This window comes from Clostridium sulfidigenes (assembly GCF_052067195.1).
Classification (GTDB): domain Bacteria; phylum Bacillota; class Clostridia; order Clostridiales; family Clostridiaceae; genus Clostridium_J; species Clostridium_J sulfidigenes.
On the sequence record NZ_JBQHQR010000015.1, the window covers coordinates 57,672 to 114,861 of the forward strand.

Below are 57,190 nucleotides of genomic sequence, written 5' to 3' on the forward strand. Positions count from 1 at the left end.
GGAAAATCAGTTGAGGATTAGGGTGATTATTTAGATTAACCCAATAAACTGTTTGGAAGAGTGGAGACCATTTGATGCTTTTGTTAGGCCAATTAGGATAGGTTACACTAAACTAGGCAGAAAAATGCCTGGCGGAGTGAAGATGGAGAAGATTTGTTTATTGATCAAATTATCTTTGCAAGATGCTACGTATAGATTTTATATTAAAAAACAATCGCTATGGAGGAGTTTATATGCTGTGTAATCCAGTAGATTTAGATATTGAAGTAGTTCTAAAACGGATAAAAAATGAAGAATTAATTCTGCAACCGAGTTTTCAAAGAGGCGAAGTTTGGAGTGTTCAAAAAAAGAAAAGGCTAATTGATACAATTTTGAGAGGATGGAAAATACCACCGATTCATGCTATAAGAACAGATGAATATAAAGATGAAGTTCTTGATGGACAACAAAGATTAGTAGCAATCAAGGAGTTTTTAGAAAATAATATATCAATAGATGGGAATATATTACCTTATGATGAAGAAATTAATAAGCTTAATGGCTTTAAATATGAAGAATTACAAGAGAATGTAAAAAGAAGATTTAATCGATATAGTTTAACAATCATTACGCTTATGGATTATAAGCCAGAAGAACCTGCAGAATTGTTTTTTAGACTCAATCAGCCTGCAACATTAACTTCTGCAGAAAGAAGAAATGCATACATCAGTACTCCAAGAAATCAGATAAAAGAATTAGTAGAACGATTTGAAAAAAATAAAGGGATTTCAGAATTAATAGGATTTTCAAATTCAAGATTAGCATACGATGAAATTATTTCTAAATTTTGCTACACACTTGAAATCAATACTTTGAAGAAAAAAATAACATCAGGCGATTTATCAGATAAATACAGAGATGGAAAGCCGTTTGAAGATTTTATTATATCAAGAACAGAAGAAATATTAGATAAATTAGTATACTGTTTGGAAATGGGAAGAGGAAATTTTTCAAACAAGGTTAAGTTAAATAAAGCGACCCTTTTTAGCTGGATGATTTTTATTCATAAAAAATTAGATGAACTATCATTAGAAAAGATAGGAGAATTAATTTTTCAATTTGAAGAATATAGGAATTATATCAAAGGAAGTAATAAATCTTCAAGTCATAGACAATTTGAGTTGTTTACACCTGAATGGTACAATAGATATACTTTTATGGGAAATTTAGCTCTAACATTTAATCAAAGAGCAAGTATGGGAAGTACAGATGCATTATCAATTATTTATAGAGATATCATTCTGAAGCTATTTGAAGCTATTTATTTTGATACAGATAATGAGACTATTTACCTGTTTAAAAAACTCTACAATGAAAATAGTAATGTAGCATATTGCCTTGACGGTATAAATAATGAATTAAAATGGGGGGAATCATTATGATTAGACAAGCTAAAGCCCTCGATTATTGGCGCGGTGTACAGAAAAATCAATCCTATGAATTTAACATTCAAGAGATTGATTTTAAAGGGATTTATGGGCTTGAAAAAGTAAATATTAGAAAAGGAATTTATGCTATTTGTGGTCTCAACGGCGCTGGAAAATCCACTGTAATCTCTTTTATAAAAGACATTATTGGAATAGAGTTAAATGAATTTGATAAGAAAAAAATAGCCAATAATATTGTGGAAAGCAAAGTAGAAAAATTTCCAGACAGATTAGTTGTTAATATTGATGGGAAAAGATTAAAAGATTGCGTTGGTAGAGATAAACTAGGCAATTATATCGACTACAAAGGAGCTGAAAAAGTTTTAGGTTTTTTATCTCAAGATAATATTGAAGAATTTTTAGAGCAATTCGATGAAAATGAATTAGGAAAGGTGCATGTTGATGAGCTCTCATATTTAGTTGGTAAATCATATGAAGAAATTAAAATTACTATAATAGAAGATGATGATATATCAATACCATACTATAAAGTTAAATGTGGTGAGGTAATGTATGATAGTACTGCAATGGGAGTAGGGGAACATTTTTTGTTTTACGTTCACTGGATATTGACAGAAATTGAAAATGCTGATATTGCAATTATTGAAGAGCCAGAAACATTTATTAGCATTCCATCTCAGAAACATTTAATGAATTTTATCGCTAAGAAAGCAGCTGAGGAATCACTGGTGACTATTCTAACAACACATTCACCACATATAATTGAAAATATTTCAACAGAGAATATTTGTATCGTTAGTAAACATAGTTCTAAAACTAGTGTTACGTATCCAAAATCTAGGGATGAAGTCCTGAATAAATTGGGATTGATAGGTAAAAAGAAAGGTATTTTATATTTTGAAGATCAAGTAGCATTGAGTTTTTTTAAGTATTTAACGAGAAAATTTGGAGTGAATCCAGCTGTAAGACAGTTTGACTTAGAAGTTTTGAAAGGAGAAGGGGAGATAAAAAATCGTTTAAAATTTCCTAAAACGAGTAATTTTTCATATAAAATAATTGGAATTTTTGACGGCGATATGAAAATTAAAGAAGATAGTATAAAAAATTGTGTAAATTGGGAATTTGAATTTTTACCTTGTAATATTGGTGTAGAAGAAAAATTTTCGCAAGTATGCAAAAATAAAGTGGGTAACTTGGCAGATTTACTAAGATTAAGCGAAGATGATCTAATTTCTGCTTTTTCGATGGTAGATGGGAAAGAATCCCATGATTGGTTGCTTGATTTGGCAAAAGAGTTGGGATTCGACATAAATGAAATTGTAGCACATCTTTCAGAAATCTGGATAAATAGTGAAGAAGAAAATTATAAAGAATGTGAATTTTTCATCAATAAGTTTGTACATAGATTTTGTATGAACTAATACATTTTTATTTGTTAAGTTTCATGTTAAAAAAAGAATAACCTTTGACTGAAATAAATTTTTAATTCGAATTAATAATAAAAAATTCATCGTAAAGTAATCATGTGTAATGCTATTTGTTTTTATCTTTTAGACTGTTAGAAAAAAATAATTTGATGGAATTATGCAATCAGCTACTTGAAAAATGTGGAGAAAAAAATAAAAGCAACTCTGCAAGCGCTATATATTCTATATGGAATCTTATAACACATCAATATAGGAATATTTCTGATAAATATTATACAAAAATTGATGAAATTAATACAGTATTTATTCATGTTCTTGTGGAAATATGTAACACTTTTAAAAATCAACCTATAAGAGGTGAAACACTATGAGAGGGAAAAGCATAAAGATTTTTTAATGGATGAAGAGCCCAATGGCCGTTGGATTTGTGAGCTTTCTAACTGGACGGGTAAGGCCTATAGAATTCCTCGCACCTATTATAAACTTTGTCTAAATCGTCAAACCACCTGCTATGCGGGTTGAGAACAATTAAGTTATACAAAAAACTCACCTCTCCATTATAACAGAAGTGTTCAAGCCACTATTATAATGAGAGGAAAGGTGAGTTTCATGGATAAAAGTTTAGCACACACAAGATGGATGTGTAAGTATCATATTATATTTACAGCTAAGTTTAGGAGAAAAATAATATATAATAAGTATAAGGAAAGCATACGAGATATATTAAGAGATTTGTGTAAATATAAAGGAGTAGAAATTATAGAAGGTCATTTAATGCCAGGTCATATTCATATGTTAGTTTTGATTCCATCTAAGATAAGTGTATCTAGTTTTATGGGATACTTAAAAGGTAAAAGTGCATTGATGATTTTTGAAAGACATGCAAATTTGAAGTATAAATTTGAGAATAGACACTTTTGGTCTGAAGGATACTATGTTAGTACAGTAGGACTAAATGAAGCAACTATAAGAAAGTATATACAAGAACAAGAAAAACAAGATCAAATGAAAGATAAATTAAGTGTCAAAGAGTTTGAAGACCCTTTTAAGGGTAGCGTGTAATAAGTTTACCAATTAATGGGTAGCAAAAGTAACAAGAGCAAAGTGGTTTTGAACGGAGTGAAAGGCCAGCATTTTAGACGCTGGCTAGAAAAAGAGGCTCTTATAGCCTCAGACCAAGCCACCCGTTTTACGGGTAGTTATGACTTGGATAAGATGTTCTCTTGGTAATAATAACAACTCTTTGGAAGATCTAGTTTTCCCAGCAATAATGGCAGTGAATATTTATTCTTTAGGGCATCAACTATCACTGCCTTCTCCCGATTTTTGAGAGCTGTCTGGTCGATGCCGGGGGCTTTTTTTAATACATTTATTGTTTCTTTCAGAATATCTATTTCAAGTTGCGTATTAAGCATTTGAGCTTTTAATTCTTCAACCTTAGCGTTGGATGCAACTGAACCTTCTTCTAAAGTTTCTGACTGGATACTTTTATCATTCATCAATGCAACCGCATCCTTCTGAAGATACTTTTTTCGCCAAGCATAAATGCTGGATCTTGTATAACCAATATCCTCTGATACTGATTTTATACTTTCTCCCAATTTAAAGCAACGATGTAATGCATCCATTTTTACTTCAACAGGTGAATTTCGTGGATGCGTTTTAGTATTAATGAGCTCAAGTATCTTTCTTTCTTTTTTAGGCTTACCCTCATCATGAATCCACGCATATAAGGCTTTTTTAGTAGGATATCCTAGTGTTTGCACTGTTTTCGTTACAGAGCCACATTGATGATATAGTTTCAATGCTATAGCAATTTTTTCTTGAGAATACATTTTTCTGAAGCTCCTTTCGGAGCCCTAAGGTAGTCCAACTTTATGTCCGCACCCCCTACCTATCCACTGTTCGCGGATCACAATTTAATCTTCTTGCCAACTCGTTCTTATTAACCAAATATCTCTTCTCCATAGTATAATAAAAAACTTTATTTTTAATGTTTTTTCGCATCCTGCACCTTCTCTCTTAGTAAAATCAATTACATTATACGAAAGACATAAAAAAATAGAAATGCATAAAATCCTACATTTTCATGTTGAAATAATTACGCATTTCCATTATATAATTTACAAGGGTGAAGGAAAAATCCCTGTTAATAAAATCGCTGAAACAGCAGAAGAATATAAACCGAGTGAGCGTGTAACCTATAAAATAATAAAGGAATATATTGAAGATAAATATGGCTTTAAGGTACACACCACCTATATCGCAGAAGTGAAAATAGATTTGGGACTACCGATGTATGATGCGCCTAATGCTGTTAAAGAATTGAAACATCTGAAAAAGTGTCCTACTCTTGAAAAGGTTGAAGCTATAAAGGATGCGTTAAAGCATTTTTGTATGAGCTAATTAAATGTACCAATTTCAATTGGTAGTATAGTGGGCTTTTTGATATAAAGTAAAGAGAGACAGAGTTTGGACATAGATATCCATGAACTCTGTCTCTTTTAATTGGACAAATTATGGAAATGCCGTGACGAAAGTTGTATAATAAATAGTAATTATAGCAATAAGGGGAGTTAAAAGGATATGTTTAAAATAAGCAATACAGATAGAAAAAAGATTGAGGCATGTTATAAGGCATTGCAGCATTATTATTTGGAAAATGATAAGAAGGAGCTTGACTTTGGCGACAAGCCATTTACCAACTTATTAGATTTGCTGCACCCAATTATTGTAAAACATCCTTACTACTCGAATGATTTCTTTGTATCTGCAGTTGAATTATATTTGAGAATAAAGGAAACAGTTGAAGATGATTTAGATGATTTGATTTTATACATAGAAAATCATTTCAACATTAATAAAGATGAGCACTTTTTGGTGTTCCCATTACAAGGATCAGGATTAGAAAAAGATGTTTCGTTTTTAAACTTTCATCTGATAACGCAAAAAGATGAAAATGAGATATTACAACAAATATCGGATATAACGCATATTGATTATTATGAAGTGAAAAGCTCTCTCGACCATACTCGCAAAAGTCGGTCAAAAGATTTTCTTGAATCTAGCCTTATGATTATTAAGGTTGAAAATCAAACAGAAAACGTGAGTAGATTTGCATATCAGATGGCTCAATTCTCAGTAGACATATTCAAGCTTCTTCATTCAGCGTTCGGCATGGAATCAAGTATATTTCGTATGGCTAAAGGATGGGAAGAAGAGAATAGCCATGTTGCTATTTTAGCAAAGGACGGTTGGCGTCGTGGACATGGGTTCAGTTGGAATGCACAATTAAAGTGCAAAATAGATATTGATTTCATGGCAGAAGAAAAATATCAAAAGATTTTTTGTTTATTGTTTGATGCGGTAACGAAGAAAGAAACGGATGCTTTGACTGATAAGTTCATTAACGCACTAATTTTATACGGAAAAGCCACTGTACAAAAAAGTAAATATAATGATGTAGATTTGGCATTATTGCTTTATATTACAGCCTTAGAATCTCTGTTGACAGAAGGCTTCAATGAAAAAAGGCTACGCCTTTCCGCAATAGTGCCACGAATGATAGATTTTGAAGGAAGAAGTATATCAGAAGTTTCGGAACCTTTGGAAAAACTCTATTCGTCACGAAATAATTTTTTGCATGCGGGTCAGTCATCATACTTCTCAAGGAGAGACGAAGAGATGGAGTTCTTAGAAAGAGTAACTGCGCTTGTTATATTAAAATGTTTTGAATTAGATAAAACTATTTCTAGCAATAGCGAAAAAAGAACAATAACCTGGTCAAAATATGTTGACAGTATATTTAAAGATTTGATTTTTGGTAAGTTGTCATAATCATGTGATTTATATATTTTTACAAATAAGTGAGCAGTTTGAGTTCCTCAAAAAATGTTTACCATCTAACTGCGGTTAATATTTATACACTGCAAATGCCCATTACATAGATAATGAAAAATTTATCTTATATTTATAATATCTTGTGGGACATGCATTCAAATTGTACTACCGTCGAGACTGTAGTCTAAAGAGATTTAATAGAGAAAATTATTACTTATAGATAGTAGAATGAGTTATTTAGTCTTAAAATTAGGTTATAATAAAAAGATTTAAGAAGGGATTGAAGATATGAGTGAGGAGATATACAAATTTCAAAAATTAACGCCAGTAAGTGCCATATTTATTTATTACATTGCGATATTCATTGCTGGTGTACTGTGTACCTCTATCAGAGTGAACAATAGCACTCCTGAGTTTAGGATAAACTTTAAAAGCATTATTAAGAGTATTTACACACAAGGTAGCTTTCATATTTGTATCCATTGAAAGCCCAAGAACTGCTAAATCATAGCAATCAAAAATTGCAGATACATAGAGTTTACCATCTTTTGCTTTAATTTCTGATATGTCTGTTACAGCCTTTTTAAGAGGCTCAGATGCTTTGAAATCACGCTTAAGAAGGTCATCGGATTTTCTGGCTTCGCGGTCAACTTTGGTTATACCATTAGGCTTACGTTTAGGTTTATGACTAAGACCAATTTCCTCCATAACTCTATAAACAGTACGTTCACTAGGGATATGGACATTTTCAGGATTTTTTAGAAGTAAGGCTTGATGCATACGGATTCTACCATAGGTATCATTGTACTCATCTTCAGTATTGATTTTTATCATTTCTTCAGCAAGAGCCTCATACTTCCAAGGTTTATCCTTATTTGCAAGATAATTATGAAAGCCTTGACGGCTAACTTTAAGCATCCTACAATAAAATGATATTTTACCCTTAATCATGCCGTCATTAGTCTTAATAGCTATAAATCTCATTCGTGAGTTTTTACTGACTTCCGACGGCTGGCGGCGAAAAAAGCGCTTGCTTCCTCTAGAAATTCATTCTCTTCCTTCAAAAGTTTGATTTCCTTACTCTGATCTTTAACTTGCTTTTTCAGAGCCATAAGTTCTTCTGTAAGGGAAAGAGCACTATCAGGAGTGTGTGAACCAGCACCTAAATCAAGTACGCCTTCTTTAGAGGCTTTTACCCATCCGCTTACTGTGCTTGGAGCAATTCCTATTTCTTTTGCAGCTTTATTAATACCAATTTCATTGGCTAACTTAACCGCCTGGACTTTATAATCCTGGTCATAACGTTTTTGTGCCATGATAAGCACCTCCTTATTCTCTTAATTATATTTTGAATTATACGAGAATAAGGTGTCAACTTTATTTATACAACATCATTTTATAACCTGTCACAATTTAATTCAGAATCTTAGAAAAGCGTACCATGAAAATAGGTTAGAGATAAGATTAAAGCATTACAGTAAATATAAAGTATTAATAATTGATGAAATAGGTTATTTGCCAATAGATAAATTAGGAGCAAATCTGTTCTTTCAATTAATAACAAAAAGATATGAACATACTTCAACTATAATAACTACGAATCAACCCTTTAGTAAATGGGGTGAAGTATTTTCTGATGTTGCACTGGCTAACGCCATTCTTGATAGGTTATTTATAAAAATAGTAGGTACATCCTATAGAACAAAAGATATTATTGAACTAATGAAAGATTCCCAACAGTAAAGTACTTTATATTTTTACTACATAGTACTATGAAATATTTATGCATTTTCATGTTGACATTTACAAACGGGCACCATTTTGAGTATTCCCTTAAAAAGGTAAGAGAGAAACTCAAATTGCTTGAAGAGTGTTTTATAGGAAAATCATATAAGTAGTACAAACATATAAAAAGATGATGTAAAATATTCTTACAATTATAAATTAGAAAGAGTGCGTTAAGCGTACTTGGTTAGGGGAATGGGATGACTATTATATTTAAAGAAATACTAGATATTATGAAAGATATACCAGATATTGAACTTAAACAGAAACAACTAGAATGGGAGAATATTTTAGATGAAAAATGTATAGTATTAATGTCTTATTTATGGGCGCTAAAAAAAGGCTCATATGAAGAAGTTCTAATTGAATGTCTTAACAAAGACACAACTAATGTTTTAAGTAGTTTTGTAGATATAAATCGTACTGATAGTCAAATAAGAGCGTTTGCTTACTATTATAGATTTAATTCGCTAATATCAGATTTAGTAATTGAATACGGAGAAGAAAGTAAAGTAATCAATAAATTAGTGTCATATTATATTTTTGATAACAAGATGAAGGAATTAAAATGGTGTGGTACTAGCTACTACTATAATGTTAAGTTAAGAAGTGAGCAAGTAAACTTATTTAGAGCAACATCTAATATTCGAGAGGATAATAAGAAATTTGAAAGGATCAGAAAGTGTATACCACTTAACATACAAACTTTAATGGAAATTTTTGAAGATGTATCCATTTCTCAAGATGAACGAACTAAACTTTTTAAAATTCTAAATAAAGGAATGGTGGCTGAAAGTACATTATTTCACACTATTGTAGCATTAGCGGTTGGACAAGTAAATGGAAGTGGAACAAGTTTACCTTCTTACTCTAAGAGCTTAGGTGTTGCATTGTATAAATATGCGCATGGAAAATGTTCTTTAGTAATGAAAAGAGATGTACATACAAACATAGTTGAGATTGATGGGAAACAATCTACATTTTATGGAATGACCAATATTAAAACAAGAGATCTAAATGGGGTTAACTTTAATATTGATTTTTCAAACGTAAGAGATGAAAATATGATGTATTTAAATAAATGGTTGCTCGATTTATTTGAGGAAGAGAAAAATATTTGTAGCCATGGAACGCCCATATTAGATAGGCATGTAGTAAATACTTTTCCAATTTCTTCAGATGAGATAGTAGAGTTGAGTGAGATAGAATTTATATTCCTATTAAGAGTATATAGGAATATAGTTAATACAAGCGAGCCAGTACTAACTTTAGACCAAATATTTATAAATATTAAGAAAGATATAGTAACACAGATTAGTGGAATGCATAAAGCTATGAAGGAGGCTGAAATGTCTCAAGAAGGGGATAGTACTAAAGAATGGAACGATGCATTAGAAGGTTTAGATAAAGTTTTAGACCAAATAAATCAATTAAGCACAGAAGAAATAAATGATATAAAAAACAAGATGACATTTTTAGATTTAATTAATTGGGAAGAAGAAAAAAATTACTTTGATAAGTTTATGGAGCCTAAAGAAGATGCAAAGTTCTTTTATAAAACTGAGAAAAGAAGCAAGGAACAACTAACCTGGATGATTATTAAATATACATTACTTCGAGTTCAAGAAGATACCCTTAACATAGAAGATGGAGGTGTTAAGTAAAATGAAAGAGAATGAAATGATACCTTTAGAATGTTTAATAAATAACTACTTTAATAAAAGGGAAGTATACATACCTCTCCTTCAGAGAAATTATAAATGGAGTGAAGAGGCAGCAGCAACATTATCACAAGATTTATGGGATGCCTATAACAATGATAAAGATAAAATATATACTATTGGGATGATAACTGTTTATGATGAGGGAATGGATAGTCAAAAAGTACAACTAGTAGATGGTCAACAGAGAATAGTAACATTAACATTATTATTAAAATACTTGGATAATAAAAAACAGTATTTTAAGTTTAAGTTTGAACGAGATGAAGATTTAGAAGAGGATGAGAAAAGAGAGTATTTTATAGAAAATAACTTGAAAAAAGAATGCGACGAGAGGTACTTATACACTGATACTATTAGATTTAAAAAAAACTATAATGCTGTATTACTACCATTAACTACTGTAGATGTAGATAGAATAAATTCTGAAGTTAATAAACATAATTTTACTGCTATAAAAGACCATAAGATAATAGAGTTTATTAAAGCATTTAAATTGGAGAGGTTAGAAGATGAAATTAGGGATATATTAAATAATGTTAAAGAAAGGCAAAAACCTGAACAAATAAATAAAATTTATAAGATGTTATTATTATCAGAAAGAATATATGGTTTTATAGGTATCAGCAAAAATATAGAATACACAAAAATATTTGAGATATTAAATTCAATATCTCATGAAAGTGCCTTTTATAATAAAAATATCCTCCATACCCCTAAAGAGAAAAAAGAAAGAGACATAATCCTAAGGAGATATGTTTATAGAGTGAGAGAACGACTATTAGAAATTAAAAATATCTATGTTGATGCAGATGAGAAAGTTCAAGATTATATTAAGTACATTTTACATAATGTTGAAATACTATTTCATATTACTAGATCGAAGCCAATAGATGAATTTTTAAATATTAATAAAAACAAAACTAGATTTGTTATTTCAGATTTTATCAAAACAAACTTAATTATTGATACTAAAAATAACTTAGAAGAAAGAAATAACATTTTAAACTTATTCAAAGTATTAGCTGCGTATTTATACAAAGTCGAAAATAATAAAATATGGAATCTAATAAGAAAAGGATATTTTTTAGAAGAAGATGAAAATCGTCTTAAAGTATTATTTTGTGATAGATATTATCAAAATAATAAAAAAGGATATATTTATGAATTTGAGTACACTAAATTGCTTAAATATAATTTAGTGTTAGATAGATTATTTTATGATATTCAAGATTTAGGATATTGGAATGCTTATAATAGTTTTAATTGTTTACATCAATTAAAAGGTAAACGTTTTTTTGAAATATTTGGCTTGGGGTATAATAAAGATTCTGTAGACAAAGATTTAGAGGAAACAATATTTGATAGTATTTTGGAAGATAATAATTTCTTAAACCTTAATTATTTTTTAGAATCCCAATTATGTAATGATGAAATAGTAGAAAATAGCTACTCAGATTTACCAAGTGAATTAGAAAAAGGATGGGGACATATTATGAAAGATAATTCAGTAAGAGAGGAATTTGAAGAAATATTCAACGTATATTTGACGAAGAGAAAAAATACTGTGTAGTAAGGGGAATTGATATGCAGAGTGAAAAAGTTAATCTAAGGGACTTTTTAATAGGCAAGAGTAAATTAGGTGAAATTAAGAAAATAATTATTCCAGATGTACAAAGAGATTATGTTATGGGGAGTGGGGGCAAAAAGCTTGAAAGCTTATTTAAAGAAATGAATAAGCATAAGGAAGAATTTTATTTCAGTTGCATCATGGGATATAAAGATAATGAGAATATATTCTATATTTATGATGGGCAGCAAAGATTAGTAACGTTAATATACTTAGTAGCATATCTTTCTAATGCACAAACAGATGATACTTATATAGAGCAAATTAAAAAATTCTCGTTTATAGGGAGAAAAAGTGCCAATGAATATATAGACTCTTTACTTAAAGGAAAAGAAGCTGATATTTGTATAGACGATTATACTACGTTTTCAATTCACAACCTAATCAATTGTTTTAGAGAGCAAAAATATGTAAGTAGCCCAGATGAAGAGAATAATATTGATATTAAATATTTGATGCAAAAGGTTTATTTTGAATTAGTTTCAGTTGAAAAAGTGGGAGATGCTGAACAGTTTTTTATGGATCTAAATGATGGGTTAGACCTAGAAGATTATGAGATATTTAAGGCAGAATTGTATCATAAAGCTAAACAGATTTTAGGTGTAGATTTTAAAGCGTTTGCCCTATCCATGGAAAATAAGTGGTTAAGATTCTTTAGGAATTATCAACCTAAAGATTGTAGTAGTGAGTGGTACGAAGAAGAAATAGAAATACTGTTTATAAAGTTTTGTTTTTATATGATGTGGATTGAACAAGAAGGAGATATTGAAAAATATAATGAGAATAATATTGATTGGATAGAAAAAAAGCATTTATATAGAGTTCAAGAAATTATAAATAATATTATAGACCTTCAAATAAGTGAAGAAACTTGTCAATGTGTCAATTATTCTTTTGATACAATAGGTAGAGAGTATACAAAAGAGATAAATTCTATAGAAGGTGTTTTCTGGAATCTAGAAGATAGCAATTATTCAAGTATGCTTAATCTTTTTTTAAAATCATTTTATACTAATAAAGAGAATGTAAACGGACATAGGGTTAGTATAATAAAAGAAGAGGCAAAGAGGGACGTTATAATATGGTCATATATATCAAATCTAGATAAAGATATTGAAATGCTACTCAGTTATCTGAGAACAATAAAGCTTCTATTGAATAAAAATGTAGTACAAAATACTCAAGCATATTATGACGAAAAGCATAATATGTGGTATGCTGAATATAGTACATATGCTATTCCAACCTATTATTTAAAACTAGAAGATTCATTTGCTACCTCCAATCAAGAGCAAAAAGATTATAATAATTATGTGGAGTCGATAATTATTCTGAATACACAATTTAAAGAATGTATAGAGCTCAGTGAAAGATTACACGTAGGAGATGATAGACTAAATACAATAATTGTAAAACAGAGAAAAAGACTTTTTTCACAGGATTATGAAGAAATAAAGAAACTTGAAAATTTACCATATATTAATGGATTTGTAGATAACCTGCTTGATGAAAATGAAAAACCTATTATTACGGCAGAAGAATTACAAAAAAAGTTAGAAGAAATTGAGCATAGTGGGATACGAAGTATTATGATCAATTTAATTGATCAGTTTTCCTATCTAGACGTAGACAATATAGAAGAAACTATTTTTAAGCATATATCACGCGTAAGTTGGAAATCGTATACTGGAAACGTAAGTAGCTTCGAGAATGTAATATTACCAATACAAACACTTACGGATTTATTTATTGATACAGATTTGGAGAATGTAATACAATTATGGATTAGTAAAAAGATTGTAGATGTAAAGCCTATTAATAATATGCTATTATTTATGAGAGCATATAAGTATATTCCTAGAAAAGGTTGGAGTAATAAAGGTAAGCAGATTGTTTATCCAGACTATTATTATGCTTATGATGATTATGGAAATAGAACAAGAAGACGAGGTTTTTGTTCAAGTAATGGAATGTTCCCTAATATTTCTAGAAACATAAGAGGTTATATACATCATTTAACAGCTCAACCAAACTTATCGAATTGTGATATAGATATTAAGGATAGTATTACGTATCAGTTAACACAAGATTGGTTACAAAAACAATTAGGAAATGAATTATATTATTGCGATCAAAAGTGGGTTTATTATGCCCTCTTAGATGATTATTTAAGGAGTAACCCAACTGAGGAAGAAAACATTAAGAAATTAGCAAAAGACAAAGAGATTACTCTAGTTTGCTATGGGAAGAATTTTTTTATACCAAACTCAGTACTTAAGGAATATACAAAGATGTTATAGAGGTTGATATATTTCCTCAAACAGCTGGATTAAAAAAAATGGATCGATATGTTTCCTTGTACGTAACAAGCCACTGATTAATACTTTGACATCAATCGAAAAACTATTAGCCACGTTGAGAGTGTTGTATTGATAAAAAGAAAAGATAGGTAAAGGGTTAAAAAGCCTTGAAATAAAGGAATTTCCGAGCGTCAGAGTAGAAACTCTGGCTCTCGGATTTTTTATTGGATAAATCAGAACCAAACATATCCACCTTAAAAATTACTTGCATTTGCACAGGCTGAGAGTGAATCAAATAGTGAAGCTATAAAATGGGGATTAAAGCGAGGATTTGAATCTGGGCAATCTAAACTTTATAATAGAAAGTGTTATGGGTATAAACATAATGAAAATGGTGAACTTACAATTGATGAAGTACAAGCAGTGGTTGTTAGAAAAATCTATGATTTATATTTAGAGGGATATAGTGTAGACTTAATAATACGTGATCTAGAGCGTTTAAATATTAAATCTCCTATGGGCACGATAAGTGGTCTAAACAAGCTATTAAAACAATACTAACGAATGAAAAATATATCGGAAATGTAATTTTAGGTAAAACCTATACAGGTACATTTCCTAATAACAAACAGCAAAGAAATTATGGGGATAAAGAAAAATATTTGCTAGAAAATGCTCATGAACCAATAATAGAACATGAAAAATTTGAGAAAGTACAAGAGGAAATAATACATAGAAGTAACGTTGAAATTGTTGATGGTAAAATAAAAAGAAAGAGAACACATTATAGCTCAAAGAAAAGAACATAGAATTATATACAATGGAAAGATAAAAATAATGAAAGGGAGGTCAAACTATGAAAATTGCACTAACTAAAAAGCTAGCTACTGCTATGGATATAAAACCATCAATTATTAAGGAAGAGGTAAACCCATTATTTACTTGGACAGCAAACTGGACTAATGTTTGGGACAATCGTAGAACAGAAGATATGCTTGTTTTAGTAAATAATGCTACTAGGTTTACTGTTGCAGTCTATCAGGTAAAGAAAAAGAATTTAAAAAATATAAGGGAAATTATAAATGATGCAATTTCAAATACACTTCTAGCCATGAATTTTAATGAAGAGGTTGTGGCAGAGTATATGGAAATGTCAGGTGGTATAGAATTTGTTCAGAATAATAGCAGGCAAGCAGCATCCTGGGTAACAAAGGCTGGATTAGAATGCTGTCATTATGTTGGAAATGAATATGATGGGAGTGAAAAAGTTTTAAATGACACCGTAGGTTGTTTTTCAAATAGACTAATAGTAGGTTGTAGAGTGAAAAGTGAAGACAGTTTTTATCCTTATAGATTAATGAGAGATGAACTTAAAAAAATTACTGGAAAAGAGATTTATAAATATAAAGCTTTTGAGTTAGAGATTACACTTGATTTACATATATATAAGGCTATAAGAAAAATAATTGTACCGGCCAATATAAAGTTGGCTAAGTTCCACAAGGTGCTTCAGTCGGTATTTGATTGGAAAGGATATCATTTATATGACTTTACTGCTTTTGATAAGGATACTAATGAACTAACAAAAAGAATAGTACCATTTGAAGATGATTTAGAATACGATAATAATGCTATTTTAATGGGAAATAGTACTCTTAATGAAATATTATCGGAGCAAAATTATATAATTTATACCTATGATATGGGGGATAACTGGGAACATGAAATTAAGCTAATAAAGGTAATAGAAGATTATGATAAAGAGTCACCATACCTCTTAGAGGCAGAGGGACAATCGCCACCAGAAGACGTGGGAGGAGTAACTGGATTTATTGAGTTTAGAAATATTATGATGAATCCAAAATCTCCAGAATATGAGAACATGAAACAGTGGGTAGGGTATTGGAGCATAGAACTAAAGGATTGGCAAAAACGACCTGGTGTTATATGGAGTTAAATATGCTATGACATCAATAGTAAGAATTCAACCCTATTGTAAATAGTAAAGAAATAAACTAAACAAATTATATAAGGATATTGATGAAATGGCTATTTTGCAAGCTTTACGAATGTCCATGCAAGGATTGCCCAAGAGGCATTAACATCTTAGTGAAATCAGGTGAAGAGCAGATTGAATTTAGCGAGAAAACTTAGCATGAAAACGGTAATTTAAATGTAATATATGTTTAAGTTGAGGTTACTTTGTAAAATGGTATAATTTGAATGTCGGATTTATATGGAGGAAAATAAGTGAAAGATTTTATAGATTTCTTAAAGTTGCCACCTAATATACTTGGCGCCTTAACACTAGCAAGTGGAACATTACTGTTACTGCCAGATAGTATTATAAAAAAATTATATATGACGGAGTTTCGTGACAAATATGGTTTCGCAATAGGAATTGTGTTTGTTGTTTCGGCAGCGATACTAATTGTACTTATGATTTCAAAGATATATCATCTATTCCATGACAAGAAAGTTTCTAAAAGAGTAGTAGAGGGCCAAATCAAATATCTGAAAAAGATGAATGAGGAGAAAGTAATGCTTATTAAAGCATTTATACAGGAGCAAACACACACATTAGAAATACCAATGAATAATGGTCTTGTAATAGAACTGCAACATTATCATGTGATTTCACCAGCAGGACAGAGCCATATGGTGGATATGCTTGATCCAAAAATAAAATTCTTTTTGCAGCCGTGGGTTATTGATAGAATAGAAAGTAATGAGGAGTTAAGAAATAAATTTGGAATGTTAATATAATGGACGGTAAAATAACGCAATTCGAAATAAAAATATTAGTATATTTACGATGAAAATCAAAGATTGTTTAGAATCAGAGATACTAAAATTAAGTGATAGACAAACGATTAAAGAAAAAAATTATTATGACTATGTTGAATCTAATATGTAGAATTAGAATAACAGATGTGAACTTAGAATTTTGTATGAAAAGCAAATGAGGAAATGGAGAAATATTCTACTATTGGACATCATAATACCAGGTTGGTGAATCAGTACTACGGAAGTATCCCCAGGGGGCGTAAACAAATTGTTTTTTTAAAAAGGAAAAAGGTAGCTTAGTCATTGTACCTGAGCAAGCATAGGTTGTGAAAACAATATTTAAGATATATTTGGATGGAATAACATTACAACAGATAAAGGAGTATTTGGAAAACAAGAAAATAAAAACAGTTACAGGTAAAGAGGTTTGGGCAACATACGTAATTCAAAAAATGCTTAAAAATGAGAAGTATAAGGGTTGTACTGCATTTAAAAAGAGATCTACTAATGATTTTATATCTGGTAAAAGAAAAGTAAATCATGTAGAGAGAACGAAATACTATGTGGAAGTCACTCATCCTGCTATTTTATCAAAAGATATTTTTGATAGAGTGCAAGAGAAAATGAAACGACGTGAAAGAATTATTCATAATGACGATGGAAGTACAGAATCATCCAAAAATAAATATAACAGTACGTACTTTTTAGGTAATATACTTGTATGTTGAGGTTGTGGGGCATCATATCACAGAAAAACAGAACGTGGTGATGTTTATAATATGTATGTTGTAGTAAAAGGTAGCAATGAATTATGTGTATGGATTTATCTAAGATAGTTATACACTAGGTGGAAGAAGTTTTAATTATTTATTGGTATAGTACTAGTCTGTACTAAACAAGAATATAGTTAAGTCTATGATTTTTGAATTGAGGAGAATAGGAAGGTTATTGATGCGTTATGACTGATAATATAGATAAACTTATAAGTGATGTTGGAATGTTGTATAATAAAGGAATTATTAAAAATAGATTGTCACAAGTGAAAATACATAATTTCAGGAAATTTGCAGAGGATTCGGAATTGAATTTTACTTTTCCGCTTACAGTGATAGTGGGAAAAAACGGCAGTGGTAAAACAACTGTGATGAAAGCCATAAAATTACTTTCTGGAAAACAGATACCACAAAATGAATTTTTTGAAACAGTAATTGATGACGGCGGTTTCTATAATGCAAATATATCATATTTAATGGATGGAGAATTATTGAAATATAAAAGACTGCGACAAAATGAGTGGGGTAAGGAGGGAGAAATTCCTGCTAATCTTAATATTGCTTATATTCAAACGAAAACTATGGTAGGAGCTATAGATAAAAGTTTTTTGTATGATGATATAGGAAAAAGTACCGAGCAGATACAGAAGGTTGAGTATGTAATAAAACAGTCGAAAAAAATAATGCAGAACCCTACAAGCAATAGTAAACGAAAGCAAAGACATTTTTTAAGTATTAGTGCTGTGCAAACTGTAAATTTGATACTACAGGGGAATATTAAATCAATTGAAGTGATTAGGCACAAGTTTTACAGTGGAACATGGGGAACGAGTGTTATTTTTAATGATGGAAAGCAATATTCTGAATACAATGCAGGGAGTGGTGAGTTTGTCATTGCTAGTATGATTGATAGGATAGAGAAAATTCCATCAGAAAGTATTCTTTTGTTGGATGAACCAGAAGTATCCTTGCATCCAGGTGCACAGAAAAGACTAATTTACTATATCTTGGAGTTAATTAAAAAAAAGAAAATCCAAGTTATCGTAACAACTCATTCAACCAGTATAGTAGAAAATTTGCCCAAATCTGCAATTAAGTGTTTCAGAAAAATTGAAAATGACATTATTCTAATAGAAGAACAGGTTTTTTCCCAAAATGCTTTTTTAGAATTAGGCACTGAAATCATTGATAAGAAGCATATTATTGTTGAAGATAATATGGCAAAACGAATAATTGATGGAGTATTAAAAGAAGAGGGTTTGGATGAATTACTGAAGGTCGAATTTTATCCAGGTGGAGCATCAAATATAAAAAAATATACAATTTTAACGTACTCCAAGACAAAAATATATGATCGGTATATTATCTTTGATGGTGATCAGAAACAAGATGAAATACCTGATTTATCAAAAATTCCAGAGGTGGACAAGACTGAAAAATATTTAAAAGATATATTCAAAAAAGCTGTTGGAATCAGCGCGGATAAAATTGATTGGGGAGTCGATGCAAATAAAAAAGCCGGTAGAAGTAATGTAGAGCAAGAAGCGGAATTTCTTATCTTTTACTTAGAATATTTTAGACATTTTGTATCTTTTTTGCCTAAGACTATACCAGAAGATATTGTTTATGATGAAGCAAGATTAAAAGTGCTTTTAGGTGAGGATGGATTTCCTGATGTGAGTATAGAAGGGGATTCAAAGAAGAAGTTAAAAAAAATTTCTGATGTGATGGGACAAGGAATAGAAGAGATAGAGTCCTATTTGGTTTATTGGTTTATAAAACAAAAAAATGCAGATTATATGTATATATTGGATAGACTTAGAAAAATAATTGAAGGATGAGGATGCTGTATGGAGATTATAAAACTTCCATCAGTTGTTGAAAAGGAAAGAAAGCATATGCGTTCAGCTAATTTGAAGAAAAATAAAAATGCCTATAGCAAGTTGAAGAGCATGATGGTTCCTCAAGAACTGAAATTGGCTCAATTTAGAAAATATTATCATTCAGTTCTTTCTACAGCTGAAAAAGAGATTGTTATTAAGATGGGGCTTGATCCATGGTCAGTAGAGGGCATAAAATATGTTGGAGATTGTAAAAGATATAAAACCAAATTGGGAGATCCTATCTTAGATAATATCAAACAAGACAATGTTATAAAATAATCTATAAAAAAGAAGTAAGCTTTACGAATGTCCATGCAAGGGCTCCCCAATAATCCGAGTGAAGCGACGGATGATTGGCAGGCGACTACTGCTGAAGCGGTTGTAGGAATACGTTGCAAGGATTTGATATAATCATTGAATTTACTCACTTTGCAAGCTTTTATAACTTTAACACAAATGGTGATGATTTTAGAAATAAAGAGGTTATTCAGGATGTTAAAGTTAGAGTGGGGATTTGATATGGTGAATGTAGATATGTAATTATAAAAAGTAAGTATGTGATAATAAAACTATGAAGTAGATTGATTTTTAATTATAACTTCATAGTTTTTTTCTTTATAAATATTTTTTATAAATGTATTGGAAAGTCTGTTTCTAAATCATATAAGTATTTTAGCGTAATTAATGTTATATTATGGCTATTAATGTTATAATTATTGTAAATATATTCAATTAGCAATGATTAGATTTTATCAATAAAGAGTGAGTGATGTTTTGACGAATACAGAGAGAAAAAGATATGATTTAACTTCAGCAGACACAAAAATAATAGGAACTGACTATCAATTTTTCTATTTTATAAATGAGTTATTAAGATTAAAAAAAGGCCAACAATTAGGATATGAAGTGAAATTATATAGATGAATATGTGAATTTAATTACAAGCGTGCAAAAAGAAGGTCCATACACTATGGAATGCCATCTTATGAAGCTATGGAAGCTTATGAAAGAAAGGAAGTTATTTTAGGAGGTTGCCTTGTAACAGACAACGATCCAGATTATGGGTGTTTATGCTACAATCATAGGTGGTCAGTGAAATATTTTAAAGTGGAAGATATTATGAAGTTCAGGTTAAATATATTGAAGGGAGAAAAAGTGTAATAACTGGGGACATTGGTGATGGAGGGGAAGTTTGGGATTTGATTGAGCCAATTATAGGTGAGTAAATATTTCTATTTCATTGGTTATAAATGAATAAGCTTAAACTGTATATCAAGAGAGGGATAAAATAAGGGGGAATTGAATTGTTTGAGGAAATTAAAAATCATGATAAGTGGTGTATAGTTGAGAAAATCAATAGAGGTTGGTCTGATGATATAAAATATTATATTGAAACAGTGGATAATCAAAAGTTGGTTTTGAGGATTTCTAATATAGATAAATATGAGGAGAAGAAAAAAGAGTATGAGGTTATTTGTAAATATACAAACCTAGGATTTATAATGTCAGAACCAGTTAGTTTTGGGGTATGTAATGAGAATCAAAATGTCTATATATTGTTAACTTGGGTTGAAGGTGAAGATTTAGAACTTGCATTACCTAAACTTGAACAAGATAAACAATATTTGTTAGGTCGGGAAGCAGGGGATATATTAAGAAGAATACATGGTCTTAAAGTACCTGATACTGAAATTCCATCAAATACAAAAGTTCCTAAGAAGAAAATTCAAATCCAAAAATATATTGATTCTAATGTGAGAATTGCTGGAGATGAAGTTGCACTTGAATTTATAAATGATAATCTTGATAAGATATGGTCGAAGCCGCCTGTTTATCAACATGGGGATTTTCATCCTGGAAATTTGATACTGACACCTGAAGGGAAAATTGGTGTAATAGATTTTAACCGTTGGGAAATTGGCGATCCCTATGAAGAATTTTATAAGCTCGAGAGTTTTGGAACAGAAGTGAGTATTCCATATTGTAAAGGACAGATTGATGCTTATTTTGATGATAATGTTCCAGAAGATTTTTGGGGAATTCACGCAGTATATGTAGCACATGCCTCACTATATTCAATAAAATGGGCTGAGAAGTTTGGACAAAAAGACATTGACAATATGGTTAAAATATGTAAAAAATCATTTGGTCATTATGAAAATTTTAATAGACGAATACCAAACTGGTATACTATTTCCTGAATGGATTTAACAGGAGGCAAGGATGATAATGCAACGTGGTATGGTTAAGATCCATTAATGTGTTATGAATAGTTAATAATATCTAAAACAATTAACCAATAAACGTAAAGTATGGAAGTGCTAGATGATGAGAGTATCAAGTGAAAAGTATAATATAAATATTGAAGTTGATAACACATACACATTGTGAGAGATATATTTACTACACCAGATGGTAGTGATATATTTGAAATTGAAGAGGATAAAATAAGGGTTAAAGATTGGGAAGGGTATATATATACGTTAGATAGTAAAGGGAAGTTAATTAGTGAAACAAAGGATATATAGTAAAATTTTATAGTTTTAATTAGAGCATCTCAAACCAGGTGCTTTTTTTATACCCATTTTTAGGAGGTAACGAAATGAAAATACCAATAATATCAAAACTATGGGAGCATAGAGCAGGTACTAACAATAGCTTTTGGGGTAGTACCTATAGTTTCTTTTTTATAAAGATATTTAAACTGACAGTCAATGGCATAATGAGGCTTTATAATTAAGATAAGGTTTAAGAAATACAAATTTTGATGGGGGTATAAGTAGTGAGTTACAACAATGTCAGCAAAGAAAGACTTATTGAGATTTTAATACAGAAGGATGATATGTTAGAAGAATTAAGGTTAGAAAATAAAAAATTAAGTTACTTAGCTAATATAGATGGGATGACAGGTGTATTAAATAAAAAATCGGGTTTAGGATTTCTAGAAAGAGAGTTTAAATTATCTCAAAGTAATAATAAAAATCTTGTTGTTTGCTTTATTGATGTGGATGGATTAAAGACTATAAATGATAATTTTGGACATGGAGAGGGTGACAAGCTATTAACGTGTATAGCTAAAATTTTAAAAGAAGGTATTAGAAAAACTGATTTTGTTATTAGAATGGGAGGTGATGAGTTTTTAATAGTATTTCCTGAAACAACAATGCAAGAAGTTAATAAAGTATGGGAGAGAATTTTAAAATTAGTAGAAAAGATTAATGGTAATTATGAAAAATACAATTTGAGCATTAGTTATGGATTCTATGAATACATTAAAAAAATGGAAGAAAAACTATCTACTAGTGAGATAATAAAAAATGCAGATATAGAAATGTATAAAATGAAAAGAGAAAAAAGGAGGATTTAAGGAATATGTGTAGAAAAATAAATAGGTTATACTATCTAAAGGAGTAAAATTTTAGAAATGGAAAGATTTAAATCAGAAGTCTTGTTATATATTTACAATAGATTATTTGAAGGAAAAATAGTTAGGAAGAATGATGTAGAAGACAAATTTAATATTAGTGAAAGAACTTTCTATAGATATATAGAAGATATTAAAAAATTTCTAGAAAAGCCTGATGGTGAATTAGTTGGTGAAGAAATAATAGCAGACAGGGCAAAAGGAGGATATATTCTTAAAGGTAAGCATGAAAGAAATCTCAATGAAAAGGAAGTTCTAGCTATTTCTAAAGTGCTTTTGGAAAGCAGAGGTTTTGTAAAGATGGAGCTAAAAGATATGTTAGACAAGCTCCTTGAAAATTGTATAAGCGAAGATAAAGATAATATTAAAAGAATTATAGGAAATGAGTTAGTTAACTATGTTTCACCACAACATAGTAAGAAGCTTTTAGATAAGTTATGGCAAATAAGCAATGCGATAAAAGAACAGAAAATACTGAGCATTGGATATTTTAAAATGGGTACTGATGGAAAATTACAAGAAGAAGTTTCGCAAAGAAATGTATATCCACTAGGATTGTTATTTTCAGAGTATTATTTTTATCTCATAGCTTATATTGAAGGAAAAAGCTATGAATATCCTACTATTTATAGAGTAGATAGAATTAAAGATTTAATCATTACTGATAAAAAATATAAAGTAGATTATAGTAAAAGATTTCAAGATGGTGAGTTTAGAAAATTAATTCAATTTATGCAAACAGGAGAACTAGAAAGGGTAAAGTTTAGATTTACAGGTAGATCTATCGAGGCAGTTTTAGATAGGTTACCTAATGCTAAAGTGATAAAGGAAAAACAAGGAGAATACATAGTTGAAGCAAAATTATTTGGTAAAGGGATAAAAATGTGGCTTTTAAGTCAGGGGGATTCTGTAGAAGTTATAGGTTCTGATAAATTAAGGGAAGAAATAGTGGAAAGTATTGAAAAGATGAAAAATTTATATATATAATAATTGACGAAGAAAGTGGTAAAAAGCTTCATGTATCTAATACTTAGAGATTTTAAGAGTCGGTGTATACAGTTAATTCTGAGATATATGGGAATGGTGAAGAAGTGAGGTGAGTTGAGAATAATGAATAGAGGAATCAATGGTAAATTAGGAGAGTTGTCTGTATATAAAGCTTTGCTTAAAAATGATATCACAAATTTGTTTGTCCCATTAGATCCAACATAATCTCAATGTGACATTATAGCTTTGTCTAATGATTATAATAATCCTATAAAAATAGAAGTTAAGTATGTTGATACTAACAATAGCAACACAGATTTTTCAATAGATATATGGAATGATAACAACTTTAAGTTTGATTTTATGATTGTGTATATAAGTAATAATGGAAAAAATACCTTTTGGATAATTGATAGAGATGAACTTAGTAAAAATAAGGATGATGAAAAAATTCAATATTCTATTACTAAAAAAGGTAAATACCAGATTTATATGAAAAGATATATTAATAGTGAACTTAAAACATTATTTGTAGACAAGTGGGATAAAGTTGGATCTTATATGTAAATAGAAGAATATTAGTTTGTTAAAGAATGATAGAATGTTAGGAGGGAAAATATGTCTCAAGGAGAAGCAAATACGTTAAAGTTTGTACAAGATATAGATAGTAAAGAAATCACTTTAGAAGAAAACGATTTTGATAATTCACCAGTATTTAATGGAATCTTTAAAGAGTATGAAAAAGTAGTAGTTAGGAGTTTGATAACTTCATTTGGTCTTGATGCATTGTTAATAGCAGATAGACGTGGTGGAGATGTTGATACAATTAATACTGTTAGAGATTCAAGCGTAACTGATTATGCAGATAAAAAAAATCAAGCGTCATATGAAAATAGAGGAGAATACAACTCGGATTCCTATCACAAACATAAGAACTATATGGCTACTAATAAAAAGATTAGTGAACAAAAGAAAAATGGAAACCTTGAAGATGCTTATACTGGGAATAAGGTGAACCAAAATGCAAATATTGATTTAGATCATACAATTTCAGCAAAAGAAATTCATGATGACCCAGGCAGAGTATTAGCAGGGTTATCAGGAGAGGATTTAGCAAATACAGATACAAACTTAAATGCAACAGATAGAAGTATTAATCGATCTAAGAAAGCTAAAAGTTCAGAAGAATTCTTAAAAAAGCTAGATGAAGATAGCCAGCAAAGAAGAGAAAAAATTAATGAATTGAAGGTAAAGAAAAATCTAACAGAAAAAGAGCAAAAGGAACTTAATAAGCTTGAGAAGTTAGAATCAGTAGATACTCAAAGACTTAAAGAAAAAGATACTGAAGCAAGAAAAGCTTACGAAAAAGAAATAGCATATACATATTATACTAGTAGTAAGTTTTTGAAATCAACAGCTAAGGCGAGTTTGAAAAAAGGAACTCAAATGGGGCTACGTCAATGTTTGGGATTAGTATTAACAGAAGTATGGTTTACTGTTAAGGAAGAGTTTCCCGAAATAGTTTCTAAGATGAAAAATAACTTTGAATTGCCACAATTTTTAAAGGAAATTGCTAATACAATAAAAAAAGCCTTTAATGGTATTATTGCTAAATATAAGGAAGTAATCTCAGCATTTAAGGATGGTATGCTAGCTGGAATACTATCATCTATTTCATCTACACTAACTAACATATTTTTCACTACTGCAAAATGTGTAGGAAAAATATTGCGAGAATCATGGGCTTCAATTGTTGAAGCTGTAAAGATTTTAGTATTCAATCCGGATAACTTACCATTTGGAGAGATGTTACGAGCTGTTGCTAAAATTATTGCAACAAGCGTATCTGTAATTTGCGGTAGCTTAGTTCAAGAGGCAATATCAAAAATGAATCCAATAAAGGTACCTATTATTGCAGATGTACTTCCATCTTTTATTGGATGTATGGTTACAGGAATAATGACAGTATCAATGCTATATTTCTTAGATCATTCTAAAATAGTTCAAAAGATTGTAGATTATGCTAATCAACTTAAGAGTGAGTTCGATTATAAGTTAGAGTATTTCAGAGAAGTTAATAAAAAGCTCACTATATATGTATCTAATCTAGCATCTATAGATTATGTTACTCTAGAAAAAGAAATAGTAAATCTAAAGAATATTAATGCAAGATTGCAATTAGCATCAACAATTGAAGAATTAAATTTTACACTTCATCAAGTACTTCTTGAACGTAACATCAAGTTGCCATATGAATCGTTAGACGATTTTATGAATGATAAGGATTCTATCCTTATAATATAAATAAAAAAATGGGGGAGTTTAGTATGTATTTAGCACAATTAGATTTAAATAAGAAAAAACTATTTTTAGACTTAAGTATTCATGCTGCAATGTCAAATAATAATCTTGGAGAAGAAGAAAAATTTATAGTAAATTCTTATTGCAATGAAATGGGATTACCCAAAAGTGAGTATCTTGTCACAAAAGATTTGGATACAGTGTTACATGAATTGAAAGCGACATGCTCACCAAAAGAAGTTAATATTATACTCGTTGAGATTACAGCACTTATCGTGGGTGATGGGGTGTATGATACTTTGGAGAAAGGTTTTATGAAAAGAATTCAAGCCACATTTGAGATAGCAGATGAAAAACTAGAGAACACAATACTGGCAATAAATGAATTAACGAATGTATATAAAAGGTTAAATGAGGTGATTGAAAGTTAATGTTTAAATGTAATCGTTGCGGTAGTTGCTGCAGAAGTATAGGTGGCATAGATTTGTATCTGGACCTTGATGATGGAAGTGGGGTTTGTAAACACTTAGACAGAGAAACAAATCTGTGCTTAATATATGAAAATAGACCACTAAAATGCCGTATTGATGATGCTTATAAAAAAATATTTAAAACTGAAATGTCATTAGAACAATATTATGAATTGAATTACGAATGTTGTAAAAAATTAAGGAGGAGTGAGTAATATGCCATTACCATTTATATTATTAGGTGCAGCAGCAGTAGCTGGTGGTACTGGACTTGTTAGTGGAGGTATGGGTGCAAAAAAGGTTCATGATGCAAAGAAAATAATTTCAAGTGCACAGTATGATTATGATAAGAAAAAAAGTGAATTAGATGAAACAGAGAAGAAAACAACAACATGTCTTGATGAGCTGGGAGAACAAAAACTTGAAATTTGGAAAAGTTTTAAAAGATTTTCAGATGCGTTTGAAAAGATTAAAAATAAACCACAATTCACAGCAAATAATGAGGATAAGTTATCTTTTACAAAACATGAGTTAGATGAGATTCAAAATATTTCAATAACAGCAATAGATATATTAGGCAGTTCAATGCTTTCAGCTGGAGCAGGAGCTTTAGCAGGTTTTGCTGCATATAGTGGAACAATGGCTATAGGTGTTGCATCGACAGGAACAGCTATTAGCGCACTGTCTGGAGCAGCTGCTACTAATGCTACTTTAGCAGCACTAGGTGGTGGAGCGATTGGGAGTAGTGCTACTGCAGGAGGAATGGCTCTAGGTACAACTGTTTTAGGTGCTGCAGTAGCAGGACCAGTAGTAGCAGTAGGAGGCTTACTTTTAAATGCGAAAGGTAATTCTAGTCTGCTTAAAGCTGAAGAAGTTCGTAGTGAAGTAGCTAAAGCCATACGTCTTATGAATGAATCTATAAATTATTTAAATAAGCTCAGGGGTGTAAGTATAAATTTAAATTCGGAGTTAAAACAACTTTTCTCTGTATATGAAAAACAAGTTTCAATCTTGGAATATTTAGTTTCTAGAGAGATTGATTATGATATATATTCTTCTGATGATAAAAAAATAGTTGAGAATAATATTATGTTAGTGAAACTCTTAAAACAAATAACACAAGTTGATTTGATTAAAGAATTTAATGGTAAAGATGTGGTGCAAGAGCATACAATTAAAAACGAAATAATAAATTCTAAGCTTGTAAGAAATACATTAGCAGCATAGGTAATAGACTTAATTATGATTAAATGAAAAATAACTTATATTTCTAATATGCAACTTTTTCACATTTTCTTGACTTTTCTACCTTTTGAGTGGTGAAGTAATGACAGAGGATCAAAAATAAAAAATCAGATAATTAAGAGAACAGGGGATAGGCTATAAAAAGATAGCAATATGGGTATTGCAAATAAAGTATTTGTCCCAGTTTTAGACTTAGCCCCCTTACTATAAAAAGACCCATGGGGTCGCTAGGAAATGTTTTTTAAATTGTACTTACAGCTTTTCTATAGATATGTAAAGACAGTGATGCAGCTATCTAAGAAAGTCTAGTAATATCAATAGTTTAAGGCATTAACAACAATAAAATAAAGTGTGTTTTATCTCCTTCAGTTAGCATTCCTGAGGGAGATTTTTTGTTGTTTTAACACAGGGGGGTATATTAATACACAAAAGTATTTTAAAATTTAGAACCTTAGAGAATAGACGGGGGTTCAATACATCAGAACAGAGGATTTTCGTGAACTACAGAATATTACTGCTGATAAGATTATTGTAGAAGCACATTCTTTAGATGTGATGGAAGCGTTTGGGGAATATATCCCGGACAATTTGTATTTACAGCTTTCCGAAAATCAGATTAAAATGATTATGAATAAGCAGGCAACACAAGCCTAATACAGGTGATGGTCATCACCACCTGCTTAAAGCTTGCGCTAACCACATTATATAAATTAATATAAGCACGACAAGATGTAGACACACCCACAATTAATTATTAACTATAAACTCCACAGCCTTTAAAGTTTTTTCATCTAAATCTTCTGGGTACCAGTGTCCAATTCCTTTATTAATATGATATTCATGAGCAAGTCCAACTTCCTTAAATATCTTTAAGAGATGCTGAACAACTGGGTCAGTGTCCTGGTCCCCTTCAAGAATAACTATTTTTGTTTTTCTTTCTGCTAATTTCTTTGTATCTTCAAGTCCGACGATATCTAAGTAATCACCAGGGCATAATGCAATAACTCCTTTTATTGGAATAATGTTATGAAAAGCCATATCAATAGAGGTAGTTGCACCACCAGAGAAACCTCCAAATAATACACAAGTTTCATCAATGGAATAGTCTAATAATAATTGTTCATAGCAATCTTTCAGTTCTTTTCTTGATAGAGTGGGATCACTAAGCCAGCCAAAGCTGTTATGGAAATACATTTGTGATGATTGAGGATATACAACTATGTATCCTTTTTCTAAAAGTGCATCAGGCTTCCAATACCAGCTAGTATTTTTTATATTGCAATGAAATCCATCACCATGTAAGCAAAGGAATAATGGATATTTTTTTGTTGGATCATAAGATTTTGGAAGGTGAACTTCATATTCTAGCTTAGAATTTTCTTTAGCTTGGTGAAGTAGCTTTGTATTTAAATTATTAAGAGACTCATATTCAGGGTGGTTTCTTAATAAATCAAAGTTTGGCCAGTGTATGGGAAATGGATAACCTTTTTCAAGTGATTTTTTTATAAGATTAATACAGCTCTCACTATTATTGGTTTGAGTATATACCCTAGATTCATCGATGATAAGTTCAAATAGATTTTCTTCATATTCATCCTTTGGTAAAAGTTCATTTGCATGAAGGAGTATATTTAAAACTTCATCATACTTTTTTTCAGAGAAGAGTATTGAATAGTATTCTTCAAATTCATAAAAATTTCTATAATTCATAGGAATCTCCTTTAATTAATATTTATTTTAAATATTACCAATAGGTTAATTATAACAGATAAGGGATTATAGGTATATGGAAAGGTTGGTTATAAACGTAACATATTCATAAGTTATGCAGTTTGTGTAGATAAATAGAGATAACCTTAACATAAAAAACTAATGTAAGTAGCTTTATCCATGCCTGGATGGTAAAATAATAGAGAACTGAAGATGATTAGGGGGAATTTTGAAGAGATGAAGAAATTTTTGTCAAGCTTAATTGGAATAATATTTGCTGTTTTAATTTTTGGCATGACCATGATGCCAAAAGATGCAAAAAATCAACAAAATATTGCAAGTAATAAAATTGAAGCTAAAGAAGAGAAGAAAATTGAAGATACTTCAATGGATGAATCAACTGAAGCAGATAAGGAAACTGCAAGTAATTTAAAAGAAGAATCAAAGAAAGAAACTTCAGCTGTTATCACAGAAGATATATTTTCAGGATATAAGCTGATAGTAGTTGATGGTGGAAATCTATCTGGACACAGAGAACCTAATGTTGTAGTTGACATAGGATTTGGAGATAGAGAATATTATGCTTTTACCAATGAATACGGTCAGCTTGTTAAGGTAATAGCAAAGGAGATAATCTTGCAAGATGATTCAACAGAGCCTGTTAATTCAAGTGGAAGATATTATCAAGATGAAGCGAAAGTGCCAGGAGTTGAAAGTAGGACCTTGGATGAGGGACATGTTATAGCTGATTCACTTGGTGGAGTCTCCAATGCATACAATATAACTCCTCAGAATAGTATCCTTAATAGGCATGGTGACCAGGCTTATATGGAAAAGGTTATTCGAGATGCTGGAGGTTGTACAGAGTTTGTTGCAATAATAACTTATCCAAATACAACTACACAAATACCAAGTCACTATAGCTACACTTATACAATTAATGGCAATGTAATTAATGATGAATTTGATAATGTGAATCCTGATGAATATAATGCAAGTTTAGAAACGAATACTTCAACTAACAACTCAAATTCTAGTAATAATACAAATACTACTATCAATAATTCAGGTAGTACAAGCAGTCCAGGGAAAGTATATTGGACACCTAATGGAAATAGCTATCATACTACAAAGAGTTGTTCTACTTTATCTAGAAGTAAAACTATTTTAGAGGGAACACTACAAGAAAGTGGAAAGAATGACCCATGTGATAGATGTCATTAGTGAAAAGTAACTTAAGAGATTAGATTAAATTCTAGTCTCTTTTATTTTCCACAAAATACATAGCTTAATGAAATATATGGTATAATTTCTATATATTTATTGAAAGCCAAGTGTTACTTGGTCAAGTAATAATCAAGAGGCCTTTGCAACTAATATAGCAAATCAAAGAAGTGTAAAAGAAATTACACCAACAGATGTTTTTGGGGGGATTAAATTATGAGCAAAGTGAAAAAAGTCATTGTATTACTAATTATTATAATGGGTTTATTAGGGGGAACTATTATTTATATAAGGCCTATCAGTGAAAAACAATATGTGCAAAAGAATGCTGATGAATTAAATTTACAGAATTATGAGGATTATTCTGATTTAAACTTTCTAAAGGAAGATATAAAAGATAAGAAGGTTGTATTTACAAATGAGGTTCATGGAGCTAATGAAAACGCAGATGTTCAGTATAAATTTGCTAGTTATTTGATTGATAATTGGGATTGTAGATATTTATTATTAGAAATGGGATATGCAGAAGGCGAAATTATTAATAAATATATTCAAACAGGAGATGAGGAATTATTAAAGAATTTCTCAAATATATGGCAATCTAAATTTAATAATGTTTCATATATAGAGTATCTAAAAAAGCTTCATGCAAAAAATAAAGGTCTTCCACAAGATAAAAAGATAATAATAAAGGGAGTAGACTCCATTGAAAATTCAGAAGCCACTGGAATGTATATTGATTTACTTATAGAAGATAATCCTGAATTAGGCAAAGAGCAAATTACTGCCTTAAATATTTTCAAGAAACAAATTACAGAGTGTATTATAAGTGATGTTCATGGATGGGGTGGAGAAGAAAATATAAAAAACATATTAAGTGCAGTAAAAGAAATAAGTGATATAATAAATGAAAACAATAAAAGCTATAAGGAAGCATTAGGTGAGAATCTGTTTAGTATTTCCTTTATATTAAATAATATTAAAAATTCACAAGACTTTAATTTTACAACTGCTGCAAGTGTATACTCTGATAAGGAGTGGTATGAAACTAGAGATAAGTATATTTATGAAAACTTTAAGAAGTTAGATGAATATTTTAAAATGGATAAATGCTATATGCATTATGGAGTTCAACATGCTTATCAAAAGGAGATTAATGGTGTTAAATTTTTAGCGGCTTATTTGGCTGAAGACGAAAAATTAAAGGATAAGTTATATAGTATTAATACTATATATGGAGACGGAACAATTTTTCAATTTCAATCATATTCACCTACTCAATATTTTAGTATAAGCTATGAATTGAGAGAAATACTTAATGGTTCTAAATATGAAGGCAAAGATATATTTATAGATTTAAATAATAGAAAAAGTACATTTTCAAAAGAGCTTACACCTACAGTGTTTACTTATTATGATAGTGCAATGGTTGAAAAAGAAGTATTTTATAGTAATAAAGGAGTTACAACAGATTATTTTCAAGGTGTTATTTTAATTAATAAACCTACTAATGTTGAGCCAGCTATTCCTGTAGGAAATTAATTTAATATAGTTTGATTGAGTGGACTGAGATAGAAGTTGTAATTGAATAGATATTAAGGTTTGACCGCTAACTGAGTAATTTAATATTCTTAGTTAGCGGTCTTTTTAGCTTTTTAAGATCCAGTGGTTTCACCACTTACTCTATAATGTCTATAGAATCATCTATTCTTACATATAATTCTTTAGGCGTTCTTATATAAAAATCAGATGGCAGGTTATTTTCATTTTGAGTATTGAGTGCATCATAAGGTCTAATTAATGGAGATGATCTAAGGTTTTCGAAAGAGCCTTGAAGATTTAATATGCCATATCCCCATTGTGGATTAGGATATATATCACCAGACCTTTTACTAGTACCCCTTGTGAAATAAGAAATAGCTGTAGGGCCATATATGTTTGGGTCATTTCCCAGGACGATTCCCCATTCTAGCAGAAGAAGCGTGGCACCACACAGTACAGCACCAGCTACAGAGCCGCCAGAAAGTAAGGTATTTTCATTATTCAGTCCTGTAGTTAAAGCCATAACTCCCCCTGTAGTTAAGTTAGGTTTTACTCTATTATCTGCAGTAAATCCTCGACCGGATTCTACAGCTATAGTATTATTATTTTGATTGTAGAAAGAGGTAGTTATAGATTTTCGGGCATTAGCTGGTGCTTGAAGTGTAATGTATGGGTTAGGATTTATTACTCTGGTAGTTAATTGTATAAGTGGCCTTTGAGGTAGCCACAGATTATATACTCCATTAACTATATAATCTCCTTTAAGTCTTAATTGCCAAAGACCAGCTTTGGGATTTTTAATAGTTATATATATAGATTCATTTCCACTAGCAAATTCAGGGTTTAAAAAAGCGATGTTAATTATACTATTTTCAAGAATTAAATTAACTTGCTCAAACTTACTAGACACAAGGCTAGATTGTATAGGTTTTGCAATCTCACCACTAGGAGAAATTAATTCAATAGATATTACATCAGGTCTTTGAACCCAGAGCATGAGAACTAAATTATTTTCATTAGAACCTACAATGATTTCTAAAATTTGAATTGTATTACTTTTTAGAAATCTACCATAACCATGTGTTAAGCTAGCTCCTTGATTACCAGTATTAGTTACGAAGATAAGTCCCTTTCTTGTTGAAAAGAAGTTAATATCTTCTTCTATGGAGGTAATACCTTCATGTCCACCCCAATTTGTTCCTGCAGAGATCAGAATACTCATAGGTTTTGTCGAAGGTGATGGATTGTAATTTATTACGAACCTCATTGCAATATAAATATCAATACCTTCAAAAATCGGTGTGCTTCTTCTATCATTGATTCCCACTAATCTAAGATTACTAGTTTTAAATTCTTTAAGTTTTACAATTAAAAATTCACATTCAGGAGCACTGCCTATAACATTATTTAATCCTCTTGCACCAACTAAACCTGCTACATTTGTACCATGCCCTAACTCATCTCTTGAAGGAACTATATCATAAGGATTCCCACCTTGATTTGATACTTGAATAGCTCTATTAATTTCATCCTGGCTATAAACAGTGCCAAAAAATGCTACAGGGTCATCATTGTTATTACTTTCAATAGTTTGATCCCATATACCTATAATTCTTGTAGTTCCATCAGGATTTTGAAATTGAGGATTTAAATAATCTATACCCGTATCTATAATTGCAGCTATTGTACCTTTCCCTGTAAGATTTAAAAAGGTTTCTCCGTGAAATTGGGTTATATTAGCAGCTTCTACTGGCTCTATAGCTGATAAGGTGTAAGGGAAACTAATATCTATGTTAAATATATTGTTAAATCTATTTATAAAGTCAATATAATTAGCAGTTCTCACAGAAGCAATGTAGGCACCCTCAGATACGTTAAAGGCACATACATAGTCTATTTCTTTAATCAGGCTATTAAAATCTCCTGTATATTTAATGAATACAGTTACATATTCTTCGCTAATGTAGGCCTCTCTACACAGATCAATTTCTCTGGATGTACTTAGAGTATTCATTTATAAAATTACAACTCCCCCAAATATCTATCTATTCATATTATTCAATGAGACTTAAAGTAGTTACAAATTAAATAGATATAGAGTTAATAACGTCAAAAAGGTCATCTTTAATTCTGTTCGCCAATTATTCAACTTCTCTCATTGAAATAGGCATAATAAAAGAGTCGATTACCCGACTCTTTTATTATGAATATCACTTTAAATAAATTGCAGATGCTCTAATATTAGATTTAATCTTCAATATAAGAATTAACTATCTCACCACAATAAGTCATATGGGAATCGTTGCTTTACTCTTCAGCAGCGTCTGAATCAGCTTTAGTTATATGAACTGTATCACGTGGATGCTGAGGAGGAGCATAAATAGAGTACAATTTAATTGGTGTATTACCTGTATTGATTAGATTATGCCATTTACCAGCTGGTATGATGAAGGCAAAATCATCATAGACCTCTTTTTGAAAATCTAAGTTATCTCTTCTGTCGCCCATTTTAACAAGTCCTTCACCATCTTCAATACGTATGAATTGATCAAGGTTAGGGTGACTCTCTAAACCTATTTCTCCTCCAACAGGAATACTCATCAAGGTAAGTTGCAAATGAGTTCCAGTCCATAAAGCAGTACGAAAAGTATCATTTTGCTTAGTAGCTTCATCAATATTTACTACAAAGGGTTCTGGTCCATAATCCTTCAATTCAATAAAACTATTAGCATATTCAGATCTTAAATAATTAAATCTTGATTCATAATCAATTTCATCAGTATAAGGGATATATTCATTAGGATACATATTTCTCTTCCTTTCATAGAACTATAACATTATAGTATTCTTTAAGTTTGGAAAATGTGCTTGATTCACAGGAATACTATATAATGAGGTCATGTGTAGAATTTATTGATGAAGATCTGAACCTGTTTAAAGTAGATATATTTGACCATTAAAATTTGTGCAACCCTATTGATGCAGAACTTGTAATAGAGGTTGCACAAACTATTTATATGAAAGATAAGAATGTGTTATTGCTTGTTTGTATTATTCCAACTGTTGTAATAAATATGTTGTGAGATATCTTTTGGTGGATAATGTTCATCATCTTCATTGGTTTCACCAATTGGAGTCATCGCAACTACTTTGAATTTTTCAGGGATATTTAAAATCTTACGCACTGCTTCTTCCTCAAAAGAACCTATCCAGCAAGTTCCATACCCTTCATTTGTTGCTGCCAATACCAGATGTTCCATAGCAATACCGCAATCCAACATAAAATATGATTTATTATCAACATCACCACTTTCCGATGGGTCTGCCACTACAACAGCAATGATTGGCGCTTGTTTAAGTGCATTTGATGTTTTGTCAGTTTTGTTTATAATTGTATTGGAGATTTGCTCTCTTAAATTTTGTTCATTGATAAAAATAAATCGATAACAAGTTTTATTTTTCCATGAAGGTGCCATTAAAGCAGCATTGATAATTTTATCTAATTTTTCTGTTGGTATAGGAGTTGACTTGTAGGTCTTATTACTTGTTCTGTTTTCAATTACTTTATAAAAATCCATTATTATTCACCTTCCTTATCACAATAATTCTTAAATTTATAAAATGATAATTTAAAGCTCAAATTTATGAAAAGAGCCGTCCTTATGTATTTTAGTATGTGTGAATATGTGCTTTTTATACTTTAAGTAAAACTATAAATAATAAAAGAACTATAGATAGCATGGCTTTGTTTTTCTCCTAGGTATTCACACGACCTCAGAGGTCATAATATAAACTGGAAGGTTATGTTTGCTTTGATATTAAACATTCTATTATTATGGGTGAAAAAGAAATTTTGGATATATTTAAATGATAATGTAAATATAACATTTAGATTATTGAAAAAAATGGTACAATATATGTAGCTAAAATTATTATATGGAGGAGTATAGATATGTGGATAAATAATGCTGGGCAGAATTGTCCTCATCATTCATAAAAAGGCTTATGGGTATGTGAAAAAGTGTATTGAGGAAATGAAGCCACTATATGAAACTATTATCAGAGATATCATATTAAATTAATAAGAAAGTAAGTTTTTTATAATACAATTATGAAAGGGTGTAAATATGATTAATAGACAATTAGAATTTAATGAAAAAAGAATCTGTGGAGTTTGGCTAATATTAATTGGTATTGTTATAACGGTTTCTACTTTATTTGGTGGAAAGTATTTATTAAATCCAATTATTTTTATGATAGGCTATGGAATAAGTTTTTATATCGTTTTTATTAATGAAAAAATTAAGTTAAAATTATCGCAAGGCTCTAGTACTCCTTTTCAAAATAAAGTGGCTAACATCGGTATTATATCATTGTTTATTTTGATGTTTTTAATCGCTGGTCCGTTTTTCCCATCTCAAAATTGGCGTATGATATGGATCGGTACATTGTTATCTACTGGACTGCATTTTTTTATATTTTACTATGTGCATGGTAAGGCAATGCTTTTACTTGGGGCAACTTGTTCCATCATAGCTATAATAGGAATGGTTTTAACTAATATTCCATTTAAACCAATTGGTATCATAGATGGTTTGATTAAATTTTTATTTGGTTTATATCTTCTTTTTTTATCTTCGCCATCCAAATCAAAAGTAAGATAATTTTCCACAAACGTAAGTTTCAAAAACCACTAAATGATACCAATTCTATAAACTCGAACCAGTGTTACAACTTTGCTTGATCTGGTCAGTTTAAATTTTTAGTTTTTATCTCTTCCGAACAGGAATCCAAACTTCACTATAAGCATAATCTTTTTTGTCTCTATCCATTTTAGTAAAAGAAAATGTAGGGGCATTAATTACTTCATAATCGGATGATAGAAGCCATTCAGAGTATGCTTTTGCCATTGTATTTTGTAGAGTCGATGGAAATGGACCTTCGTTTGGGAAGATTGCCCAAGTATATGCATCTACAGGCACTTTTTCTAATTGATCACTCACTTGATTTGTAGTTGTTAAAACACCTATCAAGTGAGTTAAATCTCCTTCTTCTTTTAAGAAATTAGCGTCAGCCTCATAAGAAGCATTGACTATTTCATAGGGCTCAATGTTTTGAAGAGAATGCATTTCTTTCCTTTGTTCGTCAGTGATGCTTTGTGCAAGCTTCACAATTTCATTATTAACACCTTCAAATTGCATTGGGATTCTTTTGCTTACACCTACTAAATTAAATGCGGGTTTGTCTTCAATTCTAAAATCCATATTAATTCCTCCTTTAACTGTTATAACAAATGAAAGTTTAGGAAAAGTTTTACTGATACCATTTTTCATAACTTCTGAAGGTAAAAAACCACACCATCTTTTAAAGGCTCGAGTAAAACCATCTATTGATTGATAACCGTATTTTAAAGCAACATCAGTAACTTTTTCTCCATGTAATAAATTCATACTAGCTTCAGATAATTTTCGGTTTTTAATATATTCACTAAGCGTCATCTCTGAAAGATAAAAGAATATTTTCCTAAAATGATAATCAGAAACACCAGCATAAATAGAAATTATTTCAAGAGATAGGTCATCAGTTAAATGATCTTCAATATAATCAATTACGTTATTTAAATCTTTTAACATTATCTTCGCCCCTTCCATATCTACATAATATCAAAGCTGCTTTTTTCATGCTCGACTTTTTTTACATAAAAAACATCGAATTGGACCTATATCAATAACTAGGACATAAATCATGCACTATCATAAGGGTTGACTTTACTGATAAAGGAATGAATATTTTTTTATCTGCTATCATTTGTTGAAATTGACTATAAATATATTGATTCCCAAGATCAATGAGAAGTATTATACATTTGTATTAAGTACAACATATTTATGAATAAGTAACTTTATACCCAATTAGCCCCTTGTCATCGGCATAAATCACAGTTTACTGTTAGATTGAAAAAATTACCAAATATTACCTTTATATAAAAATTGTATTGACATTGGAAAAATAATGAATTAATATTTTACTATAGCTTAATTTAATATGAAGTCGAAGGGAGTGTTATTATGACAGCAATATTTGAGGTGGTTTTGAACTAATTAAATATAGAGCAAAAGGTTTTGAAAAATGGATAAAAATGACATTTATTTGTGTTGCCTTTTGCTAATGTTATGAGTATAACCGTTCGGCCTAAATAATTTTGGTTGTTAACGCGATGCAGGTTATCGTGTTTTTTTTATGCCTATAAATTTATTATCCCGCAGGAGGTCTATTCTCTTTGCGGGATTTTTGTATCCTTTTTTAGAAGACGGATTAAACTAATTTGTTCTAACCCTTATAATAATGTTTTATATTATGGAATTAAAATAAATGAAGGTTCAATAAAGCCGTGATATTGCAATAATTTACGAATTAGGCTTAGTGATATAAGTTATTGTGATGAAAGGAAGATTTTATGAATTTAGAAAAATTAGGTTGGAATAGTTATTTTGAAGAAGAATTTAGAGTGTATTTTAATAAAGGTCTTATTGCTGGAAGAATAGTTTCACAGCAGAAAAATAACTATTTACTACATTATGAAAAAGGTATAATAGCTGCAAAGCTAGCAGGTAAATTTAGATACAATGTAGCATACAGTAAAGACTTGCCAGCAATTGGTGATTGGGTAGCTGTTCAGTTAATAGAAGGTAGCACCCAAGGAATAATTCAAGGTGTTTTACCTAGAAAGAATTGTTTTGCAAGAAAACAGCCTATATCTGGTGGAAGAAAGATTAGAAATGGAATAATAGTAGGAGGGCACATTGAGGAGCAGGTTGTAGCTTCAAATATAGATACAGCTTTCATTGTAAGTGGGCTTGATGGAAATTTTAATATCACAAGAATAGAAAGATATATTACATTAGCATATAACAGTGGAGTAAATCCAGTAATCATTCTAAATAAAGCAGATGCATGTAATAACATTGATGAATATAAAACAAAAGTAAATGATATTGCAATAGGAATACCTATTTACTGCATTAGTGCTATAAGTAATATAGGCATGGAGGTTTTTAAGGAATACTTATCATATGGTAAAACAGTAGTATTCTTTGGTTCTTCAGGGGTAGGAAAATCAACTATTATTAATTATTTGCTTGGAGAAGAAAAGCAGAAAACAGGCTCTGTTAGTTCAGCTAATGGAAAAGGTAGACATACAACAACTAGTAAGGAACTATTTTATCATGATTCTGGTGCAATGATAATTGATACTCCGGGGCTTAGAGAGCTTCAGCTTTGGGGTGACGAAAATGGAGTTGAAGAAAGTTTTAAGGATGTAGCTAGTTTAGCAGAAAATTGTAAGTTTAAGGATTGCAACCATGATAAAGAACCAGGCTGTGCAATAAAACAAGCTATAGAAGATGGTATCATAAGTCAAGAAAGATTTGAAAGTTATATGAAGCAGTTAGGTGAGATAAAAAGGTTAAGTAAAGAAAAAAGGCAATATGAAATATTTAAAAGTAGGAAAAGTAAGAGGGGATGTATGTAGTATGGTAGTAGAACTTAATAGAGCTGATTTTAATAAGGTTACAGATTTATTTATAGATTTAGAATATAATTTATCAATTTTCAGTGTTATAAATAAAATCAATCCAGGCAGGATTTTTGTTAACAATGTGGACAATCCAACAACAGCATTAATAATAAGTCCCGAAGGTATGTATTTCGCAGGAAATGCAAAAGATGATGACTTTAATTGTGAGTTAAATAATGTATTGAAAGATGATATTTTTAAAAAAGCATTAGAAAAAAGTAAGGTAGATTATATAGTTTTTTATTCTTCAAAGGAATGGGAAAAATCATTTAAAGATATATTTCATTCATTATATCCAATGGAAGATGATAGAAGATATCTAGAACTAGAAATAGATAAATTTAATAATGTGGAAGTATCGGAAAAGGTAAAAAAAATAGATAGAGAAATGTTGCTAGATAGTAATTTGAAAGAAATTGATGATGTAAGAGAAAGTATAATTGAAAACTGGTCTTCCATTGATAATTTTTTAGAAAAGGGATTTGGGTATGTATATATAGTTGATGGTGGTGTTGTAAGCAGATGTATAGCTGACTGTGTAGTTGAAGATAGATGTGAACTAGGAGTAGAAACAGAAGAGGATTATAGAAAAAAAGGATATTGCACACAAGTGGTTATTGCTGCTTTAAATCATTGTAAAAATAACAATATAAAAAATGTAGGTTGGCACTGTTGGGATAATAATATTCCATCCTATAAATTAGCTGAAAAAGTTGGATTTGAGCAAAAAAAGAATATTAAAGTATATTTTGGGTGGTATGATTTATACGATAATTATTTAATAAATGGTAACTATTATCTCAAGAAAAATGTAAATTACAAGCTTTCAGCTGAATTTTATACTAGAGCATTTGAAAATAACCATGGGTTTGTATGGCAATTTTATAACGCAGCATGTGCTTACTTTAAAATCAATAAGAGGGAAGAAGCTAAAAGATATTATCAAATTGCTTTGAAAAATGGATGGAAAGGTATTGAGCCATTAAAATCAAGTCCACTATGTGAATATCTCTATGATTTAGAGGATAGCATAAGGATTGAAGCAGAATTAAAAATGTAGGAGACTATTTTGAGTATTGCATTTGCTCTTTATATAATTTAGGATGGTGCGGAAAATGAAGAAGTTAATTGAGCAATAAAGTTTGATGTATGTCCCTTAACTATGATAGTTTAATGTGAGCTTTCTTAAGAATATTAACATATTTTATAAATACTTCAGGTATAATTTTATTAAAAGGAAATTAAGTGGGGGTATGATTTATGAAATCGCTGATAATATATTGTTCTGATTATAAAAAAAACACTGAAGTAATTGCACAGATATTGGCTGACAAAATGGATTCGGAGTTAATTAATATAAGAGATGTTAGTGATTTAGACATAGAAAGTTATGATTTGATTGGATTTGGTTCTGGAGTATACAAGGAGAGTTTCTCACCAAAGCTTTTTAAGTTGGTTGATAAGTTGAATTTAGCAGGTAAAAATGTTTTTGTATTTTCAACCAGTGGAGTTGGGATGAAGTTCTATAATAGTAGGTTAATTAAAATTTTAGAGTCAAAAGGAGCAATAAACAAGGGTAGCTTTGCCTGTAAGGGTAGCTTTATAGCAAAGGATTTTACCAACAAAAAGCTTTTTAATATTATGGGCAGATTATCACAAGGGCATCCCAATCAAAGAGATTTTAAAGAAGCAGAAGGATTTATTATAAGGGTACTGGATTCACTTTAAACTTAGGTTATTAACTCAGGGTATTAATCTTCTTACTTAAGAACAAAAAAATATTTATTTATATTATAGTTGAGTAAAATCAGAAGATATTTATTATAGAAGGGAGAAACATCAATGAATATTAATTTTTCAATAGAAGAATCAGTAAAAAAACGATACAGCGTAAGAAATTATAAAGAACAAGAGGTTGAACTAGATAAAAGAAAGGCAATTGAATCCTTTGTTAATTCATTGGATAATCCTTTTGGGAAAAAAGTTAACTTTCATTATCTTGACAATTGGGAAATGAAGGATGAAGATAAGCTTGGAACTTACGGTGTTATTAAGGGGGCAATGCAATATATTGGAACAGCTATTAAATTAGAACCAATGGCATTAGAAGCCCTAGGATATGAACTAGAAGCAGTTATTCTTTATTTAGCTCATCTTGAACTTGGGACCTGTTGGTTAGGGGGAACTTTTAATCGTAAAGGATTTGCAAAGGCTATGAATATAGAAGAAGATGAAATATTTCCAATCATAACTCCCTATGGTTATGCTGCTACGAAGAAGCATATGAAAGAAATCGTAATGAGAAAAATGATAAAAGCAGATCAGCGTAAAGAATGGAATCAATTGTTTTATATAAATGATTTTCAGACACCTCTTACAAAAGAAAAAGCAGGAGATTTAGAGGTTCCTTTGGAAATGGTTCGCTTAGGCCCGTCAGCATCAAATAAGCAGCCTTGGAGAATTCTAGTAAAGGACAATGCATGCCACTTTTATGAATATAAACAGCCGGGATATAGTGACAGTTTTCCATATGATATTCAAAGGGTAGATATGGGAATTGCTGCAGCCCACTTTGATTTTTCAGTTAAAGAAAAGGGGCTCAAAGGTTATTTTGATACAGAATGTGAACCAGAATTAGAATTGCCTGACCATATGGAATATGTTTTTTCTTGGATTAGAGAATAGAATGGGATATTATGTAATTTATTTATGTTTAAACTCCTCTTGGACTAAGGTCTGAGAGGAGTTTTTTATGGGGTATATAAATATGCAAACTTAGTAAGTAGTGCTAACAAACCTATAAAAACAATCCCAAAACGAACATTGAATTTTATTGTAAAAGACTACCTTATATTATATAATATAGTAATAGTTGATAAAATTTGGTCTAAATATATAATACTAGGGGGGATTAAATGTCAAAATATAATTTGTTCTCGAAAAAGAAACTTGGAATCCTTGATATCATTCGAATTCCAGTTCATTACTGCCCCTTTTATACTATTTCAATTGCGGTTGTTAGTTTTTTTAGTGGTATAGTTCCAACACTTTCACTTTTAGCCACTTCATATTTCATCAATTCTTCAATATTATTTTTCACAGAAGGCTTGGGTGGAACTCATATCAAAATGTCAGTATTGGCAATTATTTTATGTACAGTGTATTTGAGTTTTTCGCCTTTATTGATGGAGTATCTTAATAGGAAGCTTGAAAATAGTTTAATGGAGAATTTTTCTGTTTCTTTAATAGGTAGGATTGCATCACTAAAATATGAATATCTTGAGGATGACTCAAGCTTAGATTTAATATCTAGAGTTTCTAGACAACCTGAGACCCAATGTGTTAAGTCTTATGGACAAGCATTGGGAGCATTTAGTTTAATACTAAAAATCATAGGGATTATGAGCGTTCTTCTCTTTAACGTTGCCTGGGCTGCATTAGCAATTGCATTAATAGCAATACCAACATTTCGTATTGCTATAAGGGGTGGTAAAGAAAATTATGAAGCAAATAGAGAGTGTGAAAAACATATAAGAAAAGCGGGGTACCTATCAGAAATTCTAACTGGAAGAAATGCTGCTAAAGAAAGAACTCTTTTTAACTTCTCAAAGAAGGTTAATGATTGGTGGCATAAGCAATACGAAATTGCAAGAAATATTAAGTTTAAAGCCAGTTTAAAATGGTTAAAGGAGTCTGAAATTGGTGGAACTTTAACCTCCTTACTGATAGCAGTTATTATTTTAATTCTTGTATTTCCATTAAAAACAGGTTTATTGTCTATAGGACTCTTTATTTCAATTGTTAATAGTATTCTGTCATTAATTCCAGATTTGGCTTGGCAATTACCAGAGTATACTGAAGCTATAGCTGAATCAAAAGAGTATTTGGAAGATTTTACGAAGCTATTGTCATTAAAGTATAAGAATGAGTACTTGTGCGTTCCATCAGAGAATCCAACTACATTGTATCGAATAGAATTTAGGAATGTAACATTTAGATATCCAGGAACTAAACGTGATGTATTGAAAAACCTTAACCTTATCATTGAAAGAGGAATGCATTATGCTCTTGTTGGTGCTAATGGTTCCGGAAAGACAACAATCACTAAACTACTAACGGGATTGTATGAGGAATTTGAAGGAGATATTCTTATCAATGGCATTTCAATTAAGACGTACAGCCAACAAGAATTAAAATCCATGTTTGCTATAGTATATCAGGACTTTGCTAAATATGAGATTTCATTGAAGGATAATATAGCATTAGGAGATGTAAACAGTTATAGCACTCAACGCCTTGAAGAAGCAATTGAAGAAAGTGGATTAAAGGAGTTACTACAAGAATTACCTAGAGGTATAGATAGCTCTATTGGTAGAATTGTTAAAGAGAGTATTGATTTATCAGGTGGACAATGGCAGCGAGTTGCCATTGCAAGAACACTAGTAAGTAATGCTTCCTTAAGAATTTTAGATGAACCAACGGCAGCACTAGATCCAGTGAAAGAGAGTCAACTTTATGAGAACTTTGAAAAAATTAATCATGGGAAGACCACACTTCTCATTAGCCATCGATTAGCTTCAACGAAACTTGCAGATGTTATTTATGTAATTGAAGAGGGAACTGTAAGTGAACAAGGTAATTTTGATGAACTGATGAAAATCAATGGTTCTTATGCTGAAATGTTCAATAGTCAGAGGAGGTGGTATGAGAATGAAAACTAATAGAAAATCTGACTGCAGTATAATTGTTCAAGCATTTCGAAAGGTAATTGGTGCCTGTCCAATGTATTTTCTATTTATTTGTGTCATTGACTTACTATTGGGTTTAACACTTGCTCTTAACACCTTGGCCCTTGACAACTTTTTTAGCCTTGTTGGTCAATATGTTGCTGGAAAAACAGTATTAAGTGGAGTATTGAGTTCTCTTATATTACTTATCCTTTGTATTTTGGCAAACCCAGTATTAAATGGACTAAGTACAGTTTTTTGTTTAGACTATGAACGTAAGGTGATAGGAAAACTTGAAAAGATGTTTAATGATAAATGTGCCATGCAGCAAACAGCTAGTTTTGAGGAAACTTCTTTTTTGGATGGTATTAATAAGGCACAGAAAGGTGTAAAAAATAGTGTATCACTTATAACAGGAATTGTGGATGCTACACTAATCTATATCCCTTATTTTTTAATTATCGGTGTATACCTTTATAGCTTAAAACCAAACTTAATTATAATCATTTTTTTATTTTCCATTCCAATTATGTTTTCTCAAATGTTTAAAAGTAAATTATATGCTAGACTGGAAGATAAGGCTGCACCCTTGCGTAGAGAATGTGAGCATTATGGGGAATGCATCATTGGCAAAGAAAAATTTAAGGAAACAAGATTACTTGGAGCATACAATTTCTTTATTAAGAGATATAAGAACAGATTACAAACTCTAAATAATGTTACAATGAAGACTCAAGTTAAATCAATAAGGATTGAGTTGTTATTTAAAATTCCCGTGGTATTGGGACATGTAATTACCCTGCTATTGCTTGTTAGGTATCTTCTTGACGGTTCCATTTCAGTAGGAAACTTTGGTGCTGTTTTAGCTTCAACAGCAATGATTATGAATATGTTAGAACAGATGATTTGCTATATAATAGGAAACTCAATGAAGCAGATTGGGACTGTGGATAACTATCTTAAATTTATGAATATAAAAGAATCAGTAGGAAAGCAAATTAACTATGAAAAAGCTCCAGCCATTGAGCTTAAGGATGTTTCCTTTAGTTATCCAGGGAGTAAGAAAGATGTTATTTCAAAGGTATCTATAAAATTTCATAGTGAGGAAGTCATAGCTATTGTAGGAGAAAATGGTGCTGGAAAAAGTACATTAGTAAAGCTAATTTCTGGGATTTATTTACCTAATAAAGGTAGTGTATATTTTAACGGTGAAGATACCAGAGGATTAGATCCTAAAACCTTGATGAGTAATATTTCTAGTGTATTCCAGGACTACCAACGCTACAAGATGACACTGCAGGATAATATCATTATAAGTGATACATCAACAACTTTGATAAACCAATGTGCTCAGAACTCATTAAAAGAAGCTGATTTAAATGTGAATTCCAAGGTATTTCCACAGGGTATGAATACAATGCTTTCACGAGATTTTGATGGGGTGGATCTTTCAGGAGGACTTTGGCAAAGAGTAGCCATTGCAAGAGGATTTTATAAAAAACATAATATGATTCTTCTTGATGAGCCTACAGCTGCCATTGATCCAGTAGAAGAATCTAAATTATATATGAAATTTATTGAGTTATCAAAAGGAAAAACATCTTTTATTGTTACCCATCGCTTATCTCTAACTAAAATGGCAGATAGGGTAGTTGTAATGGATCAAGGTAAAGTTGTTCAAATAGGAACTCACAAAGAATTAATTAGTGTAAAAGGAAAGTATCAAGAACTGTATAGTTCTCAAAGTAAGTGGTATGTAGAAAACTAATATGATGAAAATAAAGATATTCAAAAGAGTTTGTTTAAAAGGAAACACATTTAGAGCCTTGAGAAATCAGGGTTCTTTTTAAGTGCAAAAAGTTATAAGTTTCCAAAGACATAGTAAGGAAACAATGAAAGTGATATAATAAAGCGAATGAGTATGACTTTTGAAGAAGAATACGTGAAAAAGTATAACAAGGAGAATTAAGATTGAATCTTTAAGAAGATAAATTAGAGGAGGATACATAATGAAAATTTCAAAAGAAGATGCGTTGATGTGGTTTGAGTTTTTTGCCATGCTACCAGAGGATGAGGAGCTTATGACAAAACAACAGGAAATCATATACGCTACCTTTGCACAAATAGAGGAGTCAATTGATCATAGGAATAATATGTTAATGTCAGAAATTAAAGACTTAAAAACTCTTGGGAATAGAACTTATTTCGTGGGAAATGAAAGAAAGTTTGCAATGGGATGCCGTTCTTGTCTTATGGGAACTGGCTTAAGTGCAATTAGAAAAACAAACAAATGTAATATAGAGTGTAAGTTCTGCTATAACTATGGAGAATTAGAGGATCAGCCTCCTATAGGTGAAGGTATGTGGGAAATCGGAGGTACAAAGTTTTATGAGAAGGATATAGATTTACTTCTTTCCATCCATAAGAAACCTACTGGGGTATGCTATGTTTATTTAGAGCCTTTTATGGAAATTGAAAAGTACTATCCTGTTATAAAAAAGTTTAGTGAGGCAGGGGTTCATCAACATTTATACACCAATGGTACTTTAGCTACGGAAGAAACTTTGAAGGCATTAGCAGAAGCTGGCCTTGACGAGATAAGATTCAACCTAGGGGCAACTAATTGTGCAGATAAAGTTATAAAAAATATTGGACTTGCTAAAAAATATATTAAAAATGTAGGTATTGAAACTCCAATGACTCCTGAGTTTTTCCAAGGATTTTTTGAGAAAAAAGAAGCAATTTTAGACACAAATCTGGATTTTATAAATTGTGCAGAGCTACATTTAAATGAGAATAACATACACAATTATGAAGGCGAAAACATGTATATTTCTAGACATGGCTATATTTCTCCAACTTGGAGCAGAGAATTAACTCTTAAATTCATGAAAATAGCTGAAGAGGAAAACTGGGATTTAGCAGTTCATGATTGCTCAAATCATACAAAATTTGCGAGAAATTTAAACTTGAGTAGCAAAGAAGGTAAATGGTTCGGAGCTAGTAGCTATGGCTGTGAGTTTTCAAGGATACCATACGAAGTATTTCTACCAATACTGAAGGATGATAACTTCAAATTTTTATGTGAAGAAGAACTGCCTGAGGGCTATAAAGTAGGAGAGCTGTTTTTTTAATTAGATAAATGGAGTTTATTAAAATCATATCAATGGTTTCAAGCCCTAGAGTGTAATTATGCACACTCTAGGGCTTTTGTGGTAGGAAATGTATTTATAACATTGGTTGATGGTATTCAGTTTTCAATGGTATGGAAAGATTATTATCCACAGTGAAATTTTTCAAATAAAAAATAAATTGACTTAAATAGACTGCTGTGCTAAAGTAAATTTGTAAATTATAAATTACAAAATAGTTTAATATTTAAGTTTTCTAGGGTTCCGCAGTTTATAACTGGCAGGTCCGAGAGAAAACGCACAGTTAATTGTGTACACGGAAGGATAAAAGCCTGGGAGATATTTTAATAATATCACTTATGGCTTTTTTATTTTTATTTATTTTGAATAAGTCATGAGATATTATTATACTAATCTAACTACTACTAATTAAAGGAGGATTTCTAATGAAAAAGTTTGTCATTGAAAATGAATTTTGGAGCCTATTTCCAAGTGTAAAAATCGGAGTAATTGTTTGTTATGGTATAGATAATACTATAAAAGATAAAGAAGCATATAAAAAAATGATTTTAAATTCAGAGAAGGAAGCCTTAAAGTATTTGCAGAATGCAGAATTTAGCAGTAACGAAGTTATAAAAGTATGGAGAGAGGCATTTAAAAAGTTTAAAACAAAGAAGGGTGCAAGATCATCTATTGAGGCGTTACTAAAGAGAGTGCATAATGGAAATCAATTAGGGACTATTAATCCACTTGTTGATATTTATAACTCTGTTTCATTAAGATATGCACTTCCTTGTGGTGGTGAGGATATAGATACATTTGTTGGGGATATAAGATTAACTAAGGCTGTTGGAAATGAAAATTTTGTGGTATTAGGAACGGATAAAAGTGAACCACCATATGAAGGTGAAATAGTATATAAAGATAATGAGGGAGCAATTTGTAGGTGTTGGAATTGGCGTGAGTCAGTAAGAACCATGCTTACTGAAAATACAAGAAATGCTTTTTTGTGCATTGAATTAATTGATGAAAAAAGAACAGAAGAGTTCGAAAATGCTTTAAAAGATTTAGAGAAAGCAGTACAAGATAATTTAGGAGGAACATGTAAGGTCTCAATTCTTGATATTAACAATAAAGAAGTAACAATACTTTAATTTGAGGAGGATAAGTTAATGAGTGGTTTCAGTTATAAAGATATTTATAGCGAAGATGGAAAAAGAGTATTGGAAGTGAACATACTTCCAGAAAAACATTGTAACTTTGATTGCATATTTTGTCCTATTGGAAGAGCTCAAAATAAGGTAGATACCCAGAAGTCCTTTGATGAAATGAATAGTTCATTAAAAGAACTTGAAAGCATGATAGAAAATACTAAAGCAGAATTAGTTTTTATTAATTCAAAAGGAGAAGCTTTAGTGAATGAAAATATTATTGATATAATTAATATTATTAAAGGTAAAGGGGTGCCAGTGAAGCTATTATCAAACGGTTATATTCTAAACTGGCCAGAATTTAAAGAGATTGCAAATATGTGCGAGGAAGTTATTGGTGAGATAAAGGTTGCTTCAAATGAAGATTTCCAAAAAATCCAAAGGCCGATTGAAGGATATACTTTTGAGAGTCATATTTCAAATATGAAAGCTTTTAGAGAGCAATATAAAGGTAAATTTATATTAGAAGTAACTATTCTAAAGGGCTATAACGATGATGAAGAATCCATACAAAAACTAAAAAGTATTATTAAAGAAATATCTCCTAACAAGGTAATCATTGAAAGATTAGAAGATGAAAAATTTAAGAAAAAACTTGGTATACCTGATGAAAGATTTGAGGAAATTTCAAATTCATTACTAAATATTTAGTAATGGTCAGATTTAATATAAATTATAAATATTTTAAGAGAATCCTAAATGCAAAAAGGATTCTCTTAATTTTTAATAAGTATTAAAAATCAGTAAGAATATTATGGATTAAGTTGTGTCATTAATTCTTAAAATATGTACAGTTATAGTAAATAATGGTATTATGTTTATGAATAGTGCTACATAATAGTAAATTTATGTGAACTAACTAGTAATGGAGGTTTGAAATATGGAATCTGTATACATGGGTTTAATAACTATGCTATTTATTATTTTGATTATAAATATTAATACTTTTCAACGCAATCAAGATCGGATAGATTCAAAATTAAATAGAATTATTGAGAATTTTGGAGTATCTGAAACAGCTTTAGAGGAAATAAGTGATGAGTTGAAAGCTGAATTAATAAAACTTGTTGAGGCAAATAGAAAAATTAAAGCAATAAAAAAATTGAAAGATACTACTGGAATGGGATTAAAAGAAGCGAAGGATTATGTGGATAGTTTATGAACATATGGATACATTTATTGTAGCAGATAAGCTGCAATGGAGATTTATAGATGACAACAAAAAGGTTAGAAGAGTAGGTAAAAGAAAGAGTATGGGGTGGAAATGTTTTTTCTGATTCGGAATTACAAAACTTAAAATATCCACCTTTGAAAGATTTTTAGAAAAATTTTTATATAATAGGAGGAAATTATGTTATTTAACAATATAGAAACAGATAGATTATTTCTTAAAAACATATCCAGTGATGACAAAGATTTTATATTTAGCGAATTTTCAGATGATGTAGTTAATAGATACCTATTTGATGCTGAGCCATTAACTGATGTTGAAGGTGCAGATGAAATTATTAACTTTTATACACAGCAGGAACCACGATTACAGAACCGTTGGATTATAATAAGAAAATCAGATGGGATTAAAATGGGTACATGTGGGTTTCATTGTTGGAATAAAACAGAGTATAAAGTGGAAATTGGTTATGATCTTAAAGAAGAATTTTGGGGAAATGGGTATATGCAAGAAGCGATTAAAGAAATTATCACATTCGCCATAAGGAATATGAATATAAAAGAGATAAGTGCATGCATTTATATTGACAATAAAAGGTCAATTCGTCTTGTTGAAAATCTTGGATTTGTTTTATCTGGTTCAAGTTATGAATTATTTAGAGATAAAAAATATTTGCATAATATATATTCCCTTTATCTAACCAATTTAACATAATCTATCTACGGCGTAATGGTGTTGGCCAAGCTTTAAAAATTAATCTTCCAGACAAAACATAACAAAAAAAGTCGGGAATAACTGCTTGAAAAGCAATATGATATAAATGTAGACAGGAGTGATGAGTATGGGATGGATTGAATGTATTGGTGAAGCTATTAGTTACATCGAGGAAAATATCACCGAAGAACTTACAATAGAGGAAATTGCAACACAGGCTTTGGTGTCACCTTTTTATTTCCAAAAAGGATTTGCAATGCTTTGTGGTTTTACGGTTGGAGAGTATATTAGACAACGTAGGCTTACTCTTGCCGGCAGTGAGCTTGTATCTACTGATGAGAAAATTATTGATATTGCAGTGAAATATGGCTATAACTCACCAGATAGTTTCACAAAAGCCTTCACTCGTTTCCATGGTGTCACACCTACTGCAGTTCGAAAAGACGGAGCAATGATTAAATCTTTTGGGACCTTAAAAATCAAATTTTCATTGGAAGGCGGTTATATTATGGATTACAAAATTGTTGAAAAAGATTCATTTACGGTTATGGGAGTATCAAAGGTATTTAAATATGATAGTGCAACTAGAGAAATTCCACAGTTTTGGACAGAGCATTATCAAACAGGAAAGGGTAAAGTTGTGTGTGGAATGTACGGGGTATGCATTGATGAGAGTATGGGTTCAGATGAATTTGAATATTTGATTGCCGATAATTATATTCCATCCACAGTAACTCCAGATGGTTTTATTACAAAGATTATTCCTAAACACACTTGGGCTGTTTTTGCCTGCAAGGGTGCAATGCCAAAATCATTGCAAGATGTAAACCAAAAAATCTTCTCAGAATGGCTACCTAACTGTAAGGATTATGAAATTGCAGCTGGTTATAACATTGAAATGTATACAAATATAGCTGATTATCCAAAGGGTAATCAGGATGAAAATTATTACAGTGAAATTTGGATTCCTGTTAAGAAAAAATAATTAAAAGGTAAAAAGCCAATTCTTAGTGTTATTAAGTATTGGCTTTTTATGTAATTAGCAAATGTTAATGTTATATACTAAAATAATATATATAATATAAATATTAAGCATATCTTTAAAGAAATATTTTTCAAGAATATTGACAAACTTATGACCAAATTAAATGATAATATAAAGGAGAAGATAATAAATGTTTAGTTATAAAATATTAGATAAAACAAGTATTGAAACACTTCATAAAACGTTTTCAGATGCATTTTCTGATTATCAGGTTAAGATGGATTTACCTATCTGGAAGTTTAAGCAAATGCTTCAAAGAAGGGGTTATGTCTCCGAAATGTCCATAGGTGCATTTAAAAGTGAAATGTTAGTAGGATTCGTTTTAAATGGATTTAGAAATTGGAATGGAAAATCAACAGTATATGATCTTGGGACAGGCGTTACAGTTGAATATAGAAGACAAGGTATCACAAGCAATATGCTTTTAAATATCAAAAAAGAGCTTAAAGAAAAGCAAGTAGAGCAATATTTGCTTGAAGTAATTAAATCTAATACATCTGCGGTTGAACTATATAAAAAACAAGGCTTCGAGATTCAAAGAGAGTTCCAATGTTTTCATCTAGATAAAAATAAATATAATCCAATAACAACCTATATGGTTGAACATGTTGACAAAATTAACTTAAGACAATTAACAGGATTTTGGGATTTTGAGCCATCTTGGCAGAATTCTATTGATTCTATAAGTGCTATACCAGAAGAATTTCAATATTCTATTGTGCGTTTTGATAACAAAATTGTTGGCTATGGCATTATTGATAAGAAAACAGGAGATATTCCACAAATAGCAGTGAATAAGGATTATAGGGGTAAAGGAATTGCAAGAAGTATAATTACAGATATGATAAAAAATACAGAATCACATAAAATCAGCGTTCTTAACGTAGATGATCAATCTGAATCTACTAAAAACTTTTTACTCCAATTAGGGTTTGAATATAGTGTTAGTCAGTATGAAATGCTTATGAAAATATGATTTAAATGATTAAGAAACAATTTTGTAGAGGAAGGGACAATAAAACAGGGATATTTTTGGAAGGATATAGGAACCACATATTTGGTATTATATTTCATTTAAAAAGCTGAATATATGGCTAAATAGTATATCATGAGTATGATTTCCAAAACTAACATATAATGTTTACAAATATTTCAATTAGGTGTATAATTTTCATATGTAACAGTGTAATTTTGAAAGGTGGAGTGCCATTCGGTCAAATTAGTACTATGTAATCAAAAAGTATAATTTGGCACGGAGAAGTAAGATAGAATCATTTATTAAAATAGAGTGGTAAAACTGTTTGATGTGACAGTTTATTTGGTGAACCATTTTATTAGTATATGATTTTATTTTACTCTCTAGGCAATTGAACTATCTTTTTATGATAGAAGTCGTAGAGTAAAATCTACGGCTTTTTATTTTATTTAAATTATACTGTTACATTTATATTTTATATGAAAAAATTGATTTAAGAAGGAGATATTATTATGAAAAGACCATATGTGAACTTAAAAAGTGAAAATAAAATTAATGATTTTATGTTAGAATTAAAAAATAGTATAAAAAAGCTTAAATCTTTAGAAGGAGTAATTGGAATAACCTTAAATGGAGGGATGTCTCGAGGTTATGTAGATTATCTATCTGAAATTGACATAGTTATTTATTTAGATAAAGAGAATTATGAACTATGGAATAATGGAAAATCACCTATACCAATTGGGATTACAATGGCTCAAAAATATCTTTACGATATAAAGATATTAAATTTGGAGGAAGAAAAACAGAAATCGTGGGATAGTATTGCTTTATGGGATTTATCTTACTCAAAAATTTTATATGATCCTAATGGAGAAATAAAAAAATTTGTAAGAGATAAACTTATAAATAAACCAGAACCATTACAAGCTGAAGGATTACTTTTTGATTGTTGGTGGTATTTTAGATTAGCAGGTGATATATGGATTCATAGGGGAGATACAGTGCAAGGTCATTACATGATGAATAATGCTGTTACTAAGTTAGTAGAAGCTCTATTTATAGTAAATGGTGAATACATTCCACATGAAAAATGGATTATTAATTTTAGTAGAACTCTTTCTTGGACACCAACACAATGGGAAAGAAGAATTCTTGAAGTAATGAGTACAGGAGATTTATCATTAGAAAGTTTAATTAATAGGCAAAGTGTTATTGAAAAGTTATGGGAAGAAATAGATTTATATATTGTTGAAAAAGAGTGTCCACATTTTAAGCTTAGAGTTATGCAAAAAAGCTTTTATGATTTACTTAAACTGCTATTTGAAAATGATTTTGTAACAGTTGAGGAATGGAGTGAAAATGCCAGTTTATCCTTTTTATCAGGAGAACCTTTTTTTAGTTTTGTAACTATTAATGATGGAAAAATAATTGTTGATAAAGAAAAAGCTTTTTCAATAAAACCCGAGGATTTATATTATTGGCATTATGAAATTTTAGAAAAAGTATTATTAGAAATATAAGGTTTATTAATAAGTGGTATATTAGTAGAGTGATTAAGAGAAGAAAAATGCTCTTTTTTATTCGCAATGAAGGTCAAGAAATAGAATTTTTTATGATATATACTTTAGATATTGGAGGTGGAAGAATGAGTGAGGCTGAAACTATTATGGCGGTACAACGTATGCAAGAGTACATTGAAGTTAATATTTTAAGAAAGATTACGTTAAAAGAACTAGCTGTTGTGGCAGGATATTCACCATGGCATGCTGCAAAACTTTTCAAAGAAGTTACTGGTAAGGCACCATTTGACTATATTCGTGCATTAAGGCTCACTAAAGCTGCGTTAATACTACGTGATAGTAATGAAAAGATTATAGATGTAGCGATGGATTTTGTCTTTGACTCACACGAGGGCTTTACAAGAGCATTTTCAAAGGAATTTGGGATGCCGCCAAGAAAATATAGTCAATGTACACCACCAATAAAACTATTTATGCCTCAGAAAGTTTTCGATACCTACCGAGCATTTCATAAAGGAGGAAAAAAGATGAGTGATAACAATAACACCAAATCTATATTTGTACAGGTTATTCAGCGTCCTTCACGAAAAGTTTTGTTAAGGCGAGGGAGAAAAGCAACGGGTTATTTTGAATATTGTGAGGAGGTAGGGTGTGATGTATGGTCAGTACTTACAAGTGTAAAAGAAGCCATATATGAGCCAATTGGAATGTGGCTTCCAAAACATCTTATTAAAGAAGGAACATCACAATATGTGCAAGGTGTAGAAGTTCCCATTGACTACACAAATGATATTCCTAATGGGTATGAACTTATAGAATTGCCACCTTGCAAATTAATGATTTTTCAAGGTGAATCCTATAATGATGATGATTTTATGGATGCAATCTATGAAGTGTGGAATCATATTGAAAAATTTGACCCTACTGTTTACGGATATCAGTGGGCACCAGAAACTGCACCAAGATTTCAGCTTGCACCAATGGGGTACAGAGGATATATTGAAGCACGCCCTATTAAATCAATAAATTAAATACTGGATACAAAAACTTTTTTAAAGGCACTAAGGTAATAAAATCTTAGTGCTTTCTTTGTATGCATATTTGTTTATGGATATGGAAAAACAATCTACAGACATTCAGAAAATATGTGATGTGATATAATAGAATAAAGTTTAAAAGTTACTATATATGGAATATATAGTATGAGAAATATTATACTGCGAAAAATATTTAGATATTGATCAAAGGAGAATTAAGTATGAAATATAACAAGTATTGGGAATTCGAAGGTGAAATTACAACTCTTTATAACCAGAAAAAATACAGAGAAGCCTTAAATTTATTAGAATATGCATCAGAATATCTTCCTAAACAGGAATTTGATAAGTATTTATTTGAAATAATGATTTTAAAAGCTGAATTTTATTCTCATGAGGAAATGTATGAAGAGTCTATTAATGTGATATCATATCTTCTTAATGAAGGATGGGCATGTGATAAGGATATTTTTGATGAAGTTCATTTAAAAGCAGATATCAGGTATGTTGATCTTAAGAATAAAAATGATTCATTATTAACAAAGGCTAGAGAAAAGGCTAGATTTAAATATGCTGTCCATCTACCGATTAATTACATTGAAGGAAAGAAGTATCCATTATTTATTGCATTACATGGTGATCCTGGAAACATAGGTGAATTTAGTGAATACTGGAAGCCTGATGAATTTTTAAAGAAAGGTTTTATTGTTGTATATGTTCAATCTTCACAATTATATCGTCATAATGGTTTCAGTTGGACAATGAATCCACTTATTTCAAGAAATGATATCAAAGAATGTTATAATTTAATATTAGAAGAATATCCCATTGATGAGGAGTGGGTAATAATTGGAGGATTCTCAGGGGGAGCAATAACAGCCTTAGACATTACATTTGCTAATGCGATTCCTATAAAAGGGTTTATTGCAATAGGTCCAGATTTTACAGAATCATTTACCAAGGTGAATGTTAAGCTTGCAGCTGAAAGAGGGGTTAGGGGCATATTTATGGAAGGAGAAATTATAATGCCATTGGAAGAGCAAGAAGAAATGATTAAAGTATTTGAAGAAGTTGATCTTCCCTATGAATTCTATGTAAATAAAGGTATAGGACATGCTATTCCACAAGATTTATCCGATAAATTAAATAAGGCATTAAGTTTTATATGTAATTGTTAATATTAAGTGTGCTACTTATTGTACTATAATCCTTTTGGTATTAGCACTATATGAAAGCAATATTGTTAACCTTATAAAAATTATTTTAACTATACCACTTCTGTAATAAAAAATAATTTAAAAATCTAACTTTCATTAGGATGAAATCATAGTGATAGTAGTGCATAGCTGATAATAAAATATTATAATAAAGTAAAAGGTAAATATGACTATTTCTCTATATAAATATTTACATAGGGAAATAGGTTTATAGAAAGCTATTTTTATAGTTAACTAGGGATATATTTAACTATAAAACTATAAAACTAGTTAACTAGCATTCCTGTTATAAAGCTAAATGAACTTTGAAAAAAAGAAACTCCACTGATAAAATACTGGGTATAAGGACTTGCAAGTCTTATCCCTAATTAATAATTATCAGTGGA

At 30.3% G+C, this 57,190-nt stretch carries 57 protein-coding genes, 1 pseudogene and 1 riboswitch (1 of these 59 running past the window's edge); of the genes and pseudogenes, 50 read left to right on the forward strand and 8 right to left on the reverse strand.

Translation table 11 applies throughout. From position 1 onward, the window contains the following. The 5 genes from ACTNBA_RS15580 to tnpA form a co-directional block, all read left to right on the forward strand. Positions 1-21, forward strand: the 3' end of a protein-coding gene (locus tag ACTNBA_RS15580) for a type I restriction-modification system subunit M (protein WP_441075170.1). The gene continues 1,473 nt to the left of window position 1, outside the view; only the last 21 of its 1,494 coding nucleotides appear in the window; the start codon falls outside the window, past its left edge; the stop codon is at positions 19-21. Positions 22-182: 161 nt separating this feature from the next. Next, the gene (locus tag ACTNBA_RS15585; RefSeq protein WP_441075171.1) at positions 183-1,421 is read left to right on the forward strand and encodes a GmrSD restriction endonuclease domain-containing protein; all 1,239 of its coding nucleotides are present in this window, start codon (positions 183-185) and stop codon (positions 1,419-1,421) included. Next, positions 1,418-2,848 (forward strand): ATP-dependent nuclease, encoded by a 1,431-nt coding sequence (locus tag ACTNBA_RS15590; RefSeq protein WP_441075172.1) that lies wholly within the window; start codon positions 1,418-1,420, stop codon positions 2,846-2,848. Before ACTNBA_RS15585 ends, ACTNBA_RS15590 begins: the two co-directional genes overlap by 4 nt. A 155-nt stretch (positions 2,849-3,003) precedes the next feature. After that, positions 3,004-3,225, forward strand: a complete 222-nt coding sequence (locus tag ACTNBA_RS15595) for a hypothetical protein (RefSeq protein ID WP_441075174.1) — start codon at positions 3,004-3,006, stop codon at positions 3,223-3,225. A 238-nt stretch (positions 3,226-3,463) separates the two neighbouring features. Beyond that, positions 3,464-3,916, forward strand: a complete 453-nt coding sequence (gene tnpA / locus ACTNBA_RS15600) for an IS200/IS605 family transposase (RefSeq protein WP_441075175.1) — start codon at positions 3,464-3,466, stop codon at positions 3,914-3,916. A 137-nt stretch (positions 3,917-4,053) separates the two neighbouring features. Here tnpA and ACTNBA_RS15605 read toward each other — a convergent pair whose 3' ends face one another. After that, complete coding sequence (locus ACTNBA_RS15605) at positions 4,054-4,689, reverse strand: hypothetical protein (RefSeq protein WP_441075176.1); 636 nt, start codon at positions 4,687-4,689, stop codon at positions 4,054-4,056. 232 nt (positions 4,690-4,921) lie between these two features. Here ACTNBA_RS15605 and ACTNBA_RS15610 point away from each other — a divergent pair, with 232 nt between their 5' ends. Further along, entirely contained in the window at positions 4,922-5,260 is a 339-nt protein-coding gene (locus tag ACTNBA_RS15610; RefSeq protein ID WP_441075178.1) for an RNA methyltransferase, read from the forward strand. A 180-nt stretch (positions 5,261-5,440) separates the two neighbouring features. Further along, a complete protein-coding gene (locus tag ACTNBA_RS15615) occupies positions 5,441-6,691 on the forward strand; it encodes a hypothetical protein (protein ID WP_441075180.1) in 1,251 nt (416 codons plus the stop codon). Positions 6,692-7,012: 321 nt separating this feature from the next. Here ACTNBA_RS15615 and ACTNBA_RS15620 read toward each other — a convergent pair whose 3' ends face one another. Both ACTNBA_RS15620 and ACTNBA_RS15625 read right to left on the reverse strand, forming a co-directional pair. Next, entirely contained in the window at positions 7,013-7,678 is a 666-nt protein-coding gene (locus tag ACTNBA_RS15620) for a DDE-type integrase/transposase/recombinase (RefSeq protein WP_441075181.1), read from the reverse strand. After that, positions 7,675-8,010, reverse strand: a complete 336-nt coding sequence (locus tag ACTNBA_RS15625; protein WP_441075183.1) for a transposase — start codon at positions 8,008-8,010, stop codon at positions 7,675-7,677. The genes ACTNBA_RS15620 and ACTNBA_RS15625 overlap by 4 nt, the downstream gene beginning before the upstream one ends. A 52-nt stretch (positions 8,011-8,062) precedes the next feature. Between ACTNBA_RS15625 and ACTNBA_RS15630 the strand changes: the two genes are divergently transcribed. From ACTNBA_RS15630 to ACTNBA_RS15745, 24 genes are all read left to right on the forward strand, one after another. Continuing rightward, on the forward strand, positions 8,063-8,437 hold the full coding sequence (locus ACTNBA_RS15630; RefSeq protein ID WP_441075184.1) for an ATP-binding protein: 375 nt from the start codon (positions 8,063-8,065) through the stop codon (positions 8,435-8,437). Positions 8,438-8,679: 242 nt separating this feature from the next. Continuing rightward, on the forward strand, positions 8,680-10,143 hold the full coding sequence (locus tag ACTNBA_RS15635) for a hypothetical protein (RefSeq protein WP_441075186.1): 1,464 nt from the start codon (positions 8,680-8,682) through the stop codon (positions 10,141-10,143). 1 nt (position 10,144) lies between these two features. Beyond that, positions 10,145-11,773, forward strand: coding sequence for a DUF262 domain-containing protein (locus tag ACTNBA_RS15640; RefSeq protein WP_441075188.1), 1,629 nt, complete (start codon positions 10,145-10,147; stop codon positions 11,771-11,773). Between the two features lie 14 nt (positions 11,774-11,787). Further along, positions 11,788-14,130, forward strand: coding sequence for a DUF262 domain-containing protein (locus ACTNBA_RS15645; RefSeq protein ID WP_441075189.1), 2,343 nt, complete (start codon positions 11,788-11,790; stop codon positions 14,128-14,130). A gap of 423 nt (positions 14,131-14,553) precedes the next feature. Next, positions 14,554-14,691: a recombinase family protein gene (locus tag ACTNBA_RS15650; RefSeq protein ID WP_441075191.1), complete on the forward strand. Its 138-nt coding sequence runs from the start codon at positions 14,554-14,556 to the stop codon at positions 14,689-14,691. A gap of 14 nt (positions 14,692-14,705) precedes the next feature. Beyond that, positions 14,706-14,939 carry a recombinase family protein gene (locus ACTNBA_RS15655; protein ID WP_441075252.1) on the forward strand — a complete coding sequence of 78 codons (234 nt, stop codon included), beginning with the start codon at positions 14,706-14,708 and terminating at the stop codon, positions 14,937-14,939. 47 nt (positions 14,940-14,986) lie between these two features. After that, on the forward strand, positions 14,987-16,087 hold the full coding sequence (locus ACTNBA_RS15660) for a plasmid pRiA4b ORF-3 family protein (protein ID WP_441075192.1): 1,101 nt from the start codon (positions 14,987-14,989) through the stop codon (positions 16,085-16,087). Positions 16,088-16,407: 320 nt separating this feature from the next. Continuing rightward, positions 16,408-16,896: a superinfection exclusion B family protein gene (locus tag ACTNBA_RS15665; protein WP_441075193.1), complete on the forward strand. Its 489-nt coding sequence runs from the start codon at positions 16,408-16,410 to the stop codon at positions 16,894-16,896. A 347-nt stretch (positions 16,897-17,243) separates the two neighbouring features. Then, positions 17,244-17,645: a recombinase family protein gene (locus ACTNBA_RS15670; RefSeq protein ID WP_441075194.1), complete on the forward strand. Its 402-nt coding sequence runs from the start codon at positions 17,244-17,246 to the stop codon at positions 17,643-17,645. A gap of 230 nt (positions 17,646-17,875) precedes the next feature. Then, positions 17,876-19,531 carry an ATP-dependent nuclease gene (locus tag ACTNBA_RS15675; RefSeq protein ID WP_441075196.1) on the forward strand — a complete coding sequence of 552 codons (1,656 nt, stop codon included), beginning with the start codon at positions 17,876-17,878 and terminating at the stop codon, positions 19,529-19,531. A 9-nt stretch (positions 19,532-19,540) separates the two neighbouring features. Continuing rightward, positions 19,541-19,852, forward strand: coding sequence for a hypothetical protein (locus ACTNBA_RS15680; protein ID WP_441075197.1), 312 nt, complete (start codon positions 19,541-19,543; stop codon positions 19,850-19,852). A 113-nt stretch (positions 19,853-19,965) separates the two neighbouring features. Then, the gene (locus ACTNBA_RS15685; RefSeq protein WP_441075199.1) at positions 19,966-20,091 is read left to right on the forward strand and encodes a hypothetical protein; all 126 of its coding nucleotides are present in this window, start codon (positions 19,966-19,968) and stop codon (positions 20,089-20,091) included. Between the two features lie 256 nt (positions 20,092-20,347). Beyond that, positions 20,348-20,497, forward strand: a complete 150-nt coding sequence (locus ACTNBA_RS15690) for a hypothetical protein (RefSeq protein ID WP_441075200.1) — start codon at positions 20,348-20,350, stop codon at positions 20,495-20,497. Positions 20,498-20,548: 51 nt separating this feature from the next. Then, positions 20,549-20,734, forward strand: a complete 186-nt coding sequence (locus ACTNBA_RS15695; RefSeq protein ID WP_441075201.1) for a hypothetical protein — start codon at positions 20,549-20,551, stop codon at positions 20,732-20,734. A gap of 143 nt (positions 20,735-20,877) precedes the next feature. Beyond that, positions 20,878-21,774 (forward strand): aminoglycoside phosphotransferase family protein, encoded by an 897-nt coding sequence (locus ACTNBA_RS15700; RefSeq protein ID WP_441075202.1) that lies wholly within the window; start codon positions 20,878-20,880, stop codon positions 21,772-21,774. Between the two features lie 186 nt (positions 21,775-21,960). After that, entirely contained in the window at positions 21,961-22,101 is a 141-nt protein-coding gene (locus tag ACTNBA_RS15705; RefSeq protein ID WP_441075203.1) for a hypothetical protein, read from the forward strand. A 74-nt stretch (positions 22,102-22,175) separates the two neighbouring features. Next, entirely contained in the window at positions 22,176-22,313 is a 138-nt protein-coding gene (locus tag ACTNBA_RS15710; RefSeq protein WP_441075205.1) for a hypothetical protein, read from the forward strand. Positions 22,314-22,355: 42 nt separating this feature from the next. Further along, the gene (locus tag ACTNBA_RS15715; RefSeq protein WP_441075207.1) at positions 22,356-22,940 is read left to right on the forward strand and encodes a GGDEF domain-containing protein; all 585 of its coding nucleotides are present in this window, start codon (positions 22,356-22,358) and stop codon (positions 22,938-22,940) included. 57 nt (positions 22,941-22,997) lie between these two features. Beyond that, entirely contained in the window at positions 22,998-23,984 is a 987-nt protein-coding gene (locus tag ACTNBA_RS15720; RefSeq protein WP_441075209.1) for a helix-turn-helix transcriptional regulator, read from the forward strand. Between the two features lie 246 nt (positions 23,985-24,230). Beyond that, positions 24,231-24,551: a hypothetical protein gene (locus ACTNBA_RS15725; RefSeq protein WP_441075211.1), complete on the forward strand. Its 321-nt coding sequence runs from the start codon at positions 24,231-24,233 to the stop codon at positions 24,549-24,551. Positions 24,552-24,602: 51 nt separating this feature from the next. Next, a complete protein-coding gene (locus ACTNBA_RS15730; RefSeq protein WP_441075213.1) occupies positions 24,603-26,288 on the forward strand; it encodes a hypothetical protein in 1,686 nt (561 codons plus the stop codon). A gap of 23 nt (positions 26,289-26,311) precedes the next feature. Next, positions 26,312-26,716 carry a hypothetical protein gene (locus ACTNBA_RS15735; RefSeq protein ID WP_441075214.1) on the forward strand — a complete coding sequence of 135 codons (405 nt, stop codon included), beginning with the start codon at positions 26,312-26,314 and terminating at the stop codon, positions 26,714-26,716. Continuing rightward, positions 26,716-26,970 carry a YkgJ family cysteine cluster protein gene (locus ACTNBA_RS15740; RefSeq protein WP_441075216.1) on the forward strand — a complete coding sequence of 85 codons (255 nt, stop codon included), beginning with the start codon at positions 26,716-26,718 and terminating at the stop codon, positions 26,968-26,970. Before ACTNBA_RS15735 ends, ACTNBA_RS15740 begins: the two co-directional genes overlap by 1 nt. Before the next feature lies 1 nt (position 26,971). Beyond that, complete coding sequence (locus tag ACTNBA_RS15745; protein WP_441075217.1) at positions 26,972-27,982, forward strand: hypothetical protein; 1,011 nt, start codon at positions 26,972-26,974, stop codon at positions 27,980-27,982. A 765-nt stretch (positions 27,983-28,747) separates the two neighbouring features. On the opposite strand, the gene ACTNBA_RS15750 is transcribed toward ACTNBA_RS15745, so the two are convergent. Then, entirely contained in the window at positions 28,748-29,710 is a 963-nt protein-coding gene (locus ACTNBA_RS15750; RefSeq protein WP_441075218.1) for an alpha/beta hydrolase, read from the reverse strand. Between the two features lie 237 nt (positions 29,711-29,947). On the opposite strand from ACTNBA_RS15750, the gene ACTNBA_RS15755 reads away from it, so the two are divergent. Both ACTNBA_RS15755 and ACTNBA_RS15760 read left to right on the forward strand, forming a co-directional pair. Further along, the gene (locus tag ACTNBA_RS15755) at positions 29,948-30,934 is read left to right on the forward strand and encodes a DNA/RNA non-specific endonuclease (protein ID WP_441075219.1); all 987 of its coding nucleotides are present in this window, start codon (positions 29,948-29,950) and stop codon (positions 30,932-30,934) included. 216 nt (positions 30,935-31,150) lie between these two features. After that, positions 31,151-32,476, forward strand: coding sequence for an erythromycin esterase family protein (locus ACTNBA_RS15760; protein ID WP_441075221.1), 1,326 nt, complete (start codon positions 31,151-31,153; stop codon positions 32,474-32,476). Between the two features lie 136 nt (positions 32,477-32,612). Here ACTNBA_RS15760 and ACTNBA_RS15765 read toward each other — a convergent pair whose 3' ends face one another. The 3 genes and pseudogenes from ACTNBA_RS15765 to ACTNBA_RS15775 form a co-directional block, all read right to left on the reverse strand. Beyond that, positions 32,613-34,490, reverse strand: coding sequence for a S8 family peptidase (locus tag ACTNBA_RS15765; RefSeq protein ID WP_441075223.1), 1,878 nt, complete (start codon positions 34,488-34,490; stop codon positions 32,613-32,615). 293 nt (positions 34,491-34,783) lie between these two features. Continuing rightward, positions 34,784-35,275, reverse strand: a pseudogene (locus ACTNBA_RS15770) (cupin domain-containing protein); the annotation flags it as partial. A 236-nt stretch (positions 35,276-35,511) separates the two neighbouring features. Next, positions 35,512-36,054: a nitroreductase family protein gene (locus tag ACTNBA_RS15775; RefSeq protein WP_441075224.1), complete on the reverse strand. Its 543-nt coding sequence runs from the start codon at positions 36,052-36,054 to the stop codon at positions 35,512-35,514. Positions 36,055-36,603: 549 nt separating this feature from the next. Between ACTNBA_RS15775 and ACTNBA_RS15780 the strand changes: the two genes are divergently transcribed. Beyond that, positions 36,604-37,140 carry a DUF6609 family protein gene (locus ACTNBA_RS15780; RefSeq protein ID WP_441075225.1) on the forward strand — a complete coding sequence of 179 codons (537 nt, stop codon included), beginning with the start codon at positions 36,604-36,606 and terminating at the stop codon, positions 37,138-37,140. A 105-nt stretch (positions 37,141-37,245) separates the two neighbouring features. On the opposite strand, the gene ACTNBA_RS15785 is transcribed toward ACTNBA_RS15780, so the two are convergent. Then, positions 37,246-38,109, reverse strand: coding sequence for an AraC family transcriptional regulator (locus tag ACTNBA_RS15785; RefSeq protein WP_441075226.1), 864 nt, complete (start codon positions 38,107-38,109; stop codon positions 37,246-37,248). An 824-nt stretch (positions 38,110-38,933) separates the two neighbouring features. Between ACTNBA_RS15785 and rsgA the strand changes: the two genes are divergently transcribed. The 16 genes from rsgA (at position 38,934) to ACTNBA_RS15865 (ending at position 56,765) form a co-directional block, all read left to right on the forward strand. Continuing rightward, positions 38,934-40,007 carry a ribosome small subunit-dependent GTPase A gene (gene rsgA, locus ACTNBA_RS15790; protein WP_441075228.1) on the forward strand — a complete coding sequence of 358 codons (1,074 nt, stop codon included), beginning with the start codon at positions 38,934-38,936 and terminating at the stop codon, positions 40,005-40,007. Beyond that, entirely contained in the window at positions 39,964-41,112 is a 1,149-nt protein-coding gene (locus ACTNBA_RS15795) for a GNAT family N-acetyltransferase (protein WP_441075230.1), read from the forward strand. Before rsgA ends, ACTNBA_RS15795 begins: the two co-directional genes overlap by 44 nt. 200 nt (positions 41,113-41,312) lie before the next feature. Then, positions 41,313-41,780, forward strand: coding sequence for a flavodoxin domain-containing protein (locus ACTNBA_RS15800; RefSeq protein ID WP_035130335.1), 468 nt, complete (start codon positions 41,313-41,315; stop codon positions 41,778-41,780). Between the two features lie 114 nt (positions 41,781-41,894). Continuing rightward, on the forward strand, positions 41,895-42,737 hold the full coding sequence (locus tag ACTNBA_RS15805; protein ID WP_441075232.1) for a nitroreductase family protein: 843 nt from the start codon (positions 41,895-41,897) through the stop codon (positions 42,735-42,737). 230 nt (positions 42,738-42,967) lie between these two features. After that, positions 42,968-44,773 (forward strand): ABC transporter ATP-binding protein, encoded by a 1,806-nt coding sequence (locus ACTNBA_RS15810; RefSeq protein WP_441075234.1) that lies wholly within the window; start codon positions 42,968-42,970, stop codon positions 44,771-44,773. Further along, on the forward strand, positions 44,763-46,547 hold the full coding sequence (locus tag ACTNBA_RS15815; protein ID WP_441075236.1) for an ABC transporter ATP-binding protein: 1,785 nt from the start codon (positions 44,763-44,765) through the stop codon (positions 46,545-46,547). The genes ACTNBA_RS15810 and ACTNBA_RS15815 overlap by 11 nt, the downstream gene beginning before the upstream one ends. A 241-nt stretch (positions 46,548-46,788) precedes the next feature. Next, a complete protein-coding gene (locus tag ACTNBA_RS15820; RefSeq protein WP_441075238.1) occupies positions 46,789-47,913 on the forward strand; it encodes a radical SAM protein in 1,125 nt (374 codons plus the stop codon). Positions 47,914-48,155: 242 nt separating this feature from the next. Next, positions 48,156-48,251: riboswitch (guanidine-I (ykkC/yxkD leader) on the forward strand. A 105-nt stretch (positions 48,252-48,356) separates the two neighbouring features. Continuing rightward, a complete protein-coding gene (locus ACTNBA_RS15825; RefSeq protein ID WP_441075240.1) occupies positions 48,357-49,064 on the forward strand; it encodes a B3/B4 domain-containing protein in 708 nt (235 codons plus the stop codon). 18 nt (positions 49,065-49,082) lie between these two features. Continuing rightward, entirely contained in the window at positions 49,083-49,772 is a 690-nt protein-coding gene (locus ACTNBA_RS15830; RefSeq protein ID WP_441075242.1) for a radical SAM protein, read from the forward strand. Positions 49,773-50,001: 229 nt separating this feature from the next. Further along, positions 50,002-50,283, forward strand: coding sequence for a ribosomal protein L7/L12 (locus ACTNBA_RS15835; RefSeq protein WP_441075243.1), 282 nt, complete (start codon positions 50,002-50,004; stop codon positions 50,281-50,283). Between the two features lie 189 nt (positions 50,284-50,472). Next, on the forward strand, positions 50,473-51,006 hold the full coding sequence (locus ACTNBA_RS15840; RefSeq protein ID WP_441075245.1) for a GNAT family N-acetyltransferase: 534 nt from the start codon (positions 50,473-50,475) through the stop codon (positions 51,004-51,006). Positions 51,007-51,133: 127 nt separating this feature from the next. After that, positions 51,134-51,991 (forward strand): AraC family transcriptional regulator, encoded by an 858-nt coding sequence (locus ACTNBA_RS15845; RefSeq protein WP_035130314.1) that lies wholly within the window; start codon positions 51,134-51,136, stop codon positions 51,989-51,991. 190 nt (positions 51,992-52,181) lie between these two features. Further along, a complete protein-coding gene (locus ACTNBA_RS15850) occupies positions 52,182-53,027 on the forward strand; it encodes a GNAT family N-acetyltransferase (RefSeq protein ID WP_441075248.1) in 846 nt (281 codons plus the stop codon). A gap of 512 nt (positions 53,028-53,539) precedes the next feature. Further along, positions 53,540-54,550, forward strand: a complete 1,011-nt coding sequence (locus ACTNBA_RS15855) for a DUF4037 domain-containing protein (RefSeq protein ID WP_441075249.1) — start codon at positions 53,540-53,542, stop codon at positions 54,548-54,550. 125 nt (positions 54,551-54,675) lie between these two features. Then, the gene (locus tag ACTNBA_RS15860) at positions 54,676-55,581 is read left to right on the forward strand and encodes a helix-turn-helix domain-containing protein (RefSeq protein ID WP_441075254.1); all 906 of its coding nucleotides are present in this window, start codon (positions 54,676-54,678) and stop codon (positions 55,579-55,581) included. Positions 55,582-55,808: 227 nt separating this feature from the next. Further along, positions 55,809-56,765 carry an alpha/beta hydrolase gene (locus tag ACTNBA_RS15865; RefSeq protein ID WP_441075251.1) on the forward strand — a complete coding sequence of 319 codons (957 nt, stop codon included), beginning with the start codon at positions 55,809-55,811 and terminating at the stop codon, positions 56,763-56,765. The last annotated feature ends 425 nt before the right edge of the window (positions 56,766-57,190 follow it).

Coding starts and splice junctions, on each gene's coding strand:
- ACTNBA_RS15860 (WP_441075254.1), top strand. CDS start 54,676: ATGAGTGAGGCTGAAACTATTATGGCGGTACAACGTATGCAAGAGTAC.
- ACTNBA_RS15840 (WP_441075245.1), top strand. CDS start 50,473: ATGTTATTTAACAATATAGAAACAGATAGATTATTTCTTAAAAACATA.
- ACTNBA_RS15795 (WP_441075230.1), top strand. CDS start 39,964: ATGAAATATTTAAAAGTAGGAAAAGTAAGAGGGGATGTATGTAGTATG.
- ACTNBA_RS15865 (WP_441075251.1), top strand. CDS start 55,809: ATGAAATATAACAAGTATTGGGAATTCGAAGGTGAAATTACAACTCTT.
- ACTNBA_RS15735 (WP_441075214.1), top strand. CDS start 26,312: ATGTATTTAGCACAATTAGATTTAAATAAGAAAAAACTATTTTTAGAC.
- rsgA (WP_441075228.1), top strand. CDS start 38,934: ATGAATTTAGAAAAATTAGGTTGGAATAGTTATTTTGAAGAAGAATTT.
- ACTNBA_RS15845 (WP_035130314.1), top strand. CDS start 51,134: ATGGGATGGATTGAATGTATTGGTGAAGCTATTAGTTACATCGAGGAA.
- ACTNBA_RS15625 (WP_441075183.1), bottom strand. CDS start 8,010: ATGGCACAAAAACGTTATGACCAGGATTATAAAGTCCAGGCGGTTAAG.
- ACTNBA_RS15595 (WP_441075174.1), top strand. CDS start 3,004: ATGGAATTATGCAATCAGCTACTTGAAAAATGTGGAGAAAAAAATAAA.
- ACTNBA_RS15585 (WP_441075171.1), top strand. CDS start 183: ATGCTACGTATAGATTTTATATTAAAAAACAATCGCTATGGAGGAGTT.
- ACTNBA_RS15775 (WP_441075224.1), bottom strand. CDS start 36,054: ATGGATTTTTATAAAGTAATTGAAAACAGAACAAGTAATAAGACCTAC.
- ACTNBA_RS15745 (WP_441075217.1), top strand. CDS start 26,972: ATGCCATTACCATTTATATTATTAGGTGCAGCAGCAGTAGCTGGTGGT.
- ACTNBA_RS15620 (WP_441075181.1), bottom strand. CDS start 7,678: ATGAGATTTATAGCTATTAAGACTAATGACGGCATGATTAAGGGTAAA.
- ACTNBA_RS15610 (WP_441075178.1), top strand. CDS start 4,922: ATGCATAAAATCCTACATTTTCATGTTGAAATAATTACGCATTTCCAT.
- ACTNBA_RS15855 (WP_441075249.1), top strand. CDS start 53,540: ATGAAAAGACCATATGTGAACTTAAAAAGTGAAAATAAAATTAATGAT.
- ACTNBA_RS15590 (WP_441075172.1), top strand. CDS start 1,418: ATGATTAGACAAGCTAAAGCCCTCGATTATTGGCGCGGTGTACAGAAA.
- ACTNBA_RS15830 (WP_441075242.1), top strand. CDS start 49,083: ATGAGTGGTTTCAGTTATAAAGATATTTATAGCGAAGATGGAAAAAGA.
- ACTNBA_RS15755 (WP_441075219.1), top strand. CDS start 29,948: ATGAAGAAATTTTTGTCAAGCTTAATTGGAATAATATTTGCTGTTTTA.
- ACTNBA_RS15710 (WP_441075205.1), top strand. CDS start 22,176: ATGAAAATACCAATAATATCAAAACTATGGGAGCATAGAGCAGGTACT.
- ACTNBA_RS15780 (WP_441075225.1), top strand. CDS start 36,604: ATGATTAATAGACAATTAGAATTTAATGAAAAAAGAATCTGTGGAGTT.
- ACTNBA_RS15825 (WP_441075240.1), top strand. CDS start 48,357: ATGAAAAAGTTTGTCATTGAAAATGAATTTTGGAGCCTATTTCCAAGT.
- tnpA (WP_441075175.1), top strand. CDS start 3,464: ATGGATAAAAGTTTAGCACACACAAGATGGATGTGTAAGTATCATATT.
- ACTNBA_RS15765 (WP_441075223.1), bottom strand. CDS start 34,490: ATGAATACTCTAAGTACATCCAGAGAAATTGATCTGTGTAGAGAGGCC.
- ACTNBA_RS15675 (WP_441075196.1), top strand. CDS start 17,876: ATGACTGATAATATAGATAAACTTATAAGTGATGTTGGAATGTTGTAT.
- ACTNBA_RS15635 (WP_441075186.1), top strand. CDS start 8,680: ATGACTATTATATTTAAAGAAATACTAGATATTATGAAAGATATACCA.
- ACTNBA_RS15730 (WP_441075213.1), top strand. CDS start 24,603: ATGTCTCAAGGAGAAGCAAATACGTTAAAGTTTGTACAAGATATAGAT.
- ACTNBA_RS15605 (WP_441075176.1), bottom strand. CDS start 4,689: ATGTATTCTCAAGAAAAAATTGCTATAGCATTGAAACTATATCATCAA.
- ACTNBA_RS15695 (WP_441075201.1), top strand. CDS start 20,549: ATGCCATCTTATGAAGCTATGGAAGCTTATGAAAGAAAGGAAGTTATT.
- ACTNBA_RS15815 (WP_441075236.1), top strand. CDS start 44,763: ATGAAAACTAATAGAAAATCTGACTGCAGTATAATTGTTCAAGCATTT.
- ACTNBA_RS15640 (WP_441075188.1), top strand. CDS start 10,145: ATGAAAGAGAATGAAATGATACCTTTAGAATGTTTAATAAATAACTAC.
- ACTNBA_RS15660 (WP_441075192.1), top strand. CDS start 14,987: ATGAAAATTGCACTAACTAAAAAGCTAGCTACTGCTATGGATATAAAA.
- ACTNBA_RS15800 (WP_035130335.1), top strand. CDS start 41,313: ATGAAATCGCTGATAATATATTGTTCTGATTATAAAAAAAACACTGAA.
- ACTNBA_RS15750 (WP_441075218.1), bottom strand. CDS start 29,710: ATGAATTATAGAAATTTTTATGAATTTGAAGAATACTATTCAATACTC.
- ACTNBA_RS15760 (WP_441075221.1), top strand. CDS start 31,151: ATGAGCAAAGTGAAAAAAGTCATTGTATTACTAATTATTATAATGGGT.
- ACTNBA_RS15680 (WP_441075197.1), top strand. CDS start 19,541: ATGGAGATTATAAAACTTCCATCAGTTGTTGAAAAGGAAAGAAAGCAT.
- ACTNBA_RS15850 (WP_441075248.1), top strand. CDS start 52,182: ATGTTTAGTTATAAAATATTAGATAAAACAAGTATTGAAACACTTCAT.
- ACTNBA_RS15810 (WP_441075234.1), top strand. CDS start 42,968: ATGTCAAAATATAATTTGTTCTCGAAAAAGAAACTTGGAATCCTTGAT.
- ACTNBA_RS15820 (WP_441075238.1), top strand. CDS start 46,789: ATGAAAATTTCAAAAGAAGATGCGTTGATGTGGTTTGAGTTTTTTGCC.
- ACTNBA_RS15835 (WP_441075243.1), top strand. CDS start 50,002: ATGGAATCTGTATACATGGGTTTAATAACTATGCTATTTATTATTTTG.
- ACTNBA_RS15805 (WP_441075232.1), top strand. CDS start 41,895: ATGAATATTAATTTTTCAATAGAAGAATCAGTAAAAAAACGATACAGC.
- ACTNBA_RS15740 (WP_441075216.1), top strand. CDS start 26,716: ATGTTTAAATGTAATCGTTGCGGTAGTTGCTGCAGAAGTATAGGTGGC.
- ACTNBA_RS15720 (WP_441075209.1), top strand. CDS start 22,998: ATGGAAAGATTTAAATCAGAAGTCTTGTTATATATTTACAATAGATTA.
- ACTNBA_RS15615 (WP_441075180.1), top strand. CDS start 5,441: ATGTTTAAAATAAGCAATACAGATAGAAAAAAGATTGAGGCATGTTAT.
- ACTNBA_RS15645 (WP_441075189.1), top strand. CDS start 11,788: ATGCAGAGTGAAAAAGTTAATCTAAGGGACTTTTTAATAGGCAAGAGT.
- ACTNBA_RS15785 (WP_441075226.1), bottom strand. CDS start 38,109: ATGTTAAAAGATTTAAATAACGTAATTGATTATATTGAAGATCATTTA.